Raw genomic sequence first — 57671 nt, 5'->3', positions numbered from 1 at the left:
CCATGAAAGTTGTATGTTGCCAGCTTTCTAATTTTTCCAACCTCAAATGAATGGGATTTCTTAACATAATTTCTGACTCATCAATCTTAATACTTCGCAGTTTACCTGAAAATCTGTCAATGCCACATATTTTGCTGATAATTAGCTGATTTTCTCATTCATTCGCTTAAAAAACGTTCGATTTGATGCAATTCCGTCAGCAAAACGTGTTGGTTCAGGCAACCTATAACCCTTTAGACACTGCCTAACCCACTCTAAGGAAGATGAAAAATCGACTTTATGTCCCGGAGAAACATATAATGGTTTGCAGCGTTTTTTACTCCGCAGCACCCAACCGAGTTGATTTTCACCTGCCATTAACGGCTGAACACTTTCGGGTTCTTCACTTAACTCATCTGCATCACCACATAAACGGCTTTTTGCAACACCAATTGTGGCAACATTCGCTTGTAACCCAAAATGGCAGGCAACACCAAACCGCCGTGGGTGTGCAATCCCTTGTCCATCCACAAGCACTAATTCAGGTTTGTTTTGTATTTTTCCCCACGCAGCCATTAGTCCAGGCACTTCACGAAAAGAAAGTAACCCCGGTATATAAGGTAATTGCGTCGGTATTCGAGCTATTTGATACTCAACAAGTTCTAACTGTGGCCAAGATAGTACAGCCACCACAGCTCTCGTAATCTCACCTTGCTGTTCAAAGCCCACATCAGCCCCACCAATCAGTTTGAGGGGTGGAAATTCGTCATGCAAAATGATTTTTGAGGCTTGGCTAGTTTGTTCTGTTCGTAACTGTTGGGTATCTAAAACCATCATGCGTCCATTGCTTATGATATTTAATTATTCTTAATCATAGATGATAATGGTGTACTTACAAGATCCTATAAATACACCACAAATCAAGAAGATCAATAAACGATAATTATTGATGATATTGGCGGGATAAACGGTGAACAGCATCCACAAATGCACCTGCATGCTCCGGTGGAACATCCTGATGAATACCATGACCTAAATTGAATACGTGCCCTTCACCTTGGCCGAAGCCTGATAGAATATTTTGTACTTCTTCTTCTATTCGCGCAGGAGGTGCATACAACATGGATGGATCCATATTTCCTTGCAGGGCAACTTTATCACCAACACGACGACGAGCATCGGCAATTTCAGTCGTCCAATCAAGGCCTAATGCATCACAACCCGTTGCTGCCATTTCTTCTAACCACTGACCGCCACCTTTAGTAAATAAGGTGACAGGAACACGGCGACCATCATTTTCACGAATTAAGCCATCAATAATTTTATGCATATAATTCAGTGAAAACTGTAAATAATCACGCTTAGTTAATACCCCACCCCATGTATCAAAAATCATCACAGACTGCGCACCGGCACGAATTTGAGCATTCAAGTATAAAATGACGCTATCTGCCAGTTTATCCAATAACAAATGCAATGAATTCGGGTCTTCGTACATCATCTTTTTGATTTTAGTGAAGGCTTTGCTGCTACCGCCTTCCACCATATAAGTCGCCAGTGTCCACGGGCTACCAGAGAAACCAATGAGTGGTACATTGCCTTCAAGGGCTTTACGAATGGCACGAACTGCGTCCATCACATAACCAAGTTCCATTTCAGGATCAGGAATAGGGATATTTTTTACATCTGCTGCGCTCATAATCGGTTTATGAAAACGCGGACCTTCACCTGTTTCAAAATATAGCCCAAGCCCCATTGCATCAGGGATGGTAAGAATATCAGAAAATAAAATTGCAGCGTCTAATGGAAAACGACGTAATGGCTGCAATGTCACTTCACAAGCCAATTCGGTGTTTTTGCACAGAGCAATAAAATCACCAGCTTCCGCGCGAGTTGCTTTATATTCTGGCAGGTAACGCCCTGCTTGACGCATCATCCATACAGGGGTCACATCTACAGGCTGACGTAGCAAAGCACGTAGATAGCGGTCATTTTTTAACTCAGTCATTATTTACTCCATTATTATAAGTGGCCGCCGCAAATGGCTAAGAGCGAAGTTCATTATTGTATCATGTTAATGATAACAATATCAGCGCTGTGCTATTCCCCCGTTTCATACTCACTTTGACGACACAATGCGACCGTATCTTCAATCAAACGCCTAGCTATTGTGTCTGCCGGTGGGATCAACGGTAAATCATCGTAATGATACCAATTTGCGCTCACCAGTTCCTTCGGGTCTACTTTAATATCACCACTCTCATAATCCGCGAGGAACCCCATCATTAAGGAATGAGGAAAAGGCCAAGGCTGTGAAGAAACATAGCGGATATTTTTCACTTTAATATGGCTCTCTTCCATGACTTCGCGCATGACTGCTTCTTCTAATGTTTCGCCAACCTCGACAAAACCAGCAAGTACCGTAAATAACGGATTTTGCGAATGGCGTCGGTGCTGAGCTAATAGAATATGGTCATCGCGGCGGATCCCCACGATAATGCAAGGGGCGATCTGCGGGTAATAGCGCTCATGACAATGGTCACACAAACACGCCCACTCTGTTTCACTGTGGCGCATCGCAGTACCACAATAACCACAATAACGGTGGGAACGATAGAATTCTGCTAATTGCACACCTCGCCCAGCAAGGCGAAATAAGCCTTCATCTTGCGCAGCAACAATACGGGGAGAAGCCATATCTGATGGCATTTTTTCGGCTATCAACCAGACGATTTCCCCTTGCCACTCACCAATGGGTGTTGCCGTTTTTCCTTCTAACAAATAGTCCTTTGCCATACCTCGAGGAATATCTCCATGAGGTAGCCACAAACGCCCGGAAAAACAGATAAACCACCAACCACTTTCTGTTCCTGATAATTTTAACTTATTCATTTTTCACGTCTTTTGTCAGTTTTTATTGTCGGTAAAATAAATCTATTAATGACACAATATACTTTTTTGACACAAAGTCATTCAAACGTTTGTTTCATTGTTTTTCTTTAGCAATTTTGACACTTTTTAGACGTTCCATTCCATAAAATGTCTAAAAACTGTCATAAAAGGATCAACTAACTGTCACGTCTTAAAATTAGGATGCTAAGTAACCAATACGGTTCACCGTTCTTCAAAAGTGAGAAAATAATGAAAACTATCGTTCCTGCGATTTTACTATCATTGACCGCATCCAGTGTGACATTAGCTGCTGATACTAATTTAACAGAGTTAATCAATGCAGCGAAAAAAGAAGGACAAGTTTACAGCGTTGGGATGCCTGATACTTGGGCGAACTGGAAAGGAACTTGGCAAGACTTAGCGACACAATATGGGTTGAAACATCAAGACACCGATATGAGCTCCGCCCAAGAAATTGCTAAATTTGCCGCAGAAAAAAATAATGCGACGGCAGATATTGGTGATGTCGGTGCCTCCTTTGGGCCTGTTGCCGTACAAAAAGGAGTGACGCAACCTTATAAACCAACAACTTGGTCACAAATTCCTGATTGGGCAAAAGACAAAGACGGTCATTGGGCTTTAGCCTATACGGGGTCTATCGCTTTTATGATAAATAATGATTTAGTAAAAGATGCACCGAAAAGCTGGGATGACCTACTAAAAGGGAAATATAAAGTCACCGTTGGGGATGTTGGGATCGCTGCACAAGCGAATAACGCTGTACTGGCAGCTGCATTTGCGCGTGGTGGGGATGAAAACAACCTAAAGCCTGCTATTGAATTTTTTGCTGAACTCGCCAAACAAAAACGCCTATCCGTTAATGACCCAACTGTCGCAAATATCGAAAAAGGTGAAGTCGAAGTTGGCATATTATGGGACTTTAACGCACTGAATTACCGTGATCAGATCAATCGCGATCGCTTTACGGTTGTGATCCCATCTGATGGCTCCGTGATTTCGGGTTACACCACTATTATCAACAAATTCGCCAAAAACCCTAACGCAGCGAAGTTAGCTCGTGAGTTTATTTTCAGTGATAAAGGGCAAATTAACCTTGCTGAAGGTTATGCACGACCAATTCGTGCACAATATTTAACGTTACCTGATGATATTAAAGCCAAATTATTACCAGAAGAACAATATAAAAATGTTCAACCCATTAAAAATGCAGAAGGCTGGGAAAAATCATCTCGTAATCTCCCTAAAATGTGGCAACAGCAAGTTTTGATCCACCAGCAGTAATCAATGTATTGATTTTAGGAAAAATTAATGTCTGAAAAAGTCATACTTGTTGTCCTAGACGGTTTAAGTTATTCAGTAGCCCATCATTGCATGGGCTATCTCAACGGCTTAATCAAAGCCAACAGTGCAACACTTTACCAATTAGAGTGTGAGCTTCCTTCGATGTCTCGCCCTTTATATGAATGCATACTGACGGGGGTTCCCCCAGTCAAAAGTGGTATTGTAAATAACCAAATTGTCCGCCTTTCTCACTTTGAGAGTCTCTTTTCCCTTGCTCGTCAAGCTGAGAAAACAACTGCCGCCGCCGCTTATTATTGGGTGAGCGAACTGTATAACCGGGCTCCTTTTGTTGCCTTACGAGACCGCTTCACCCACGATGACTCACTCGCTATCCAACATGGCTGCTTTTATCAAGCAGACCATTACCCTGATGACCATTTATTTGTCGATGCGGAATATTTACGGACTCAATTTAACCCTGATTTTTTATTGATCCACCCTATGAATATAGACGACACAGGGCACAAGTTCGGTTTTGATTCGCCCCAATATCGTAATGCAGCACGCCATGCAGATATTATCCTGTCGAATTATATTCCTACATGGGTTGAGCAAGGCTATCAAATCATGATCACGAGTGATCATGGTATGAATAATGATCGTAGCCATGGTGGAACACTCCCCGAAGAGTGTTTAGTACCATTGTTTGTGGTCGGTTCGCAGTTTTCTCATCAACCCTGCAATATTGAGCAGACAGCAATTTGCGGAACCATTTGTCGTTTACTCGGTGCCAACTCTCTCGATAAACCGGTTTGTGATGCGCTATTACGAGGAGATTTGTAATGGCTGATATTCCTGCCCCCTGTGAACAGACATACCAACAACAGGGAAAAATTGCCATGTTGAAAAAACGCTTTGCTCGTTTTCATTGGCGCGCTGCACTTCTACTTTTGCCATTCTTTGTGTTGTTTAGTTTATTCCAAATCGCCCCAATGATTTGGGTGCTCATTAATAGCTTTATCTACGAAGAAGCATGGTCATTAGGTAACTATCTTGAGGTATTCAATAATGATTTTTACTTGCAAGCGTTTGAAAATACCTTATGGCTTTCCATTATTTGTAGTGTGATTGGCTTATTTATTTCCAGTATCACGGCATTTTCCATTTATAAAATGCAAGGGAAAATTCGCCGAATAATGATCTCCTTCACCACCATGGCCAGTAATTTCAGCGGTGTTCCCCTTGCTTTCGCATTCATTATTATTTTGGGCTTCAATGGGGCGATTACCTTACAACTTAAATCATGGGGGATTATCGAAGATTTTAATATATACAGCGCCAGCGGCTTAATGCTGTTGTATGTGTATTTTCAGATCCCATTAGGTGTGTTGTTGCTCTACCCCGCCTTTGACGCACTAAAACCGGAGTGGGAAGACGCAGCGAAAACGATGGGTGCAAGTAAGCTGACCTATTGGTTAAAAGTCGCTATTCCAGTGCTTTCTCCTGCTTTACTTGGCACTTTTATTATCTTAATTGCTAATGCAATGGGCGCATACGCCAGTACTTATGCGTTAACGAGTGGTAATTACAACCTTGTGACTATCCGAATTGCCAGTTTAGTTTCTGGTGATTTGTTTCTCGAACCGAATATGGCTGCTGCGTTATCAATGCTACTTATCGCTATCTTAGCTTTTATCACTGCCATACATCATTGGTTAATCAAGCGGAGCTACCATGCAAAATAATAATGCGATTAGCCCAGCCATAACCAATGGCAATAAACCCTCTGGGTTATGGCTTCATAAGTTAGTACTAATCAGTGTTGCTAGCCTACTAGCGTTACCTATTATTGCCACATTTTTGTATTCCATCGCCAGTTCTTGGGGAGCCACTGTGCTACCTGACGCCTTGTCCATCAAATGGTATCTACAATTATGGCAAGACCCGCGTTTTCTCATGGCGTTTGGTCGTTCATTGATTATTTGCTTTGGTACATTACTGGTTAGCACATTAATTATTTTACCGATGACGTTTGCAGTATTTTATCGGTTCCCCAAACTCAAAGGGGTAATGGATTTACTGATTATTTTACCCTTTGCGATCCCGCCTGTGGTCTCATCGGTGGGCTTGCTGCAAATATTTGCCGATGAACCATTCATGTTAGTTGGCACACCTTGGATCCTGATTGGTACCTATTTCACCATCACGTTACCTTTTATGTATCGTGCGCTTGCGAATAGCTTCCAAGGCATTAATTTACATGACTTAATGGATGCAGCACATTTACTCGGTGCCAGTACTTTCCAAGCCTTCATGATGATTGTGTTACCCAATATTCGCAAAGGTATGTTGGTTTCATTATTAATTTCATTTTCATTTTTAATGGGTGAATTTGTGTTTGCCAATATCCTTGTGGGAACACGCTATGAAACTTTGCAAATCTATCTTTTCAATATGCGACAAACCAGCGGACACTTCACTTCTGCCCTGGTGATGTCTTATTTTCTATTTACCTTATTGCTGACGTGGTTAGCAATGCGATTAAATCGTTCAGGAGATGAATGATGAGTTATGTTATTGCGGAAAATTTAGCCAAATCTTTTGGCACTAATCAGGTATTTGCTGATATTCAATTTACTATCGAAAAAGGTGAATTTATTACCCTACTAGGGCCAAGTGGTTGCGGAAAGTCTACCTTATTACGCTGTATTGCAGGGCTTGAACAACTTAATCATGGTGAACTTTATATTAATCGCCAGAATGTAACCCACCAAGCCGCGCAACAACGCGGAGTGGGTATGGTGTTCCAAAGTTATGCGTTATTTCCCAACATGACTGTGGTTGACAATATCGCGTTTGGTTTAAAAATGCGTAAAATTGATAGCCAAGCGAGATCTAAAGCAGTCGCTGAAGTGATTGAATTAGTTGAATTGCAAGGCAAAGAACAACAATTTCCTCATCAACTGTCAGGGGGACAGCGCCAACGCGTTGCGCTAGCAAGAGCATTGGTGATGAAACCGCAAATTTTGTTACTTGATGAGCCGCTTTCCGCTCTTGATGCACGCATTCGCAAGCACTTACGCCAGCAAATTCGCCAAATTCAACGTGAGTTAGGCTTAACCACAATTTTTGTTACTCATGATCAAGATGAAGCGATGATTATGTCTGATCGTATTTTTCTTATGAATAAAGGCCAGATCGTGCAAAGCGATACGGCAGAGAATATTTATACCCAACCGGCAACAGAGTTTGTCGCTCGGTTTATGGGGCATTACAACCTTGTTGATTCAGAAAAAGCCAATACAATGTTAGGCCTTAATTTACAAGGTACACTGGCTATCCGTCCTGAGTCTATATATGTCAAAGAAGCGGGGCGCCAATATGGTAGCCATATTTCTCACCCTGTTGATGCCGTGATATTGGACCATCAATTGCTCGGCAATATTATTCGTTATAGTGTGAATACCCCTGCAGGTGATATGACGGTGGATTTACTTAACCGCTCATCTGAGCGTTTATTTGAACCAGGAACTCACCTTCAACTTATGTTTAATAAAAATGAAATTCGCACACTTAGTTAATCAGTGAATAGGAATATAATGCAAAACCAACTGGCCATTTTTGACTTAGATGATACGTTAATTCAAGGTGATAGCAGCGTATTGTGGACACAATACCTGTGGGATAAACAAATCATCAGTAATCCGCAATTTGTGGAAGCGGATAAAGCCATGATGGCGCAATATAATGCAGGTACATTAGACATGCCAACTTACTTACGTTTTAACCTGCAGACTCTCGCCAATGTAAAAGCTGAGCAAGTAGATATCTGGTTGGATGATTTTGTACAAAGTGTGATTTTACCGCGGATCTACTCTGAAGCGATTAGAACGATCGCAAATTATCGAGCCAAAGGGATCCCAATTATTGTGATCTCCGCAACTGTTTCATTTATTGTGAAAAAAATTGCGGATCAACTGGGTGCAGATATCGCAATGGGGATCGATATCAAGCAACAAGATGGCTGCTACACCACAGAAATTGACGGTATCCCAACCTTTAAAGAAGGCAAAGTCAAACGCCTATTAGATTGGATCCGCCACCAGCCGATCACTGACGCCTATGTGTATTTCTACACCGACTCCGCTAACGATCTCCCAATGTGCCAATTTGCCGATGAAGTATTTATTATCAACGGCGACGAACGCCTAACGCAAACCGCACTCAAACACAATTGGCCACAACATACTTGGGGTTTGTAAGCCCAATTTTAATTTCAAACTTGGTTTTAATTTTGGTTTTAACTAACTAATCTTTTCAAAGGTTCCTCTAAATTATTCGTGCTAGAGGAAGGAGATAAATAGAATTATCCCGATGAGCATACATAAGTATGTGATTCGGGTAAATCTATGAAATCGACGCACCTATCGCGCGAAGAATGACGAGGAAGCACTTATCGCTTGAAGAATGATAAGGAAAGCTTATACTGAAACCTCTTGTCGGAGTGCCTAGTATGCATACGCATCAGGCTGAGACCGTTAATTCGGGATCCGCGGAACCTGATCGGGTTAATACCCGCGAAGGGAACAAGAGTAATCACTCAGCGTCATTTCACCCCACTATATTTGGTGAAAAATTCAGCGCAAGCCTTTTTATTACTCCTCCGAACTCCTGACAAGCAACTTTCTTTCGATAAACCCGCTACACACTAAACTGTGATAGCCGTGACAATGTCAGGAAATTGCTATGTCCAATAATACAGAACAAAATATCATCCCTACTGCTGATTTATCGCCACAAGCAGCCCCGGCTCGCACCCGTAAAGCTCAACGTGATGCCGCTGAAACCTTTATTAATACCGTTTCTGGCGTTTCGTTTCCTAATTCACAGCGTATTTATTTACAAGGTTCTAGAGACGATATCCAAGTCCCGATGCGAGAAATCCAACTCTCTCAAACCTTGATCGGGGGCGATAAAGACAACCCACAATTTGAAGATAACGAACCCGTTCCTATCTATGATACATCTGGCCCTTACGGCGACCCAGTTTCTGAATTAAATGTCCATAAAGGCCTTAAAAAAATTCGTGCGCCATGGATAAGTGAACGTGCTGATACCGAACCTGTCGAAAATTTAAGTTCCGATTTTACCCAACAGCGTCTCGCTGATGCAGGCCTTGACCATCTGCGCTTTAACAACCGCCCCCACCCATTAAAAGCCCAAACTAACAAGTGTGTTACCCAATTACACTATGCACGAAAAGGTATCGTAACCCCTGAGATGGAGTTTATTGCAATCCGTGAAAATATGGGGCGTGAACGCATTCGTGGCGAAGTTTTATTACAACAACACCCAGGGCAAGGCTTTGGCGCAAATTTACCGGAAAATATTACCCCTGAATTTGTTCGCCAAGAAGTGGCAGCGGGTCGTGCCATCATCCCAGCCAATATCAACCATCCCGAATCGGAGCCGATGATTATTGGTCGCAATTTCTTGGTTAAAGTGAATGCCAACATTGGTAATTCATCGGTCACCTCATCCATTGAAGAGGAAGTGGAAAAACTGATTTGGTCGACGCGTTGGGGCGCAGATACGGTCATGGATTTATCCACTGGCCGTTATATTCACGAAACTCGCGAATGGATTTTACGTAATAGCCCTGTGCCGATTGGAACAGTACCTATCTACCAAGCGCTCGAGAAAGTGAACGGTGTCGCTGAAAATCTTACGTGGGAAATGTTCCGTGACACATTATTAGAGCAAGCAGAGCAAGGCGTCGACTACTTCACTATCCACGCTGGCGTATTATTACGTTATGTGCCAATGACCGCCAAACGCCTAACGGGGATCGTCTCTCGCGGTGGTTCCATCATGGCAAAATGGTGTTTATCTCATCACCAAGAAAACTTTTTATATGAAAACTTCCGTGAAATTTGTGAAATTTGTGCCGCTTACGACGTTTCCTTATCATTAGGAGATGGCCTGCGCCCAGGTTCAATCCAAGACGCCAACGACCAAGCACAATTTGCTGAGCTCCATACCCTTGGCGAGTTAACCAAAATTGCATGGGAATATGATGTCCAAGTGATGATCGAAGGCCCTGGTCACGTGCCAATGCAGATGATCCGCCGTAATATGACGGAAGAACTCGAGTACTGCCATGAAGCGCCTTTTTATACCTTAGGCCCACTCACTACCGATATTGCACCGGGTTACGACCACTTTACCTCTGGTATTGGTGCCGCCATGATCGGCTGGTTTGGTTGTGCAATGCTGTGCTACGTCACCCCGAAAGAGCATTTAGGCTTACCAAATAAAGACGATGTTAAACAAGGGCTAATCACTTATAAGATCGCAGCTCACGCCGCTGACCTTGCTAAAGGCCACCCCGGTGCGCAAATTCGTGATAATGCCATGTCCAAAGCCCGTTTTGAATTCCGTTGGGAAGACCAATTTAACTTGGCATTAGACCCTGAAACTGCTCGCAAATATCACGATGAAACCTTGCCACAAGCTTCTGGAAAAATTGCCCATTTCTGCTCAATGTGCGGACCAAAATTCTGTTCGATGAAGATTTCCCAAGAAGTCCGTGATTACGCAGCCCAAAAAGAAGCAAACGAAAAAGAAGCAGGTATGGAACAGATGTCTGAGGCCTTTCGTGCCCATGGCAGCGAGCTCTATCACGGAGCTGAAATTGTGAATGCAGAGGTGAATGAAAATGCCTAAATTGCCTAATGCTATTATAACGCCAACATCACCCTTTCCAGAGACTGAACAACACCTTGGGCTTTACCCCGTTGTGGATTCCGTTGAATGGATTGAACGTTTGCTTGATGCAGGTGTTTCCACAATCCAATTGCGTATCAAAGACAAATCTGACGCAGATGTGCGTGATGATATTCAAAAAGCCATCGCTTTGGGTAAAAAACATAATGCACGTTTATTCATTAACGATTACTGGCGCTTAGCCGTTGAGTTCGGTGCCTATGGCGTACATTTGGGCCAAGAAGATTTGGAAACGACCGACTTACTGGCAATACACCAAGCTGGGCTACGGTTAGGAATATCAACGCACGATGAGCATGAACTGGCTATCGCAAAATCCGTGCGTCCTTCTTACATTGCTATGGGGCATATCTTTCCAACACAAACGAAAGAGATGCCATCTTCGCCTCAGGGTTTAGAAACACTTAAAGCCATGGTGGAAGCAACGCCTGATTACCCAACGGTCGCCATTGGTGGGATTTCTATTGATAAAGTCCCTGCCGTGCTAGCAACTGGAGTGGGCAGCATCGCGCTGGTCAGTGCGATTACCAAAGCCGATGATTGGCGCGCTGCAACAGAAACCTTGCTGAATTTAATTGAGCGAAATACTGCCAACTAGCCAATTTTTAATCACATAACTCGCCCTGCTTTATCATCATAAAACAGGGTTAGTGATGATTTAAGGAATTCAATCATGTTAAGTGACCAAGAATTCATGCGTTACAGCCGCCAGCTACTACTCGAAGATATCAGTCCCGAGGGGCAACAAAAACTGAAAAATAGCAAAGTCCTCATTGTTGGCTTAGGGGGCTTAGGCTCTCCCGCGTCCCTTTATTTAACGGGAGCTGGTGTCGGCGAATTGTGGCTAGCCGATCACGATGATTTACATGTTTCTAACTTACAACGGCAGGTGCTTTATGATACTGATGATATCGGCCAGCCAAAAGCCCAGCTGGCCGCAGATAGACTGTATCAGCTCAATCCGTTGGTAAGAACCCATGTTGTCGCACAAAAGTTGGATGTTAAGACTTTAATTCCTTTAGCTGAGCAAGTCGATTTAGTGCTTGATTGCTGCGATAACATGGCCACTCGTCACGCAGTTAATGCCGCTTGTGTCATGACCAATACAACCTTAGTTAGCGGTAGTGCGGTTGGGTTTGGCGGCCAATTAATGGTTCTTGAACCGCCATTTAGCACCGGTTGCTATGCCTGTTTATATCCAGACCAAGATGAACCTGAGCGCAACTGCCGCACTGCTGGGGTATTAGGGCCTGTAGTTGGGATCATCGGCACGCTGCAAGCACTGGAAGCCATTAAATTACTTGTCGGCCTTCCCTCTTCACTGAGTGGTAAATTGCGTTTATTCGATGGAAAACAGCAGCAATGGAATACATTGCAATTAACGCCGTCATTGCAATGCCCAATCTGTCGGGAAGAAACATGCATATCATAATTAACGACCAACCTATGGAATTCGACGCCCCACTGACGGTTAATCAATTATTTTCCACTCTCAACCGCCCAATAGTGGGAACTGCACTTGCTATCAACCAAGTGATCATTCCTAAAAGTCAGTGGGATTCACATCTCATTAATGACCAAGACAATATCTTGTTATTTCAAGCTATCGCTGGGGGCTAATGATGTTAAAAATCGCAGATTTAACTTTTCACTCACGCCTGTTTACTGGAACAGGTAAATTTGCCAGCGCCAACCTAATGCAAGACGCCATTGCGGCCTCAGGCAGTCAATTGGTGACAATGGCAATGAAGCGTATTGACTTACGTGGGCAAGATGATGGCATTCTACAACCGCTGCAAGAACTGGGTGTGAAACTATTACCGAATACCTCCGGTGCGAAAAATGCCCAAGAGGCGGTGTTTGCCGCGCGCCTAGCTCGAGAAGCCCTCGGTACCAATTGGGTCAAACTCGAAATTCATCCAGATATGCGTTATTTGCTACCCGATCCTATCGAGACATTGCTTGCCGCGGAGCAGCTCGTTAAAGAGGGATTCGTTGTATTGCCTTACTGCAGCGCAGACCCAGTGTTATGCCGTCGTTTAGAAGAAGTTGGCTGTGCCGCTGTGATGCCATTAGGCGCACCGATAGGCACAAACAAAGGCTTAGCAACCAAAGAAATGCTTCGTATCATTATTGAACAAGCCTCTGTCCCTGTCGTCGTAGATGCAGGAATTGGTGCACCAAGCCATGCGGCAGAAGCGATCGAAATGGGTGCTGATGCCGTTTTAGTCAATACCGCAATCGCGGTAGCTAAGCAACCGGTACTTATGGCAAAAGCGTTTAAACTGGCTGTCGAAGCCGCTGAATTGGCCTATCAAAGTGGGTTAGCTGCACCGAAGCAACAGGCGCAAGCATCAAGCCCGTTGACCAGTTTCTTAGGGGCCTTATCATGACCCCAAGTTTCCAAGAACGCTTACAAGCGCTGGATTGGGACGATACGACACTGCGGATAAACAGTAAAACCGCTGTCGATGTGGAACACGCTTTAGCGGCAGACATACTCACACTCGATGATTTTATGGCTCTGCTTTCCCCTGCTGCCCGTCCCTATATTGAACTAATGGCACAAAAGGCTCAGAAACTCACCCGCCAGCGCTTTGGCCATGCAGTTGGGTTTTACGTGCCACTTTATTTATCGAACCTATGCGCAAACGATTGTACTTATTGCGGTTTTTCGATGAGTAATAAAATTAAACGTAAAACCCTAAGTGACGATGAAATCATTAATGAGTGTGAAACCATTCGCAAAATTGGTTTTGATAGCTTATTGCTGGTCACTGGGGAACACCAAAGTAAAGTGGGTATGGACTATTTCCGTCACACACTCCCCATCATTCGCCCTTATTTCAGTTCCTTAATGATGGAAGTGCAGCCATTAAGTACAGAGGAATATAAGGAGTTGAAAACGTTGGGGTTAGATGGTGTGATGGTCTATCAAGAAACCTACCATGAGCCCACGTATCAGCTACATCATCTCAAAGGCAAAAAGCAGGATTTTCACTGGCGCCTAGCCACTCCAGAGCGTTTAGGGGAAGCAGGTATAGATAAAATCGGCCTTGGCGCGTTAATTGGTTTATCAAACAGTTGGCGTACCGATTGCTATATGGTTGCAGAACATTTGTTGTACTTACAGCAATACTATTGGCAAAGTCGTTATTCTATCTCTTTTCCTCGCTTACGCCCTTGTGCGGGTGGCGTTGAACCGGCATCACTGATGAGTGAGGCAGAATTAGTGCAATTAATTTGTGCTTTTCGCTTACTCGCACCGAATGTTGAGCTTTCCCTCTCAACCCGTGAATCGCCTTATTTCCGTGATCACGTCGTGCCATTGGCAATTAATAACGTCAGTGCGGGTTCGAAAACCCAGCCGGGTGGATATGCAGATACCAAAGAAGAGCTAGAACAGTTTTCCCCAAATGATAACCGCAGTGCCACACAAGTCGCACATGCCCTTGTGCAAGCCGGTTTACAGCCCGTTTGGAAAGATTGGGATAGCTATTTAGGCCGTTAAATTTTGCGGGCTAACGCGATGTTAGCCCGCAAGTAACGATCAGTAAATGAATTCATATATAGTTTAATATCATTCATACTGTGCTACTAATCATAAAATATGAGCAATACTCATTGCCATCACTAGGAAAAAATCAATCATATTTTTAACTTTTTGTATTAATTACGTATTATATTCTTATTACTTAATATTATAAATATAAACACTTAATAGAACATTACTTTATTGTTCTATTAAGTTATAACACCATAATAAAAGATATTTCAAAACCCATTACCTTTACACCATTATTCCACATAGAAAAAATTTACTATAGGAATATTTAATATGGGACACCCAAGTATTTATCCTTCAGGAACTACTATTTTCAATAAAGAAAAAACATTTAGTGGTTATACCCTTTTTAACGCACCTGGAAAAGGTGCGCTATTAATTGATATGAATGGCCGAGAAGTGCATTTATGGCAAGGAGTTGATGGTTTTCCTAATAAAATTTTACCTGGTGGATATTTATTTGGTAGTCATGGTTTGCGATCACCTAAATATGGTGTTCAAGATCAAGTTGATTTAGTTCAATTTGATTGGGATGGTAACATTATATGGTCATTCAATAAATTAGAAAAAATACAAGATCCCAATCAAGAAATAATATGGATGGCAAGACAACATCATGATTTTCAACGTGATGGAAACCCTGTTGGTTATTATTCTCCTACATTAACATCACAAACCCATAGCGGAAATACTCTAATACTATGCCATAAGAATATTTACAAACCTGAAATATCAGATAAATGGCTACTTGATGATATTTTTATCGAAGTAGATTGGCAAGGTAATATTATCTGGCAATGGGCATTTAGCGATCACTTTTCAGAATTAAATTTCAGCGAAGAAGCTAGAAATGTTTTATATCGTGACCCAAATATGCGTAGTACCGGTGGAGGTATGGGAGATTATCTACATATTAATACCATGTCTCGTATAGGACCAAATCTACATTATGATAATGGAGACGAACGTTTTCATCCTGATAATATTATTTGGGATTCTAGAGAAGCAAATATAATCGGAATAACGAGCCGGAAAACTGGAAAAATAGTTTGGCAATTAGGGCCCGATTATAACAACAAACAAGTTCATCATCTTGGTTGGATTATCGGACCTCATCATGCTCATATTATACCTCATGGCCTTCCAGGCGCAGGAAATCTGTTAATTTTTGATAATGGCGGCTGGGCAGGTTATGGAGCACCAAACCCTTCATCTGTATATGGCTTAAAAAATGCATGGCGAGATAGTTCTCAAGTATTAGAAATAAACCCAGTTACTCTCGAAATTATTTGGCAACATGATGCAGAAAAACTAGGCTTTGCCGCTCCCATGGATTCAAGTCGATTCTATAGCCCATATGTAAGTAGCGCTCAGCGTCTACCAAATGGTAATACTTTAATTACCGAAGGCTCAAATGGGCGATTGATTGAAATAACAGCTGAACATGAGATTGTGTGGGAATATGTCTCGCCTTACTGGCGAGAAGGAAAAAAACGCAATAATATGATCTATCGTGCTTATAGAATCCCTTATGATTGGATCCCTCAATTAGATATACCTGAAGAAAATAGCATAGCACCTATGGATGTCTCTCAATTCCGATTACCAAATGCAGCTCCTAAAGATACAATTACAGGAGTGTATATCGAAGGAATAATAAAACATAAAATTTCAGATGATGATATCTTATGTATTGCTCGAACTAGAGATAATCATCCCTCTAAGAAATCTGATACCTTTTTCTTTTCCGATAACATATATGAAATAGATAGTGAAACATTCGACTCAATTATTAATGAAAATAAAAATAATTTGATATTCTTCGGTGCTAGTTGGTGCAATAAATGTAAAGTATTGAGTGAGTTATTGCCTTCATTAGTAAAACGTTACTCAATAAATAAAATCAATTATCTCTCTGTAGATAATTCTGTTGAAATCCTTCAAAAGTATTCACTTAGAAGCATACCTATTATTGCAGTTTCAAATAATGGGAAATTAGTGGATAAACTCGTTGGATTACAGGATACAACAACATATGTGAGTTTCCTCAATCAATATTTCGACAAAATAAATTGAGGCTTATATATCATGTTGAAAAACAGTTTTTTCTTGCTTCTACTTCCAGTTATTATTTTTACAACTTGGTATATTACAACAACAATTGGAGGTGTTTCCCCTGTTATTTTTCCATCTATTCCACAAGCATGGCATTCTTTGAATTTCCAGCTATATTCTGGGCAATTATGGCAAGATTTATCAATTAGTTTATCCCGAGTATTAATAGCCTTTGTTATCGCTGCTATTTTTGCTTTTTTTCTTGGTATTATCATGGCATTGTCGCTACGAACAAACCAAATTTTCAACCTAACATTAAATGCTATACGTCAAATTCCTCCGCTAGCATGGATACCATTATTAATTTTATGGTTTGGAATTGGTGAAGTAACTAAAATTATTCTTATTATAAAAAGTGCCTTTTTCCCTATCTTACTAAGTACTATCAATGGAATACAAACGACACCTATGACTTATATTGAATTAGGTAATCTTTATCAATTCAATATTTGGCAAAAATTACGAAAAATTTATATTCCATCACTACTTCCCAACCTATTTACAGGTTTAAGGCTTGCAATGGGGTTATCTTGGGCAACAGTTGTTGCAGCAGAAATGATCGCAGCTAACTCGGGTATTGGCTATCGCATCAATGATGCCCGGATTATGCTAGATTCCCCAGTCGTTATAGTGGGTATTCTTGTTATCGGTATAGTCGGTTTATTATTAGATAAGATTTTATTAATTATATCTTATTACCTGCTGCCATGGTTAAGAACAGAAAGGAGATAGATATGCTATCAATCAAAAATGGATTTAAAAACTTTACTATCAATAATAAGTTACTTCCTGTTTTAGAAGATATTAACCTTCAAGTTCAAAAAGGTGAATTTGTTGCTATCGTTGGCCATAGTGGTTGTGGGAAAAGTACTTTACTACGCATAATTGCAGGCTTAAACCAATTCAATAGTGGAAGTGTACTATTTAAAAATAAAGAGATAACCAAACCAAATATAGAAAGAGGAATGATTTTTCAAGAAAATAGGCTTCTACCTTGGTTAACAATTGCCGATAATATCGCTTTCGGATTAGACCATATAGATAAAAAAACGAAGAAAATTCTAGTTGAAAATTATTTAAAACTCGTAAACTTGACTGAGTTTGCTAATGCTTATCCCAAACAACTCTCAGGTGGAATGGCACAACGTGCAGCAATTGCCCGTACCATAATCACCCAACCTGAACTATTGTTATTGGATGAACCGCTTGGCGCACTTGATGCTTTAACCAAAATTGAGATGCAACGAGAGATTTTATCTATCAAACAAGAAAAGCAACTGACGATGATTTTAGTTACTCATGATATTGAAGAGGCAATATATTTGGGAAATCGAGTAATTATAATGTCATCCCGTCCTGGAAACATAAAAAAAATAATTGATATTAATCTTCCTTATCCACGAAATCGAGGCAGTTCTGATTTTGCATATTATAAAAGAATTATTCTTCAAGAATTTTTCGATAATTCTGCAGAACTTTTTGCAAGTGAATATGAAATCTAGAAGGAACATATCATGGTATTATTAAATTATATCAAATTTCCTATTATAGTATTAATTTCGTTCATTCTAGTTGGTTGTGGGGATGAAAGGCTACCTGACAGTAAAAATAATGAAAAAATTGTTCGTATTGGCACAGCAGATAATAATGGTCGTTTAAGTGGTTTGCTCGGTTTAGCAAAACAGCTAGGATATCTTGAAGAAGAGCTACAAAAAGTTGATTACCAATATTCCATTTCTGGTTTTGCAGGAGCAGGGCCTGCCGTCAATGAAGGCCTAGCGACAAATGCCATTGATATTGCTGTTTATGCTGATTTTCCAGGAATTATAGCCACATCGAGAGGTGTACCCTTAAAATTAATCATGTCAGAGGATTCTTCCATCAATGCCAATATCGCAGTAAGAAAAGATAGCAATATTCACTCATTAGCTGACCTTAAAGGCAAGAAAGTTGCATTACCACGAGGAACGTATATGCAACGGTATTTCACGCTATTTATTGAACAACAAGGGTATAAATTATCTGACTTCAATATTATTCAAATGACAAATGATGCTGAATCCGCATTATTAAACGGAGCAATTGATGCGATGGTATGGACTGAGCAAAGTACCGCCCGTTTAGAAAATAAATCCCCAACTATTACAACACTTTATTCAACCCGTACTGAACCTGAACTCTCAGGTATTTCTGTTATCGTAGGGCGAGAAGCATTCATAAATCAAAATGAGAATGTGATTAAAGCAATGAATATTGCTTTATTAAAAGCAAGTAAATATGCGCAAAATAATCCCGATCAGGCAGAAATTTTACTTGCTAAAGAAAGCGATACTAATGTTGAAATCATTAAAAAAATACATGATTTTCATAGTATAGATAGTTTTTCTAAACGCTATTCCGTTAATATTACTGATAATGACATCCGTAAGTTAAAGCAAACTCAACAATTTTTGATTGATAACAAAATTATCACTAAGCCTATTGATATAAAAAATTGGGTTTATACTAAAAAATAAACGCCTAAATGAAACCATATCCCTTTTTATTTCTTTTCTAGCAAAGATTTTTCTTCATCTTTGCTTTTTTTATCAAAATATTAAGCAATGTTATCCCACTTGATCGTATTTTCTAAAATAAGTGCCAAGATAATGCCCATTAGCAGCCCATTACCCAGTAAAGAACTAAACATTGTTGGCAAAGAACTTAATACCGCAGCAGGTGCTGACATCAAGAAGATACCAATAAAAATAGGTAGAGCAAGGCAATAAATATTACGTGCATTTAGCTTCATATCTGCCAGAAACGAAAATGAAGAAAATAACAGAGGCAGATAAGTCGCCAACATGACCGCGCTGCCAATGGCTAACGGTAAAGAGCGAAAAAATTGGGTCAATACTGCAACGCCCCACACATAAGAAAATAAGGCTGCCAATACTAAAAGAGGTACGTGAACTATCTTTTGTTTGGGTAATTAAACCAATGGATGAAACAAACGGTGAAAAAGGCACGACCCCTATTGGCGCGGCTAATATCGTGACGAACCCTGACATCATAAAACTACGTCGATATAGGGACTTCGTCGGCAATGAATCGGGGTAAAACACATCAGTTCCTCGCATCGCTCCAAATGTATTTGATGTATTTAATATCCCAGCCAAAATAGCCGTCAATACAATACTCATATTGACTTCATCGGAGCGACCTAATGGAAATAGCATCCATTCCCCTGATGAAACAGGGGATATTGCGCTGCCAAATAGCCCACTATAAGCAACCCACCCGATAATTGTCCCAATTAATAACGCATATTTACTGATGCTCATGGGTAAATAAATAATCATTCCGATGACAAATATCAGTACTGCGAGCGCTAAAAAGAAGACAGGGTAATTGACCGTGATATTTTCGCCTCCGACACCAAATGGTAGTCCTAGCATTCCTTTTAAGAAAATAGTTACTAACTGGGCGCCAAGCAAAAACATAAATACGACTAAAACACCCGGTTTAAACAAACTCGCCAACCAACCGCCCAATCCACTCAAACCAATAAGAATAGTCACGACCCCAGACAAGAAAATACCAATAGCTAAACTCCAGCCGATAGTGCCAAGGGGAGTTCCTTGCATCGATTCTGATAATGTGACAGTTAAAATTGTTGCCCACCACAACCCTGTCGGTCCTTCCATTACTGAGCGCTTGTGCCCTAAGAATGCTTGCAATAAACAAGCTAGAGCTGTTAATAAGAAAGCATATTGGGTAATAACAAATGTGGTTTGTGGTGATAAATGAAAAGCGGACTGTAACGTCGGAGGAATAACAACCGTATTACAAAAGATAAAAAAGAACCATTGGAAACCAGAAATAATATTATTTTTTGTAATAGCAATATTCCGCATATTCATTCCTTACCGGCGATTATGTACCTGACCAGCTTAATGTTTATAACGGAAAATTTCTAATTTAAATCCAGCTGTTATGAGATTGATAAATTACAATTAATTCTTATCATGATGAGAACTAGCTTCATACACTATTAACTCTGATTTTTGATCATTATTCTGCTATCTAATATTAATAAAGCGGGAAAAAATATTATTCCCGCTTTATTTTTATCGGTGATCAAGATAAAAAACGCTTAGTCAGCAATAAACGTTATAGATAAGGAAGTGGCCAATGTTTAAAATAAATATGCTTAGCTTGCCAATCCACTTTATCAATATTGTCAGCCAGTAAATATTTTGCGACGGTAAATGCAAACTCAAAACTCACACCGAGCCCTTTTGCACTGATAAATTTCCCGTCAACAACAACATCTTGGTCAACATAAATACCATCATCAAACTTCTCAGCGAGTTTGTCCCCGGTACTATAATGCCGCCTTTCCAGTAAGCCATGGGCGGCTAGCACCTTCGCACCAGAAGAACATAGCGCACAAATATATTTATCCTCATGTATATGCCGGCGAAGAAAATCAACCACCTTTTCATTCGCATATAAACGGTCAGTTCCTTTTGGCCCACCTGGCATCATCACTGCATCATAAGTATGAGATAATTTATCGACTAAAAGATAATCTGCACTAATTTTAGTGCCAAAATACGTATTTAAAACAAGCGTATCCATGCAAGACAGCACATCAACATGAATATCTAGCCGACGCATGATATCAATGAAAACGACAGCTTCCCCTTCCTCAAAACCATCCGCGAGCAAAACAGCAACTTGTTTCATGACATTCCTTTTATTTTTCAAAAAGAGTTATTGCAGGGCATCCGCAATAAATTTTGGTTATATATCAAGCAAATCCAGATAGTTTTGCTTATTAAAGTGTTCCATCACTTTTGCAAACACGAATTTTATCCATCACCACCGCTTTCATCGCTGCCTTTCCTGGAACCAGATAATGGCGAGGGTCAGTGGCTTCTGGGTTTTCAATGAAATACTGCTTAATTGCATCAGAGAACGCGATTTTGAGCTCTGTCGCGACATTGACTTTACAAATTCCAAGCTCAATACAATGCCTAACATCCGCATCAGGGATCCCCGAAGCACCATGAAGCACTAACGGTAAATCCGTTTTCTTACGGATAGCGTCTAGTCTAGCGAAATCTAGGTGTGGCTCATTTTTGTACATGCCGTGAGCGGTTCCAATGGCAACAGCCAAGGAATCAATACCGGTTCTTTGAATAAAAGTTACGGCAGCATCAGGGTCAGTGAAAAGCGCATCCGCTGCATCGACAACTAAGTCATCTTCTTGCCCCCCTAAACGCCCTAGTTCAGCCTCAACCGTGCAGTCCCACTGATGGCAAAAATCAACAACCCGCTTAACGATTTGAATATTTTCTTCAAACGGAAAATGAGAAGCATCAATCATTGCAGAACGTACACCTGCGGAGACTTTTTGGAAAATATCTGGGATATCTTCATGATGGTCGAGATGCAAAGCCACGGGAACTTTATAACGCTCAGCCGCTTGCTGGCAGATTGCAATCAAGTAGTCACTTCCTGCATAAGAAAATGTACTTGGTGTGCCTGCTAAAATAACGGGGGATGCCATTTCTGCGGCCGTTTCCATGACAACTTGAATGGTTTCTAAATTATGAATATTAAATGCGGGAACCGCATAGCCACCCAGTTGGGCTTTGTTCAACATATTACGGGTAGATACCAAGTACATAATCGCCTCTTAACTTTCGATTGATTTCGAATAATATTAAACGAAAGAATCAGAAAGGTAAAAGATCTAAATCACATTTCCATTCCTTTCGCACTGAAAGCAAATGAAAGAGAGGCTAGAAGTAGTGAGTCATTTTAGAGCTATAACTGGTCACCCCCTTACGTAACAGATTGTTTTTAGGGCGTCTTGACTGGCCTAGTAGCGTTTCAATCACTTTCTGAGAGCATAATTGTTTCTCTAAGCGACGCGTCAACGGGGATTGCTGTTTGAGGTAATCTTCACGAAATATCACGGTAACCTCTTGTGTTTCTTTCACACCAATAACCGTTGCCGAAATTGACGGTATTTCGAAATGAAAGTCTGAACACTCAATTGGCAATGGAGTGCGAGGGCTATCCCAAAGTTGAATTCGCTTGCCGCAATATAGAGCAATGACTACCGCACGTAATGACCAAAAACTACTCGCAGGGCCACTATAGTTATCAACTAAGCGTGCATCATAGCCAAATAAACCTTGAGTTGGCGCTCCTGCTTTTAAGGCACCATGACCAATAAAATAACGCAAAGTGCTTTCTAGTGCGTTTTTAGCTTCCCCCACACCCACGGCGTTCCCACCCAAATCAACGCCTGCCAATAAAGGCGCGGATACTGCGAGGCGATAACATGCACTGCGACCAAAAAAAGGGATGCCTTGAGGTGTCATAAAATATCGGTAATGATGGTTAAACTGATTTAATGAACTACGAATGAATTCTTCATCAAAATCAGGGCATATCTGGTTAAGCCAATATAATGAGTAGTAAAACCCCCATGCATTGTAGTAGTCAAAGTTACCTTTCGCGCCATCCCGAAACCAACCATCACCCACGTAAAATTGTTTCACTCTTTCATAGCGCCACGTTGCAATAGTATCTCGACCAGTGAGTGCTCGGATCACAAATTGCACAGTAAGCGGGAACAGGTGCCAGTTGTTGTCTACGATATCGCAGTGATTAACTTGTTCGAACCATGCAATGATCCTCTGTTGTGCGGACTTATCCAATTTTTCCCATACCCACTCACGACTTAACCAGAGAGTCAGCGCTAAATCTGCAGACTCACAAATTTTTTGGTCATAATTTTCAAGCCTTCCCCAATAGCCTTTATGAGTGGGATCTGTGCCATGTAAAAATGCATTCTTGATAATGTCAGAAAGGTCAATTGATGCTAAATTTATTCCATTCAATATTGCTTTTTGGCTGTGAACTAGCCATGAAGCAAGCAAAGGCAGTACCCTACTAACCCCTTCTAGAGCATCTGTCCGTACCGTTTGCTGGCCTGGGCTACCGGGGTAATATGCGTGAGAGTAGCCCCATGTTTGATAATGAACAAAAGCTTCCGTGGTATAGCGAACTAATAATTCGCAAAGAACTGAAAGTGATTGATTTTCATCTTGAAAGGCTTTGGTGATGTGGTTATCGTTACATTGATAGGCTGACTTTCTAATTAATCTTCGAATGATATTTTCTTTGAATAGCTTCTGGTAAATTTTTATATTTGGGTGTTCATAAGGCAGCTTTGGACGTTCAGTAGGTGTTGTCATACGTATTTCTCTATGATGCAAACAGGCGCATCCTTGCGCGCAGGCTAAAACAAAATTTTGTATTTATTTTGCTGATTCAATCAGGACTTGGTAACGATCTTGTCCCCATACAACGGGTTTTGGCTTATCTTTAACCCATTGATAATAAACCGATTTCAACTCTTTCACTTTTTCTGGATATTGAGCTGCTAAGTTATTCGATTCGGCCGGGTTTTGTTTATCATTGAATAATTGGAGCTGGTTAGAGCCATCATCATAAAAATAAAGAGCCCACTCTCCATCACGGATAGCCCATGAACCTTTCGATAGTTTTTCTAAATTAGGGTTGTTTGGAATTTCTTTGCGTTGATAAGTGATCCATTCATGGTAGCCATGCCAAAAATCTTGGTTTTCTTCGCTGTAATGTTTCGTCCCTGGACCTGTCCAATACAGATAATTATGTGGCGACTTTTCTGCTTTCCCCGTTAAGAGTGGCATAATGTTTTTGCCTTCAACCTTCATACTATCGGGAATGGTGATCCCTGCGCTTTGTAATGCGGTTGGTAAGATATCAATCGCTGAAACCATCGCATCACTGTGTTTACCCGCAGGAATATGCCCCGGCCAATAAGCGACAAATGGAACACGTACACCACCATTAAACATTTGCCCTTTAAAGCCTTTATCCATTGCATTCATTGGCATTGGCGACTCATGCACCGCGCCATTGTCAGAAATAAAGAAGATTAACGTATTATCTAATTCACCATTTTCCTTTAGTGTATTGATAATTTTACCAATTCCCTCATCTGCGGCATTGAGCGCAGCAAAATATTTGTCGGCTTCAACATTACCCGTATTGAATTTATCCATGTATTTCGCAGGGGAAGCTTCTTCTAACGGAATGTGCGGCACACTATATGAAAGGTTGATAAAAAAAGGTTTGTCCTTGTGCCCATCAATGAATTTAATGGTTTCATCCGTTAGCAAATGTGTGGTATAGCCGGGAGCTGGCACATTTTCACCATTTCGCCACATTGCGGGGGAGTTCCAAAGTGCCGCTCCTGATGCATAGAAACTATATGCATAATCGAAACCTCTTTCATGAGGTGCGAAACCTGGTTCCGGTGTTGAAATCATATTATCGTGATAATCACGAGTTTGCTTTTCTGCTGCAATTTTAGGTTTTTTCAATACCTTCGCATTATGCCACTTTCCAATACTGGCGGTGGCATAGCCATTTTCTTGGAATAATGCAGGTAATAGTTTGATATCTTGTGGAATACCTAACATCGCATCATCGTTACTGTAAGTACCAAAACTTGCAGGAGAGCGGCCAGTAAAAATACCGGCTCGTGATGGGCCACAGACAGGATGAGCCACAAATGCATTGGTCATCTTAATTCCGCCAGCCGCCATGTCAGCGACATTTGGCATCGCTATTTTTGCCGCTTCCACCATCTTATTAATATCGCCCTGATAACGTTGTGGTGACGGGCGCTTCGCAAGTTCGTTAACATCAATGCTATCAAGTACAAAATCGAGCTGTCCTGTTCCTAAGTCATCCATAACAATCAGTAAAACATTCGGCTTCTCCGGTGTACCACCGGCATTCGCTGCAATTGGAGGCACTAAACTACTGGTTGCAATCAGCCCTGCTAACAGGCTTTTCTTCATAGAAGGTAATCTCACAAAAATATCTCCAGATAATATTGTTATTGCTTATAAGCGTGCTGTATTTCGCCAAGTGCATCACTGGCTAATGCGCCACGTGATATCGCTTGGCGCATTAACTGCATGCCTAAAGCGGTATGATGGAAAATCTTTTTATATGAACGACATAAATAGTTATGGCGATATTTTTCACCTTCTATCGCCGTGATCCGGTGCTTAGGACAGCCGCCATAACAAAGGCTTTGAACCTCACAGCGCTGGCAAAGACTCGTTAGCTTGTCATATTTATTTTGCCCAAAACGGATTTGCTGCTTAGAGGAAACAAGACGAGAAAGGGAATGTTGTTGTACGTTACCCACCCGATTTGCTGGGTACACATAGTGGTCACAGGAATAGACATCTCCATTCGACTCAATAATCAGCGCTTGTCCACACGTTTTAGATTGCACACAGGTTGATGCCGGATAGCCCATCCAAGTGCCTAATAAGCTATCAAATAGACGAATATAAATTTTGCCAATGTCTCCTTGGTGGACCCATTCATCAAAAACATCAGCCATAAACTGCCCATACCCCTCAGCGGGTACTGAAAAAGGAGCCATCACTGCATTTGGCCCAGGGGCATAATGGCCACCTTGGGTATGAGGAAAGTGCCTATCTACCTCAACAATGGGGATAAACTGAAAGAAAGTGGAACCCAATGCTTTCAAAGCTCGATACGTTTCTTTTCCTTTTCGCCAATTTTGGTCATTAACAACGGTTAAGGTATTAAATTCAACACCATATTCAATCAGGAGCTGAATCGCTTTCTTTACACGTTCAAAAGTTGGATTACCATTAACGGAAATCCGGTATTTATCATGAACAGCTTCTAAGCCATCAATAGATACACCGATTAAAAAACCGTGATCTGCAAAAAACTGTGCCCATTGCCGGTTTATCGCAATAGCGTTAGTTTGCACACTATTCGTGATGATTTTTCCTTGGGCATATTGCTTTTGGTACTTAACAACCCGCTCAAAAAATTCGAGCCCTGCGAGGGTTGGCTCCCCACCTTGCCACGAGAAATCCACCTGTTCACCTGCATGAGACTGGATATAGTCTTTGATATAACGACGCAGCACGTTATCAGGCATAACGTCATGTTGGTCTTCCACTGATTGTTCGTGAAATACATTTTCTTTTTCAAGATAAAAACAGTATTCGCATTTAATATTGCAGCGATAGCTGGTGGGTTTCGCCATCATATGAAAGTAAGTAGGTTGGTTTGCAGGCATTTAAATTCATCCGAAACAGTCAGGTTATTTTTATAGCATTACGCAAAACACGAAAAATCAAAAGAGATTGAAATCACAAAATTAAAAAATGAAAGAGTTTGAAAGGTTATAATTTGAGTTAGAAGCATTGAAGAGAGCACAAATAGCACGCATTAAGCCACTAATTTTTGTTTTTGATTTAAAGAAATTTTTATTTCTTTCGAATTTCTAATATCGCCATCGCACTTTATGCCAATTCTTGAGCTTATATTTAGCGATTTTTTTGCAAATATTGCTAATATGCATGCAAAACACAGGGGTTGCTTAGTAAAAGTACAATTATTGCTACTTTATTGATTGGATACTTTCCTATTCGAAGATATGATATTTAAAATTTGAAAATATCCGTAAGCAAACAACACACAAATCGAAACTTTGTGAAAGAGATCAAAAGTTTTGTTTTTTTTCGTTGTCGGTATTTTTTAGCGTAGTAAACTTAATTCGAAATCAAATGAAAGAAAAGTCATTTGGTTTCGTAAGGAGATGAAAGTGAAAGCGGCTGTTGAACGGCGCATGGAAATCCTCGACATGATTAACCAACAAGGTAAAGCACGGGTCGAAGATTTAGCCGAAATATTTAAAGTTTCAAGTGTCACCATCCGTAGCGATTTAAGCTTTCTTGAAAAAAATGGTTATGTCGTCCGCTCCCATGGGGCAGCAATCCCAAATACTGGGTTTATTGCTGAACTTAGCATCCACGAAAAACGTGGGCAGAATGCGGGCACAAAAACATTAATAGGAAAAGCGGCCGCCGCGCTCATTAATGATGGCGACACAATAATTTTAGACTCGGGGACAACGACACGAGAAATTGCGACCCACTTAAAGTCGCGAGATAGCGTTGTTGTCATGACTAACGGTTTAGATGTCGCAATGGAGTTAGCTACAGCTGCAGGCATTGATGTACTAATGACTGGCGGCGCATTGCGCAAGAATGCTTTATCGTTTTCTGGCTCACAAGCAGAAAACAGCCTCAGAAATTATCGTTTTGACAAGGTTTTTCTTGGGGTTGATGGGTTCGATTTACGCGTTGGTATCACGACACACAATGAACAGGAAGCTAGCCTTAACCGGTTAATGTGTGAAATCTCGGAAACAGTTATTGCGGTTGCTGATTCTACGAAATTCGGTAAGCGCAGTTGTCATATGATCCGTGAATTCGCTGGTATTGATGTTTTGGTGACAGACTCTGGGATCCCTGATGAATATATCCAAGAGTTAAAAAACCATAAAATTGAAGTAATCATCGTCGATAAAGAGCAATAATTCGCTAACTCCATTAACAATACAACCGTGTTGATTGTGGAGTTAGTATTAATGCATCCTTTAGAAAAGATTGTTCAGCAAAATAAACTTGGTAAACAGAATGGCATTTATTCTGTTTGCTCAGCCCACCCATTTGTTATTGAAGCTTCACTGCACCAAGCGCTGGATAATGATTCCTTTCTTTTAATTGAAGCCACATCTAACCAAGTTGACCAATTTGGTGGTTATACGGGTATGACTCCGGCTGACTTCTTCAACTACGTTATTGAAAAAGCAGAAAAAATCAATTTCCCTCTAAATAAATTAATTCTTGGTGGAGACCATTTAGGCCCAAATCGCTGGCAGGGGCTTAATGCCGCTGATGCCATGGATAATGCAGATGTCCTGATTGAGCACTATGTTGCTGCAGGGTTTAAAAAAATACACCTTGATTGCAGTATGTCCTGTGCAGATGACCCAGTTCCACTCACTGATGAAATTGTTGCACAGCGGGCCGCCCGACTTGCTGTTATTGCAGAAAAAACTGCCAAAGAAAAATTCGGTTATAGCGATATCGTCTATGTTATTGGTACTGAAGTTCCTGTTCCTGGTGGAGCAACAGAAGCCCTTGAAGGTGTTGAGGTCACAGACCCACAAGCTGCGAGAAAAACCTTAGACTGCCATGCGAAAGCATTCGAAAAAGCAGGCATCGGTGACTGCTGGACACGTGTTATTGGCCTCGTCGTGCAACCTGGTGTGGAATTCGACCATACCGGTGTTATTGACTATCAACCTGAAAAAGCACAATCATTAAGTCAAGTGGTTGATGACTACCCTCATCTCGTTTTCGAAGCACATTCAACCGATTACCAAACACCGGATGCTTACAAGCAACTAGTGCAAGACCATTTTGCCATTTTAAAAGTTGGCCCTGCTTTAACATTTGCTATGCGGGAAGCCCTCTATTCTCTGTGTGAAATTGAGAATGAAATGTTCCCAACAGAACAGTGCTCTCACTTAAAAGAGAAAATGGAACAGTTGATGTGCCGTGAGCCTGAATTTTGGCAAAAATACTACCATGGTGATGCTCAACAGCAAGCTTTTGCTCGCGTTTATAGCTTTAGTGACCGTATTCGTTATTACTGGCCTGATAAAGAAATTAACCAAGCCATAGACACCCTGATGGCGAACTTATCTTCAAAATCGATTCCGTTACCACTTCTAAGCCAATACATGCCACATCAATTTCAACAATTGAGAGAAGGCATGATCGACGGCTCAGCGAAATCCTTTATTTTTGCAAAAATTCGCGACGTACTTTCGGTATATGCCGATGCATGTAAATTTAGTCACTGAGGTTTGACATGGAATATTTAAGCTATCAAACACCTGAACTCGAAAAGCTAAACGCATTCTGGACAGCAAAAGAGATTGAGCAACAGCCTGAATGCTGGGAAAAAACAAACCAGCTAATACAAGAACAACGTGCTGAAATTGATACATTTTTAGCTAAAGTACTTCAGGCATCGGACGCACGTATTATCATGACGGGAGCAGGAACATCAGCTTTTGCAGGCCGCGCCCTTGCCCCCGTTCTGACTGGTCATTTAAAACGCCGAGTTGATGCTATCGCCACCACGGATTTAGTGGCCGACCCTAAAGAATATTTAGCAGAAGACGTACCAACGCTACTAATTTCTTTTGCTCGCTCTGGTAATAGCCCTGAAAGTGTTGCCGCCCTTGATGTAGCAGAAAAGTGCCTAACACAATGTTACCACTTAGTTTTAACCTGTAACGAGCAAGGACAGCTATATCGTTATTGCCAAAATAATACCAATGCATTAGCTATTTTAATGCCAGAAGAGTCAAATGATCGTTCATTAGCAATGACATCAAGCTTTTCATCTATGATGATGGCTGCGCTGTGTATTTTCTTAAAAGAATCGTTTTATTTGAACGAAATTCAACCTTATTTCCAAGATTATCACGACAGTTATACCCGATTTAACCTCCGTATCCGAGAAGATTATGCAGGTAAGTTTAAACGAGTCATTTATCTAGGTAGTGGGGGCCTACAAGGCCTTGCACAAGAAGCCGCCCTAAAAATGCTGGAATTAACCGCTGGTAAGGTCGTTGCTAACTTTGACACGCCTTTAGGGTTTCGCCATGGACCGAAATCTATCGTCAATAAAGAAACGTTAGTTGTGCTGTTTCTATCAAACGATAAGTACACCAGACAGTATGAGACTGACTTATTAAGAGAGGTAATTCACGATAATGCTTCAGCGAAAGTGATCGCGATCACCTCCTCTTCTGATGACACACAAATAGAAGAAAGTTTTGTTTATATTAAAAAAATGGAGAAATGCTCAGACTCAGCACTATTTTTCCCTTATTTAATGTTAGCGCAAGCCTTTGCATTCCATAGTTCCATTGCACTGGGGAATACACCGGATAACCCGTCTCCAACTGGAGAAATTAATCGAGTTGTTCAAGGTGTCACTATTTACCCGTTCTCATATCAAGAAGATGGCACCATGCCTTCTTAATGATAAATATAGCTAATAATAAGAGAGCAATTATATGCACGCACCAAATATTGTCTGGACCCGAATCGATGAGCGTTTATTACATGGGCAAATTCGAATCACTTGGGGTAAACACACTGAAGCAAATTTAATTCTTGTCGCTAATGATGATGCTGCGGACGGCCCTAACTCCGCGTTTATGCAAGCAGGAATGAAAGCTTCTGCCGGTGGAGAATATGCCGTCCGATTTTTCTCTATCGAAAAAACTATCGATGTCATTCACAAGGCATCTCCTCGTCAAAAAATCTTTATTCTTTGCAATAACCCAACAGATGTTGCTCGTCTTGTCGAAGGCGGCGTTCCTATCACTCACTGCAACGTCGGTAATATGCACTTCCATGAAGGAAAACGCCAAATTGCCAAAACAGTGTCTGTGGATGAACGCGACTTAGAGGCATTCCGTCGGCTTGTCGACAAAGGGGTAGCTTGCACAATTCAAAATACTCCAGACCAAACCCCCGTTAATGTTCTTACTCTCGCAACAGCATAAGCAGATTGAGATAACAACTTAACATTAAGGCGTTTAAGGAAAACTATTATGATTTATGAAGCTTCTCTCGTGGCTTTATGGGCCTTCTTTTGCGGTATAGATAAGTATGACGTTGCACTCAATATCCACCGCCCACTGATCACAGGGCCTGTTGTCGGCCTGATTATGGGTGATATGCAAGTCGGTTTAATTGCGGGTGCAACATTAGAATTAGCTTGGCTTGGTCTTGTTCCAAATGCAGGGGCTCAGCCGCCTGATGTTACCTTAGGTACTATCGCTGCTGTTGCATTTGCCATTATGACCAATCAATCACCAGCAGTAGCGATGGGAATCGGCATGCCAATTGCCGTTCTCATGCAAATGATCATTATCGGCTTTTTTGCTATTACCGCATTCACCATGGGGAAAGCTGACCGCTACGCTGAAAAAGCAGATGCGGCGGGGATCTCCCGGTTATTAGTCGCCACCATTACCGTTCGTTCTTTGCTCTACGCTATCGTCGCTTTTGTAACCGTTTACTTCGGTGAACACGCAGCACAATGGATTGATGAAAACACACCAAAAGTACTCCTCGAAGGCTTAGGTATTGGCGCGAAAATGGTTCCAGCAATTGGCTTCGCGATGCTGTTAAAAATCATGTGGTCAAAAGAAGTGGCTGGTGTGTTCTTTGTTGGTTTCGTCATGACTACTTATCTCAAGCTGCCAATTATGGCAGTGGCAATACTCGGCGCATCTGCGGCAGCACTGTATTACTTCTTCAGCGGTAACAACAATAAAAATAACTCACAACAAAATGAGGATTTTGAAGATGGTATCTGATAACAAAACAGCAGTAGAAACCAAAAACTTACCAGTGGGATCCTACGTTGATGGCATTGATGAGTACCAAGATACCACTGTCCGCAAAGTCATCACGAAAGGCGATCTATGGCGTTGTGCTTTTCGTGGGCTCTTTATGGAAGGTAACTTTAACTTTGAACGTATGCAGGGGGGAGGCTTTGCCTTCTCCATCATCCCAGCCCTACGCAAAATTCATGGTAATAACAAACGCGATTATGCAACTGCACTGAAAAATCACTTACAGTTTTTCAATGCGAGTCCAAAATTATTTACTTTCTTACTTGGTACAGCTGTGGCCATGGAAGAAAACAAAGAGAAGCCGTCAACTGTCAACGTTATGAAAGTGGCAGGTATGGGGCCAACAGGTGGCATTGGCGATGCTATCGACCATATGACATTGATGCCACTGACTTTAGCATTAGGTGCATCTATCGCAATGGAAGGTTCAATTGCCGGCCCATTTGTTTTCTTCTTTTTGTACCAAATTGTTCACTTTTTTGTCTATTTCGGCTTGATGTTCATGGGGTATCGCGCGGGTACCGCAGCAATGGTTAATATGAGCGATGCAACAGAAAAGCTCGCTAAAGCCGCCAACATCATGGGGATTTTTGTGATTGGGGCACTTTCCGCCACCTTCATAAAAGTACAAACCACCGCTGCTGTTGAGGTAGGCGGCAAGGTGGTTGAACTACAAACCGCCTTGTTCGACAAAATCATGCCTAACTTACTCCCGCTTTGCCTCGTCTTTTTGATGTTCAAAATGGTGAAAGGGACTGGTTTCTGGGCCAAACCGCCCGTTCTTATCTTCTCTGTCTTAGCCTTCGGCGTTATTGGCCACGTACTCGGTGTGATGTAACAGGATCGTATTAAATTGTTTTTAGGTGGGTAGCTAAGTTACCCACCAGCAAGGAGTTATCAATGATTGGTTTGATTGTTTCTGGGCACATTAATTTTGCGAGCGGCATGGCCTCTGCGGTCAAGGCTATCGCAGGTGAACAGGAAAATATGGTGTTTATTGATTTTGTTGAAACCCTTTCTCCCGATGAATTAGAACAACAAATGCGAGCCGCAATGGACGCTATGAATTGTGAACAAGTGCTCTTTCTCACCGACCTTCCTGGTGGAACCCCTTGTAACCGCGCCATGGCAATTATGATGGAAAATCAATTCGTTGAAGTTGTAGCTGGCGTTAGCCTGCCGATGATCGTTAATGCGGCATTCGAGCGTGAAGGGGTTGATGCAAAAGAACTCCTTTCTATCTTACACGATATAGGGACTCGCAGTATTCAAGACCTACGTCAGCAACTGGCTATGACGTCAGAAACTGAATTTGAAGAAGATGGCCTATGAAACAACAATATGCCCTTTTAGCGGATCGTACTTTTACTCCTGAGGGAATTCGCTATCAGCAGTATGTTCGTGTGTGCAACGGTGTTATACAAGAAATTACGGATACCGCTCCCGAACATTGCCCTGTCATCCGCCTGGAAGGCCGCTCCTTACTACCGGGGTTTGTTGATATCCATATTCATGGGCGTGCTGGCGCAGACGTCATGGATGCAAGCCAACAAGGGTTGCAAACCATAGCCGATGCATTAGCCAAAACCGGTGTTGTTGCTTGGGTGGGAACCACCGTCACCGCACCAATGGGTGATATCAAACGTGCACTCACCCAAGTCTGTGAGTTTATCGCCAAATCGCAAACATCAGGAGCCCAGTTAGTCGGCAGTTTTTTAGAAGGCCCTTACTTCACTGAACGTCATCGAGGCTCACATCCTGTTAAGTACTTAAAAGCACCGACCATTCATGAGCTGGAAGACCTTGTGCAATGTGCTAATCACACACTTTTACGGGTTGCAGTGGCCCCCGAAGCAGAAGGTGCCATTGAGGCTATTGATTGGTTAGTACAACACGGTATTAAGACCAGTGTTGCACATACTGCCGCTGATTTCATACAAACCAGTCTCGCATTTTCACATGGTGCAGATTGTGGCGTACATCTTTATAACGGCATGACGGGTTTACATCATAGAGAGCCCGGTTGCTGTGGCGCAGTGTTGTACCACGATGTCCTTGCGGAACTGATTGCCGATGGCGTTCATGTTCACCCCGTCATGATGCAGCTAGCTTATCGAATGAAAGGTTATCAGCAGCTCGCTTTAATTACAGATTGTATGCGAGCTGGAGGGTTACCGGATGGCGATTATCTCCTTGGTGCGCAAACAGTAAAAGTCACTCAAGGACAAGCCCGCACGACTGATGGCTCTCTTGCAGGTAGTACATGTAGCCTTGATAGCGCATTGCGCAACATGGTGCAACTCGCGCATGTTCCTGAGTGGGAAGCAGTACAAATGGCCACTTCGGTTCCCGCCCAATACCTTGGGATCGATGACCAATTTGGCTACATCCGAGTTGGAGCACACGCTAATTTCGCTGTTGTTGATAACAATTTTTATCTAACAGACACATTCATCAGAGGTGAACACGTTCACTCTGTATTCGGGAATACCGACCATTAAGGCCGGTTACCTATCAGTAAATTATGAGGTATTTATAATGGAAATTCGTCAACCAATTCACAGTGAGCATGCAAAAACACTTGATACTGAAGGCTTACGCAAACAGTTCCTGATCGAGAATTTGTTCCGTGAAGGGGAAATGAATCTCACTTATAGCCATATCGACCGCATTATTGTGGGTGGTATTGTTCCAACACAAAAACCACTCGCGCTAATGGCAGGAAAAGCATTAGGCGTTGATTTTTTTCTTGAGCGTCGTGAGCTGGGTGCAATTAATATTGGGGGCGCGGGCCAAGTTATCGTTGATGGCGAAGCCTATGACATCGCACCAAAAGAAGCTATTTATATCGGTATGGGCGCTAAATCTGTCGAATTTATTAGTGCCGATGCCAATACTCCTGCACGCTTCTACATGAACTGCGCACCTGCACACCATACTTACCCAACACGCAAAATTACTATCGAACAAGCTTCGCCAGAAAAATTAGGTAATGTTGAGAACTGTAACGTTCGTACCATCTATAAGTTCTTACACCCATCGATTTTACCAACCTGCCAATTATCAATGGGTATGACAGTACTCGAGCCTGGCAGCTTATGGAATACCATGCCATGCCATACCCATGAGCGCCGTATGGAAGTCTATTTATATTTCAATATGAAAGAAGACAACGTTGTTTTCCATTATATGGGTGAGCCTTCGGAGACCCGCCATATTGTTGTTCGTAATGAACAAGCCGTTATTAGCCCGAGCTGGTCGATTCACTCAGGCGTAGGAACCGCTGCTTATACATTTATATGGGGAATGGTTGGAGAGAATCAGGTGTTCCACGACATGGACCATGTTGCCATGAAAGATCTGAAATAATCCCTTTATCTTTTTGAACAAAATAAAAAACGATGTGGCTGTACCGTCACATCGTAAGTGAGGCACATATGAACTTATTTGATTTAACTGGAAAAGTCGCGATTGTCACTGGATGTAATACTGGTTTAGGTCAAGGAATGGCAATTGGTTTGGCACAAGCAGGCGCAGATATTGTCGGAGTTGGAGTCCAAGATGCCCCTGAAACACGTGCTCAGGTCGAAGCTTTAGGCCGCAAGTTTCACTATATTATTATGAATTTAATGGAACAAGATGGGCTGCAAACTTTAGTTGATGATGCCGTATCTGCCATGGGCCATGTTGATATCCTTATTAATAATGCGGGTATTATTCGTCGCGAAGACTTACTCGAATTTAGTGAAAAAGATTGGGACGATGTGATTAATATTAATCAAAAAACCCTATTCTTTTTATCTCAACGTGTTGCACGACAATTCGTGAAGCAAGGAAATGGCGGTAAAATTATTAATATTGCTTCAATGCTCTCGTTCCAAGGTGGTATTCGAGTTCCATCTTACACGGCAAGTAAGTCCGCTGTCATGGGGCTCACTCGTGCTCTCGCTACTGAGCTTTCCCAATACAACATTAATGTGAATGCAATCGCCCCAGGTTACATGGCAACAGACAACACAGCAGCACTACGCGCTGATGCAGACCGCAATGCGGCTATCTTAGAGCGTATTCCAGCAGGCCGTTGGGGAACACCAGAGGATTTGGCAGGCCCAGCTGTCTTTTTAGCCTCCAAAGCAAGCGACTATATTAATGGTTATACCATTGCGGTTGATGGTGGCTGGTTAGCTCGCTAACCTATCTGGAGAAAATAATGGAACAATCATCATTACCAAAACCATTACAGCGCGATACGGTTTTAGACGACATGAAACGGGTTTACCGTTTTCAATCAAAAAACCAAGTACGCAGTGTACTTCGTCGTAGTGGTAAAACCCGTTTTATTAAAGATACGGATTGGGAACGTGGTGTTCTGTGGTCTTGTGTTGCCGCTGCTTGGCAAGCAACACAGGATAACGAATATCTGACTGGTGTATTGGATTACACATTACATACTGGATTTCGTACAGGACCTAACCCGCGTTTTGCCGATGACCATGTCTGTACTCAAGCTTATTTAGCTGTAAGTTCACAATTTGATCATCCAGAAGTCCTTGAACCCACTATTAACGCATTCAACCTTATGTTAGCTGAGCCAAAACCAGGTCGAGAAGACTGGTGGTGGTGTGATGCACTTTTCATGGCTCCCCCAGCTTTTGCCGCCTTATCAGCTCAAACAAATGACAGTCGCTACTTAGACTACATGCATACCGCTTATTGGGATGCGGTAGACCATTTGCGTGATCCTGAAACTGGCTTAATTTATCGTGATTATCGCTATATTCCAGATGGCAAAGGCGGTGAATTGCGTGAAAAAAATGGTGAGAAAGTATTTTGGAGTCGAGGTATTGGTTGGGTTATTGCATCTATCCCACGTATCTTACAATCTTTACCTGATGGTTTCCCTGCCCGCCAGCAGTATGTGAATTTATTTGTTGAACTAATGGAAGCTGTCATTCAATACCAACAAGATGATGGTTTCTGGCGTACCAGTTTACTTGACCCACAAAGCTTCCCTGCCCCTGAAAGTAGTGCGACTGCGTTATTTAGCTATGGCTTAGCATGGGGCTTAAATCAAGGTTTACTGGAAGAGACACGTTATCTGCCTTTACTCGAAAAATCATGGTGTGCACTACAAAGCTGTATTCACCCCAATGGAATGCTAGGTTGGGTACAGCTTCCAGCGTTCAACCCACGAGATGTCCAGTATGACCATAATATGGATTATGGGGCAGGAGCCTATTTATTAGCCGCAAGTGAAGTTATTCAACTCAAGATTTAATCCATTACGACCCGATTTACCATTGCTCAAGTTGTCATTTCATTACTTTCTTTTGGCCAATTTATTGGCCATTTTTCTTGCCTTTATTTTTTCTCTCTTCTTTACAAGCCGGCAATAAAAAACCCACGATCACTCGTGGGCAAATGTATATTTAATAAAAAGTGATATTACCAAGTATATTGAATACCCACACGGAAGCGTGTTTGGCGGTCACTTGAAAATCTATTTTCTTTCACATTACCCACTTCAACAAATGGGCGCCATAAAGCACCATCATCCGCTTTAATATCATAACGAAGGCGAACGTTGTGCTGATAATCGAATTTCTTATCATTATAAAGAGGTTGAGCGTTGTCGGCCATTTCCCACATTAAATCTAACTGATACTGTAAGTCTAAGTTACCCCATTTATAACCTATCCAGCTATCAAACTCTTGGATTTTAGAGTGGTAATTACTGCCATTTTCCCCTGCTTGACCATAATCCCATACTTTCCATTTATAACGGCCTTGTAAACGAATACCGTTATCAAATGTATAGTTTAAACGGACATAAGGAACATAAACCAAACCTAATTTATCAAAATCAAGAGAAGCACCAACAAGCCCCACTAAATTTGGGTTTAATTTCGTATAATAAAAAGCTGAAAATTCAGAACCATCAATTTTCATTGCGTCATAGGCACCATCTTTATTTCCATAACGCGCATCAAGTTCAAATCCAATATTCTTTCCTGTATCCAAGAAAGCTTTAATTCTGTCCCCACTTTTTCCTGACGCATCTAAATATTGATGACGATATTCAATTGTTGTTTTATAGTTATTTGCGAGAGCATATTGTGATGAAATTGAAAATAACACTGCACTAGCAATAATTAATTTTTTCATTATCTTTATTCCAAAGCTGTGTACTATTTAAGCACGAGGATAGTGATTCCCTGTTTTATTAGAGAATAATATTTTCATTATTTTTAGTTAATGCCACCTAATTTATTAGGCGGCAATTAAGAAATAATTTATTTAACTTCGCAAGCTGAAGCTTTTTTATTTAATTTATTTGTTGTAGCTGTAATAAATTCTGTTGGTCTCCAAGAATCACCGGTTTTCTCTAACCACGGTATGAGCTCATCTTTAATTAATTTATCAATAATTGGCGCATTTTCGTCTGCGACATTTTTCATTTGATAAGGGTCATTCACATTATCATAAAGAGTATATTTCAGCGGTTGTCCATCTTGGCGGTCAATAACCAATGTATGTGTTTTCGTTCTCACGCCACGTTTACCAAACGAAGGTTCACCATACGGTATAAATAAATAAAGTTGAGAATTGGCGACATCCCCCTCACCAGTGACTACGCGCTCAGCTAAGTTACTTCCTTCAACTGAGCCAGGGATCCATTGCTCTAACCCTAATAAACCTAAGATCGTTGGGTAGATATCAGGTGCTGACATTAATGCATCATCTTGCCCCGGTTTAATTTTACCCGGTAACCGAAACATCATCGGAACACGCATCGATTCATCATATGGGTTATTCTTTGTCGGCTGGCCATTTGCACCAAGACAACTGCCATGATCAGAGAAGAAAACAACCAATGTATTATCCGCCAGCCCTTGTTTTTCAAGCTCATCAACAATACGACCAAATTGTTCATCAACACCGTTTACCATCGCCAGATATTCTTTAAAATATTGAGGACCATAACCTTCTTGGTATTCCACATCCCATTTAACATTTGGTCGAGTATTTAGCTCTTGCGAGGTTTTTCCTTTATAGGCATCGAGATACTTTTGTGGAACTTGGTCATACGGTGAATGCGGAGGGTTCATTGAAACAACCAGCGCAAATGGCTTGGTATTATCACGATACTGCCCATTTTTATTCTGTAAGAATTTTATGGCCATATCCGCTTCGTGCTCTGGTCCCCATTGGTCTACATAAATAGGTTTTTCACGAGGCGTATCATTGGCCCAATACATTGGTTTCATATGCAGGTCATATGTGCCATAGGAGTACCAAAAATCAAAGCCATGGCGGCGGTTTGGAGCAGCCCATTCATTCCAATAACGCCCTTCCATCGGGTTGTTATAGCTTTCAATAAAAGGGGCATATGGTGCATCTAAATGCCATTTACCAATATACCCCGTGCTGTAATCCAATGATTTTAAAACATCAGACCAACAATTGGCATAAGGTGATAAATCAATCCCTACCTTACCGCCATAATCATGAGCGTTGCCTGTGATACCATTACGAACAGGATATTGCCCTGTCATAAACATGCCTCGGAATGGAGAACATAATGGGTAATTAGATGCCATTTGCGTCATCACTTTCGCTTGTTTCGCAAACTTATTTAAATTGGGCGTAATTGACGGGTCTTCTCCCATAAATTGTAAGGCATGGGCACGCATCTCATCGGGGAATACTATCAATAAGTTAGGGGCGTCATCGGGCCGATAAGGCTTAATATTTGAAGGTTTTCCATCACTGGCTAAAATGGGACTAGAAACCGACATTGCTGCACCGCTGGCTGCTAATCCTTTTATAAAGGTTCTGCGCGAAACAGTCATTGCTTCATCCTCTTTTTGTTTACGTTTTCTTTCGCTTCTGGTTAATATATATTATTTATACTTTTACATAAGATCAAAAAGTAAGTGATCGAAAATATCAAAATTCAAGTAGAGATCACAAAAAATGAGCAATACACCAAGAAAAAGCCAACTAACGCACAATAAAAAGATGGTGCCAACTTATTAAAAATAAACACAATAAATTGTTTTATAAAAGAAATAAATAATTCAGAGATAATGAGCACAAAAGCTAAATTCTGTTTGTAAATTGTATGAAAATGATGCTTTCACCTCATTTAGCGAATTTTCATTTACTTTCAATAATGTAAAAAACAGGTAATCCGAAACAATACAAAAAGATAAATTTTTATCACTACCCTATATTCTGTAAAAATTAATCAATATAAGGATAATTATAAAAATTATTCAATTATCTAAAATTAAGAAAAAAAATAAAATGCCAAAATATGACTTTAATCATTCATTCCATCTAGTTTTCTATTATTTTTTCAATAAAAATATTTTTTATTTTTAGAGTGAATTATATTTTAATTATCTAACAAAGATATATATTAATTAAATTTAAGATAGGTCAATTTTAAAACGAAGTGTTAAATAAAATATACATCGTGAAAGAAGATTATCACGCTTTAATATCAATAATTTAACAAAGTTATTTAATAAGAAGAATAAGGCAGGAGTAAAGTCGCCCATTCTAATTCATTATTCAAATAATGCCACTATTAATTATCAATTTTATATTCTCACTAGCATTTCTTAGAAAAATTCAACAGGTCTGATATTCAGAATATCTTTAGTTGTGATAAAAGAATAATACTGTGAAATGAAATTACAGCCACAGATATAACTAATGTAAAACGCATTCTATAAGATGCTGGGGAATAAAAGAATGAATATTGTTGAGCGGTTTATTTCTTACACCAAAATTAACACCACCACTGATAGGGAAAAAGGCGCGGCAGGAATTATGCCTTCCTCAGAAGGACAACGCGTCCTTGCAAAACAGCTGGTTCAAGAGCTAGAAGCTCTCGGCGTTGAAGATATTAAGCTGCGTGACACAGCCATTGTCACCGCAACGTTGCCATCTAACCTTGATTATGATGTGCCGACGGTTGCTTTCTTTGGCCACTTAGACACCAGTGCAGAACAAACCAATGACACTAAAGCACAAATCTTGCCATATACCGGTGAAGATTTGTGTATGAATAAAGAGCTTAATATTTATCTACGTAAGAGTGAGTTCCCTGAACTGGTGAATTATATCGGTGATGACATCATTGTCACTGATGGAACTAGCTTATTAGGCGCTGACGATAAAGCCGCCATTGCCTCTATCATGGATATGCTGCAATACTTTAAGCAAAACCCGGAGATTAAACACGGCACAATTAAAATTGGTTTTGTGCCGGATGAAGAGCAAGGGCTACGTGGCGCTAAAGTTTTCGATGTTAAAGAATTCGGTGCTGATTTTGCCTATACCCTCGACTGCTGCGGTATTGGCGAATTAGTTTATGAAAACTGGAACGCAGGTGATGCCGAAATCATCTTTACAGGTAAATCAGCACACCCAATGTCCGCAAAAGGCAAACTGGTTAACTCATTATTAATGGCGCAAAAATTTATTGCCATGTTACCAGGTGGTGAAGCCCCTGAGTATACAGATGGACGCGAAGGCTATTACTGGGTAAAACAAATGTCAGGTAACAGCGCTCGCACTGTTTTAAAAATGGATGTGCGTGATTTTACCGAAGACGGCTATCGCAAACGTATGGCTTTCTTAAAACAATTAGCAGAGAGCTGCGAAAGCCTTTGGGGCAACGAAAGTGTTGTTTGTAAGCTATCAGACCGCTACTCTAACGTTTACAATAGCCTACAAGGTGACAACCGTTATCCAATCGATATCGCTGTTGATGCCTATCAAGCTTGTGGCATTACGCCAAAAGTGATCCCAATGCGTGGTGGCTATGACGGAGCCGCTTTATCGCAAAATGGATTGCCTTGCCCTAATATCTTCACAGGCGCACATAACTTCCATTCAATCTATGAATACCTGCCAGTGAAATCCCTTTACGCCGCCAGCGATGTACTAAAACAAGTGGTACAAATCACCGCAGAACGCTTCAAACCAGGAGCTAAAGCATGATCCCAATTCTAACGGTTCTGATTATCGTTGTTTTGGTTGCGCGGTTTATTTTGAAGGGATACAAAGCTGAGCCAGTACTGTTAATCGCTGGCTTAGTATTGATGATATTCACCCTAGCCCTTGGCTGGGGGCCTATCCTCCCTAAAAATGTCGCCACCACCGGTATCACTTGGCTCGACCCATTTGAAGTCATGCGAGATTTATTCAGCAGCCGTGCAGCGGATCTCGGTTTAATGATCATGGCATTGATGGGCTTTGCGCACTATATGGACCATATCGGTGCCAATGAAGCGGTAGTTCGTGTTGCAACTAAGCCACTGAAAAATATGCGTTCACCTTACGTATTGCTATTTTTCTCTTTCTTGCTGGCGAGTATCTTGCAATTAGCTATTCCATCAGCGACAGGCTTAGCCGTACTGTTAATGGGTACCATGTTCCCAATTATGATAGGTTTAGGTCTATCACCTGCTTCTGCAGCTGGGGTCATCGCAACGTCTCTTGGGGTAGCCTACACACCAACCGCAATTGATGCTATTCGTGGTGCGAAAGCGGTCGACATGTCTGTCGTTGAGTATGTGCTTTACTATCAGGGCCCTGCAGCGTTAGCTACGGTATTAGTAGTCGGTATTACCCATATTTTCTGGCAACGTCACTGTGACCGTAAGCAAGGCTTTGTTCCCGAGATCGGTAAAGCCATTCAGTCTCATGAAAAAGAGAAAGTGACCAAGTCAGTTCCTGGGTATTATGCACTTCTCCCTATGTTACCCATTATTATGGCGGTAGGAACATCCAATTTGTTCTTTTCCGGTATTCACTTAGATGTCGTGACTATCGTACTGATTGCAATGGCAATCTGTATGGTGATTGAAACTCTTCGTGTACGTAACTTCAAACTGGTTTGTAATGGGTTCCAAACCTTCTTAAACGGAATGGGACACGCATTTAGTAATGTGGTGGGCTTACTGGTTGCAGCTGGGGTATTTGCTCATGGTATCAAAGTCAGTGGTGCTATTGACCAACTGATATTAGGTGCTGAATCTGTCGGTTTACCACCGTTTGCCATGGCGATTGTATTCGCTTTAGTGACCTTAGCAGCCGCAATTATTATGGGCTCTGGTAATGCGCCATTCTTAGCATTCGTTGAACTCATTCCACAAATTGCTCACAGTATGGGCGTTAACCCGATTGCGATGATTTTACCTATGCAACAAGCCTCACACATGGGTCGAGGTATGTCGCCTGTTGCGGGGGTTATTATTGCGGTATCGAGTGGCGCAAAATTGCAGCCGTTTGATGTCGTGAAACGAACCGCGGTACCACTCATGGTTGGTTTTGTAGCTCACTGTGCAATTATTGGTATTTTTTACTAATTACTATATTTACCATTCAATAATTAAAGCGGGAAATATTCCCGCTTTTTACTTTTTCTAGCTAACCAATCCTAATGTTTACACTGGCAGTCTGAGGGGTCATCATGTTTGGGATCAGGGCAGCAAGAATCTATTGTCTTTTTTATAATATCAGACAATGTATTCACGGTATTTATAATGAGTGGCAAGTTTTCACAAACAGAATCGCATTCTGAAAGCCTTCTATCCGGTTTTACTGGTGGCGTTAAGCTATCACACAATATTTCCTGTAAAACCAACGAGAAATTTGCGATCCCAGTGGTATAAATGTATGAGCGTCCGTCGGTTTCTTTGGCTAGTCGTTCATACTCTCGCGTCACGTTATCTCTATCCACCAAGGTCGGAAAGCGATCTAAATTGGTTGGGTTATCATCCGGTGTGCCTTGGTAGGTATACACCTTAATTCCTCTTTCTTGAGCGACGGATATGGCTTCGTTATTTTTTGCGATAGCAGCACGCGTGAGAATTCCACCGCCCCCCTCCATTCCTTCATCACCCAACACAAAAATAGCTCTACGCGCATCATCTCGCCAGTCAAAATGTTTACTTATATCAATAACCGCCCGACATAAATCCTCTTTATTTCCAGCATGATCTCGCCCATCGGATTCTTTAAACGGCAATCTAGCCTGTAGGTCCCTTTCGTTCGCGCCTGTTTTGATTAAATATTCACTGGCAGATTGGTCGAACTTTGTATTTGCCCAAGTCCCTTCGATACCTAAAAATGTCGCCCGAAGGTGGGATGGACACTTTGCTGATGCAGCCTCAATCGTCGCATCAATCTGTTTGCTTAAATCCCCAGCTTCATCAGACATTGAACCACTCGTATCAATAACAACAACTAAGTCTAATGCAATTTGCCCGTTTCCCGTCACGATCTGAGATGTATTCATTACTCCTAATGAATTTGATAGTAATCCATAATAATCCGAAAGGTTGGTTTGATTTGCATCAGTCTGTTCATTTGTCTTTTCTTTATCCATCGCATATTCCTTTTATTTATTTCTATTAAATATTTTTAAAATAATTTTTTATTATTGTTTTTATTACCATTTCTTTTTAATCAAGCAATTTATTATTACTTCTTTTTAGTGCTCGATATATTTCAAAAATAGAAATACGTGTTCAAATAAACTAACACCATAAAAAGACTTTATTGGTGGGGCTGATTGATTTTAATTAGGAAAAATTAATTGATAAAATTATTAGATATAAAAAAAGCCAGTACCTTTCGGCACTGGCTTCAATCAGGAATTTTACAGTAAAATCAGAAATTAGTTCTGATTGTCACTGCTGAAACCTGCATTTAACAGCTCAGCTAAGTTCGCTGTTGCTTCATCTGCACTCACTTGTGGTGCTTCCACAACATCGTTCAGATGACGGCGACGGATACGGTCTTGGTGATACGCAAAACCAGTACCTGCTGGGATCAGACGTCCAACAATAACGTTTTCTTTCAGACCACGTAATTCATCACGTTTACCAGCAACCGCAGCTTCAGTCAGTACGCGCGTCGTTTCTTGGAACGATGCTGCTGAGATAAAGGATTCTGTTGCCAGAGATGCCTTAGTAATACCCAACAGGTCACGAGCAAAGTTAGCTGGAATTTTACCTTCAGTTTCCAGTTTACGATTCGAAACTTTAACACGTGAGTACTCGACTTGTTCACCTTCGAGGAATTCAGAGCTTCCTGCATCCGCGATAGTGACTTTACGCAGCATCTGACGAACGATAACTTCAATGTGTTTATCGTTAATCTTAACGCCTTGTAAGCGGTAAACTTCCTGAACCTCGTTCGTGATATAACGCGTAACAGCATGGACACCACGCAGACGCAGAATATCGTGTGGAGATTCTGGACCATCCGAAACTACGTCACCGCGTTCAACGATCTCACCTTCGAACACGTTGAGCTGACGCCATTTAGGGATCATCTCTTCGTACGGATCGCTACCATCTAATGGTGTGATAACCAGACGACGTTTCCCTTTGGTTTCTTTACCAAACGAGATAATACCGCTGATTTCAGCCAAGATTGCAGGCTCTTTCGGACGACGTGCTTCGAACAAGTCAGCTACGCGTGGCAGACCACCCGTGATATCTTTAGTACCCACAGATTCTTGTGGAATACGCGCTAAGGTATCACCCGCATTGATAGCAACGCCATCGTCTAACTGAACAATTGCTTTACCCGGTAAGAAGTACTGAGTTGGCATGTCTGTGTTAGGGATAAGAACATCGTTACCTTTTGCGTCAATTACACGCAATGCAGGACGTAGGTCTTTACCACCACTAGTACGTTCCGCAGTATCCAGAACAACGATTGAAGACAGACCGGTTAATTCATCAGTCTGACGTGTCATTGTTTGACCATCAAGCATGTCAGAGAAGCTGATGAAACCAGACACTTCACTGACGACTGGCATGGTATGTGGATCCCAGTTCGCAACAGTTTCACCGCCCGTTACTGCATCGCCATCGCCTTTCGTCAAGTGCGCACCGTAAGGGACTTTATAGCTTTCTTTCGTACGGCCAAATTCATCAACCAGACGCAATTCAGTATTACGTGAAGTAATAACCAGTTTGCCTTCTGTGTTAGTAACGAATTTCGCGTTAACCAGTTTCAGAGTACCTGTGTTACGGACTTGAATGCTAGATTCTGCCGCTGCACGAGATGCCGCACCCCCGATGTGGAACGTACGCATCGTTAACTGTGTACCCGGCTCACCGATTGACTGTGCCGCGATAACCCCGATAGCTTCACCTTTGTTGATGATATGACCACGAGCAAGGTCACGACCATAACAGTGAGCACACACACCGAAGTCAGTTTCACAACTTACAACTGAACGAACTTTAACGCTGTCGACGGAGTTAGCTTCTAACAGGTCACACAGTTTTTCGTGCAGTAATGTATTACGTGGAACCAGAATGTCTGCCGTTCCTGGGATCAGGATATCTTCTGCAGTCACACGACCCAATACACGCTCACGCAGTGGTTCTTTAACGTCGCCACCCTCGATAACCGGAGTCATCAGGATACCTTCATGAGTTCCACAGTCGTCTTCAGTCACAACCAAGTCCTGTGCAACGTCAACTAAACGACGAGTCAGATAACCGGAGTTCGCTGTTTTCAATGCGGTATCGGCAAGACCTTTACGCGCACCGTGCGTAGAGATAAAGTACTGAAGAACGTTCAGACCTTCACGGAAGTTTGCCGTGATAGGTGTTTCGATGATGGAGCCATCTGGCTTAGCCATCAGACCACGCATACCTGCTAGCTGACGAATCTGAGCTGCAGAACCACGAGCACCGGAGTCGGCCATCATAAAGATACTGTTGAAAGAAACTTGTTGTTCTTCGACGCCATCACGGTTAATAACCGCTTCAGTCGACAAGTTTTCCATCATCGCTTTAGCAACACGTTCGTTTGCTGCTGCCCAGATATCGATAACTTTGTTGTAACGTTCGCCTGCTGTTACCAGACCAGACTGGAACTGTTCCTGAATTTCTGCAACTTCAGCTTCTGCTTCGGCGATGATCCCAGCTTTTTTCTCTGGAATAACCATATCGTCGATACCAACTGATGCACCAGAACGTGCCGCATAGGCAAAACCGGTATACATGATTTGGTCAGCAAAAATAACCGTAGGCTTCAGGCCCAGAACACGGTAACAGGTGTTCAGCATTTTGGAGATAGCTTTCTTACCTAACGCTTGGTTTACCAGAGCATAAGGCAGACCTTTCGGTACGATCATCCATAAAATTGCACGACCAACAGTGGTGTCAACTAAACCAGTGTTGATTGTGATGTTACCTTCCGAATCTTTTACTTCTTCAGTGATACGGACTTTAACGCGGGCATGCAGTGACGCATGACCTGAACGGTAAACACGCTCAGCTTCTTTAGGACCGGCTAATACCATGCCCTCGCCTTTCGCGTTTACGCAGTCACGTGTCATGTAGTAAAGACCCAATACAACGTCCTGTGAAGGAACGATGATAGGCTCACCACTTGCAGGTGACAGGATGTTGTTGGTTGACATCATCAACGCACGTGCTTCTAACTGAGCTTCCAAAGTCAGAGGAACGTGTACCGCCATTTGGTCACCATCGAAGTCGGCGTTATATGCCGCACAAACGAGTGGGTGCAATTGGATAGCTTTACCTTCGATAAGAATAGGTTCGAAAGCTTGGATACCCAGACGGTGAAGTGTTGGTGCACGGTTCAGCATGACTGGGTGTTCACGGATAACTTCATCCAAGATATCCCAAACAACCGCTTCTTCGCGCTCAACCATTTTCTTCGCAGCTTTAATGGTTGTTGCCAGACCACGTAATTCTAATTTGCCGTAGATGAATGGTTTGAATAACTCAAGAGCCATTTTCTTCGGCAGACCGCACTGATGCAGACGCAGGTATGGACCTACGGTGATAACAGAACGACCTGAGTAGTCAACACGCTTACCAAGTAAGTTCTGACGGAAACGACCTTGTTTACCTTTGATCATATCTGCCAAAGATTTCAGAGGACGTTTGTTAGAACCTGTGATTGCGCGACCACGACGACCGTTATCTAACAGGGCGTCAACGGCTTCTTGCAACATACGTTTTTCGTTACGTACGATGATATCTGGCGCAGCCAGATCCAGAAGACGTTTCAGACGGTTATTACGGTTGATTACGCGACGATACAGATCGTTCAGATCTGATGTTGCGAAACGACCACCATCGAGTGGAACTAATGGACGCAGATCCGGTGGTAATACTGGCAGCACGTTTAAGATCATCCACTCTGGTTTGTTACCAGATTGGATAAATGCTTCCAGCAGTTTGATACGTTTGGTCAGCTTCTTACGCTTAGTTTCAGAGTTAGTTTCGTTTAACTCTTCGCGCAGGGTTTCACACTCGTTCTCAAGATCGAGGTTTTTCAGCAGACCTTGGATTGCTTCCGCACCCATTTTCGCATCAAATTCGTCACCGAACTCTTCCAACGCATCTAAATATTGCTCTTCTGTCAGAATCTGTGCACGCTCAAGGCTAGTCATACCGCCTTCAACAACAACATATGATTCAAAGTACAGAACGCGTTCGATATCACGCAGTGGCATATCGAGCAGTAAACCGATACGGGATGGCAGTGATTTTAAGAACCAAATATGTGCAGTCGGAGAAGCAAGTTCAATGTGCCCCATGCGCTCACGACGGACTTTGGTCTGTGTAACTTCAACGCCACACTTCTCACAAATCACACCACGGTGTTTTAAACGTTTGTACTTACCGCACAGACATTCGTAGTCTTTTACTGGCCCGAAAATACGCGCACAGAAAAGACCGTCACGCTCAGGCTTGAACGTACGGTAGTTAATGGTTTCTGGCTTTTTAACTTCACCGAATGACCATGAACGGATCATATCAGGTGATGCCAGAGCAATCTTGATAGCATCAAACTCTTCGGTCTTGGTTTGCGCTTTCAGAAACTTTATTAAGTCTTTCACAAAATGCTCCTGTCGGAGTTAGACCTGTCAGGTGAGTGTTCAAAGACACTCTCCCCAAATCCCAGTGCTTACATGTGCCGAAAGGCGAACCTTTCGGCATAAAACGAATTACTCGTCTTCCAGCTCGATGTTGATACCCAGAGAACGGATTTCTTTCAGCAATACGTTGAAAGATTCCGGCATACCAGGTTCCATCTGATGGCTGCCATCGACGATGTTTTTATACATCTTCGTACGGCCGTTAACGTCATCCGATTTAACTGTAAGCATTTCTTGAAGAGTATAGGCTGCACCGTATGCTTCCAGTGCCCACACTTCCATCTCCCCGAAACGCTGACCACCGAACTGCGCTTTACCACCCAGCGGTTGCTGAGTAACCAAGCTATAAGAACCAGTTGAACGGGCGTGCATCTTATCGTCAACCAAGTGGTTCAGTTTCAGCATATACATATAACCAACGGTAACTTGACGCTCAAATTTCTCGCCAGTACGACCATCGAATAATGTAATCTGACCTGAAGTTGGCAGACCACCCAATTTCAGCAGTTCTTTGATTTCTTTCTCTTTCGCACCATCAAATACTGGTGTCGCAATTGGCATACCTTTTTTCAGGTTCTCAGCCAAACGCATAACTTCTTCGTCAGAGAAAGTATTCAAGTCAACTTTCTGGCGTGGATCATCACCTAAATCGTACGCTTTTTGGATAAACTCACGCAGTTTGGCAACTTCTTCTTGCTGTTTAAGCATAGCATTGATTTTTTCACCAATACCTTTCGCAGCCATCCCTAAGTGGGTTTCCAAAATCTGACCGATGTTCATACGTGATGGTACGCCCAGCGGGTTCAGAACGATGTCAACTGGGTTACCGTTTTCATCATAAGGCATGTCTTCAACTGGGTTGATTTTTGAGATAACACCTTTGTTACCATGGCGACCCGCCATTTTATCACCCGGTTGAATTTGACGTTTAACCGCCAGATAAACCTTAACAATTTTCAGTACACCAGGTGCTAAGTCATCACCTTGAGTAATTTTACGACGTTTTGCATCGAGTTTTTTCTCAAACTCAGATTTCAGTTCGTCATACTGTTCAGCTAATTGCTCTAACTGGTTTTGCTTCTCTTCGTCTGCTAAAGATAACTCTAACCAACGATCGCGAGGCAGTTTGTCCAGTTTTTCAGCTTCAATTCCGCCGTTAACCAGTACAGAACGGATACGAGCAAACAGGCCAGCTTCGAAAATACGCAGCTCTTCTGTTAAGTCTTTCTTCGCATCACGTAACTGAGTTTCTTCGATCTCTAATGCACGTTTGTCTTTCTCTACACCGTCACGGGTAAATACTTGTACGTCAATAACCGTACCAGAAACACCGTTAGGAACACGTAAAGAAGAGTCTTTAACGTCTGATGCTTTTTCACCGAAGATAGCACGTAACAGTTTCTCTTCTGGCGTCAGCTGAGTTTCACCTTTAGGTGTGACTTTACCAACCAGAATGTCGCCGCCTTTCACTTCCGCACCGATATACACGATACCGGATTCGTCAAGTTTAGACAGAGCAGCTTCACCGACGTTTGGAATATCTGCAGTGATTTCTTCAGGCCCTAATTTAGTGTCACGAGACACACAAGAGAGTTCCTGAATATGAATAGTAGTGAAACGGTCTTCTTGAACAACACGCTCAGAAACTAAGATGGAGTCTTCGAAGTTATAACCATTCCATGGCATGAATGCCACGCGCATGTTTTGACCAAGTGCTAATTCGCCGAGGTCTGTTGAAGGACCATCTGCTAACACGTCACCACGTTCAACTGGCTCACCTAAAGATACGCAAGGCATCTGGCTAATACAGGTGTTCTGGTTAGAACGAGTATATTTAGTCAGGTTATAAATATCGATTCCAGCTTCGCCCGGATACATCTCATCTTCGTTAACTTTGATAACGATACGAGACGCATCAACGTACTGAACTGAACCACCACGTCTTGCAACAGCGGTAACACCTGAGTCAACCGCTACTGCACGTTCCATACCCGTACCAACTAATGGTTTGTCAGCACGCAGAGTAGGAACCGCTTGACGTTGCATGTTCGCACCCATCAATGCACGGTTGGCGTCATCGTGTTCAAGGAATGGGATCAGTGACGCACCAACAGAAACAACCTGTTGAGTCGAAACGTCCATATACTCAACCTGTTCACGGCTGAATAAACTTGATTCACCTTTGTTACGGCAAGTAATCAGTTCTTCAACGAAGCTACCATCATCACCTAAAACGGTGTTTGCCTGAGCAATGATGAAATTACCTTCTTCAATTGCAGACAGATAATGGATTTCGTCTGTAACTAGACCATCACGCACTAAACGGTATGGGGTTTCTAAGAAACCATACTCATTGGTCTGTGCATAAACAGATAATGAGTTGATCAGACCGATGTTCGGACCTTCAGGCGTTTCGATAGGACAGACACGACCGTAGTGAGTTGGGTGAACGTCACGTACTTCGAAGCCCGCACGCTCACGAGTCAGACCACCTGGGCCTAACGCAGAGATACGACGTTTGTGCGTAATTTCAGACAGTGGGTTGTTCTGGTCCATAAATTGGGACAGCTGGCTAGAACCAAAGAACTCTTTCACTGCGGCTGAAATTGGTTTCGCGTTGATCATATCTTGTGGCATTAATGCATCGAGGTCGCCCAGAGAAAGACGCTCTTTCACTGCACGCTCAACACGAACCAGACCTACACGGAATTGGTTCTCAGCCATTTCGCCAACGGAACGAATACGACGGTTACCTAAGTGGTCGATATCATCCACTTCGCCTTTACCGTTACGGATATCGATGAGTTTACGCATAACATCAATGATGTCTTCTTCACTCAGGATACCTGAACCTTCAATTTCTTCACGGTTCAGTGAACGGTTGAACTTCATACGACCTACCGCAGACAAGTCGTAACGGTCTTCAGAGAAGAACAGGTTCTCGAACAGGTTTTCTGCAGCTTCGCGGGTTGGTGGCTCACCAGGACGCATCATGCGGTAGATTTCTACCAATGCACTCAGACGGTCGTTAGTTGGGTCGACACGAACGGTTTCAGAAATGTAAGCACCGTGGTCTAAGTCATTGGTAAACAATGTTTCGATTGTTTTATGACCAGACTGGCTCAGACGTGCCAACATGTCTAAAGAAAGTTCCATGTTCGCTGCACAAATCAGCTCACCGGTGCTTTCATCAATGTAGTCTCTAGCAACAACTTTACCTGCGATATATTCAACAGGTACTTCGATGCTATTGATTTCTTCTTTTTCTAACTGACGAATATGACGTGCAGTGATACGGCGGCCTTTTTCTACATAGACTTTACCGTTCGCTTCGATATCAAAAGAAGCAGTTTCACCACGCAGACGCTCAGGAACCAGCGTCATCATCAGTTTATTATCACGGATTTGGAATACAGTTTTGTCGAAGAACAGATTTAAGATTTCTTCGGTGTTGTAATCCATTGCACGCAGAATAATGGTCGCAGGTAATTTACGGCGACGGTCAATACGTACAAACAGGTTATCTTTCGGGTCAAATTCGAAATCAAGCCATGAACCACGGTAAGGGATAATACGTGCGTTATAAAGCACTTTACCTGAAGAGTGTGTTTTACCTTTATCGCTGTCAAAGAATACACCCGGACTACGGTGTAACTGAGAAACGATAACACGCTCAGTACCGTTGATAACGAAAGTTCCGTTTTCAGTCATGAGTGGAATTTCACCCATGTAGACTTCTTGTTCTTTGATGTCTTTAACAGTTCCTTCCGGTGCTTCACGCTCATAAACGATGAGACGCAATTTCACACGCAAAGGCGCAGAGTAAGTTACACCGCGAATTTGACATTCTTTAACATCAAAAACAGGCTCGCCTAAACGATAGCTGACATATTGTAATTCAGCATTACCGCTGTAGCTCTGAATTGGAAACACAGAACGGAAAGCTGCTTCCAGCCCATTCTGGCCATCAGGATCTTGCTCGATAAACTTCTGGAACGAGTCAAGTTGGATAGAAAGGAGATAAGGTATGTCCAAAACTTGTGGACGTTTACCAAAATCCTTACGAATACGTTTTTTCTCGGTATAGGAGTAAACCATAGGTTTCCTCAGCTCGTTGATCAGTGACCCAAGTGGTTAGCTCTTAATGTAAGAGACTGAACCGCAACGCGTTTTTTATAAGAAACGGAAAATGAATACTTTCCTTAATACTCATTGCTATTACTCTTAAATCATTTCATTGCGTCACTTTTGCTACCGAGCTACCCGAGCGGGTCGTAGCGAAGAACACAGTATATTAAGTCGTCAATAGAAAGAAGTATTGGAGGGTTGTTGTTAACATTAAAACTGCGTGAAAAGCTGTTAACACCCATCACGCTTTACAGCGCAAAAAGGCTGGTGATTAAAAAATCACCAGCCATCAGCCTAATTAGACTAGGCTGCGTTCTTGAAGTTGAACTTATTTAAGTTCAACAGAAGCGCCTGCTTCTTCAAGAGCTTTCTTCAGAGTTTCAGCTTCATCTTTGCTTGCAGCTTCTTTGATAGTAGCTGGAGCAGATTCTACCATGTCTTTAGCTTCTTTTAAGCCAAGACCGGTTGCGCCACGTACTGCTTTGATAACTGCAACTTTGTTACCGCCGATAGCAGACAGAACAACGTCGAATTCAGTTTTTTCTTCAGCAGCTTCAGCTGGGCCCGCAGCAACAGCAACAGCTGCAGCAGCAGAAACGCCGAATTTTTCTTCCATCATAGTAATCAGTTCAACAACGTCCATTACAGACATTTCTGCAACTGCATCAAGGATTTGGTCTTTAGTGATAGACATAACAAGTGTTCCTAAAATTCAGAAATAGTTTATACGTTAAAAAGCAACGAAGGAAAGGGCTTATGCAGCTTCTTTCTGATCGCGCAGAGCAGCCAGAGTACGAACCAATTTGCCGGCAGCGGCTTCTTTCATGGTTGCCATCAGGCGTGCGATTGCTTCATCGTAAGTTGGGAGAGTTGCCAGACGATCGATATCTTTCGCTTGGATTAACTCACCTTCAAAGGCCGCAGCTTTAATCTCAAATGCTGGATTCGCTTTCGCGAACTCTTTGAACAGACGAGCGCCAGCGCCCGGGTGTTCGTTAGAGAAAGCAATTAAGGTTGGACCGACAAACACGTCTTTCAGTACATCATAAGAAGTACCTTCAACAGCACGGCGGATCAGTGTATTACGAACAACACGGATATAAACGCCAGCTTCGCGACCTGCTTTACGCAGTTCAGTCATTTTTGCTACAGTTACGCCGCGTGAATCGGCAACAACTGCAGAAAGCGCGCCTTTGGCTACTTCGCTGACTTCAGCAACAATCGCTTGTTTGTCTTGAAGATTTAGTGCCATTAGCTTCTTGCTCCTGGATTAACCGGGAAACCCCGGGACTCACATCACTCAGATACAACATGTACTTGAGCGCTAAAACACGGTGAGCAGAATAGAATCCAGAATAAAATTCTAGGCATCTCTGTCACCGTCTACGCAGGTAAATTAAGTAGCTAATAATAACCACACCTGCGGTCTTGGACGGGGTCTGGAAAGGCCAGACTCCATACCGAAATTTGTGGTTTGTTGAGTATATCGCTATACCCAACAAACTCAAGGCGTCAAATTTTATACAAAATTGACGCAAAGGTAAAGCCTAATTACTGATTAGCCGAAGCTATAGCAATTAAACTGTCGCTGACAGACCAGCTTGGTCAACAGCAACACCTGCACCCATAGTGGTAGACAGGCTAACTTTCTTGATGAAAACACCTTTAGCTGAAGCTGGTTTTGCTTTTTTCAGTGCAATCAGCAGAGCTTCTAAGTTTTCTTTCAGTTTGTCAGCGTCGAAATCAACTTTACCGATAGTGGTATGGATGATTCCGTTTTTGTCGTTACGGTAACGAACCTGACCTGCTTTAGCATTGTTAACTGCTTCAGCAACGTTAGGAGTTACAGTACCAACTTTCGGGTTTGGCATCAGACCACGTGGGCCCAGAACTTGACCTAATTGGCCAACAACGCGCATTGCATCTGGAGAAGCAATAACAACGTCAAAGTCCATTTCACCAGCTTTGATTTTATCAGCCAGATCTTCCATACCTACCAGTTCAGCGCCTGCAGCTTTAGCAGCTTCAGCGTTTGCGCCTTGTGCGAACACAGCAACGCGAACTGAACGGCCAGTACCGTGTGGCAGTACAGTTGCACCGCGAACGTTTTGGTCAGATTTACGAGCATCGATGCCCAGGTTGATAGCTACGTCAACGCTTTCTACGAATTTAGCAGTTGCTAATTCTTTCAGCAGTGCAACGGCTTCATTGATGTCATACTGTTTAGTTACATCAACTTTTTCACGGATATTGCGCATGCGCTTAGTCAGTTTAGCCATTGTCTTAGTCCTCCACTACCAGGCCCATGGAACGAGCAGTACCTTCAATTGAACGCATCATTGCGTCAACATCAGCACCAGTCATGTCCGCAGCTTTAGTTTCAGCGATTTCGCGAATCTGAGCAGAGGTCACTTTACCAACTTTATCTTTGTTAGGCTTGCCTGAACCAGACTTAACGCCAGCTGCTTTTTTCAGCAGAACTGCTGCAGGTGGAGTTTTGGTAACGAAAGTGAAAGAACGGTCTGCGTAAACAGTAATAACAACAGGAATTGGTAAACCTTTTTCCAGGCTGTCTGTTTTTGCGTTGAACGCTTTACAGAATTCCATGATGTTAACACCTTGTTGACCCAGTGCTGGACCAACCGGTGGACTTGGGTTCGCCATACCAGCTGCAACTTGCAGCTTAACGTAGGCTTGAACTTTCTTAGCCATGATATTTCCTCTAGATGGGTGATAGCGCCTTACGGTTTGCAAGGCTCCCCGTTACATTAAACATGCCCCGCACATTAATTTGCGCCGAACATAAAAACAAAAGGCGCGAAATTGTAGTCAAATTTCACGCCTTTTGCAAGTCAGTTTTGTCGTTTAGATTAGGCTTTCTCTACCTGACCAAAATCCAATTCGACTGGAGTTGCACGACCAAAGATAGAAACAGAGACTTTCAAGCGGCTCTTTTCATAATCAATTTCTTCAACAACACCGTTAAAGTCAGCAAATGGGCCTTCGCTAACACGAACCATTTCACCTGGTTCAAACAGTGTTTTCGGACGTGGCTTATCACCAACTTGTTGTAAGCGGTTCATAATAGCATCAACTTCTTTATCGCTAATTGGCGCTGGACGATCTGACGTTCCGCCAATGAACCCCATTACACGCGGTACACTACGTACTAAGTGCCAAGAGTCATCATTCATGACCATTTGGACTAAGACATAGCCTGGGAAGAATTTGCGTTCACTCTTACGGCGCTGACCGCTACGGATTTCAACAACTTCTTCTGTTGGAACCATAACTTCGCCAAAAGAATCTTCCATAGCATGTAATTTGATATGTTCACGTAAAGACTGTGCTACGCGACCTTCAAAACCAGAGAATGCCTGAATGACATACCAGCGCTTTTTAGGTGAATCGGACATTTAGAATAACCTCAGGCTTGTAATAAATGAAACTAAACGCACCAGGATACCATCGAGTCCCCACAGTATTAATGACATTACAGCCGTTACTGCAGCAACAATTAAAGTAGTTTGTAATGTTTCCTGGCGAGTAGGCCAAATGACTTTTCTCATCTCGACGCGAGCTTCGCGTGCAAACGCCAGTGTAGCTTTACCTTTTGTGGTCCATAAAGCGACAGCACCTGCAATAGCGACAACAGCCACAACTGCAAAAGCACGCAGCGCGAGATTATATTGACGGAAGTAATAATTACCAACAATAGCAATTATTAATAAGGCACAGACAATGACCCACTTGAAGATGTCTGCACTGCGTCCACTTCCTTGAGCTTCGCTATTCGCACTCATAATTCAACCTGTTACCATGAAGTATGTACAAAGCCTGCTTGTTTACAAAGGTAAAACAACCAAGCCAAACCAATAGAATATGCCAACATATCCCTCAATTACTACAAACTAAGCCTGCAAAATTTGATAGGGATATCAATAGCATCACCTGCGATCTAAAAGTAATTAGCCTTGTTAATGGAGGTAATTAGCGTTATTCGTTCTGCAAATACAACAAGTTGCAGTAACATTTTATTTCGCAAGTACTACTTGTATGTCAGTACTATCACTTTACAAGTGTTACCCATTTCACAAGTGCTATTCCATTTTGCAGGAATTTCAGCATGCTCAGCAAATTTTTAACTGCACCAAGTAAGAAAATAACTTTCTTTTTGTGGCAGCGGTAAAATATACCATATCTTCCGAGCAAAACCTTAATAAATCTCATATAACTGCGTAAAGGAACCTGTGCAGTTATCAATTCGTTATTTCAGAGCCTATCTCACCAATAATTATACAAATGATTGATGAGATAGGTTCTTCATTTTGCAACGTCTGAATTTTGCAATGCCTAAATTTTGTAACGTATAAAAAGGACGTCTATTAGACGCCCTTTTTTACTAAGTAGTTCTTTCTTATTCAGAAAGAGCGGTATTATGCAATAATTTTTGCAACAACACCCGCACCTACAGTACGGCCACCTTCACGGATTGCGAAACGTAAACCGTCGTCCATCGCGATTGGGTGGAT

At 42.1% G+C, this 57671-nt stretch carries 49 protein-coding genes, 2 pseudogenes and 1 riboswitch (1 of these 52 running past the window's edge); of the genes and pseudogenes, 29 read left to right on the top strand and 22 right to left on the bottom strand.

Going from position 1 to position 57671, the window contains the following annotated elements; all coding sequences use genetic code 11:
* The 4 genes from G6Q48_RS19415 to nudC all read right to left on the bottom strand — a co-directional run.
* Positions 1-67, bottom strand: the 5' end (the start) of a protein-coding gene (locus G6Q48_RS19415) for a YjaG family protein (RefSeq protein WP_102140164.1). The gene continues 521 nt to the left of window position 1, outside the view; 67 of the gene's 588 nt are visible here — the first part of the coding sequence; its start codon is at positions 65-67; the stop codon falls past the left edge of the window.
* A gap of 74 nt (positions 68-141) precedes the next feature.
* Positions 142-813: a deoxyribonuclease V gene (gene nfi / locus G6Q48_RS19410; RefSeq protein WP_166268091.1), complete on the bottom strand. Its 672-nt coding sequence runs from the start codon at positions 811-813 to the stop codon at positions 142-144.
* Positions 814-922: 109 nt separating this feature from the next.
* Complete coding sequence (gene hemE, locus G6Q48_RS19405) at positions 923-1987, bottom strand: uroporphyrinogen decarboxylase (protein WP_102140166.1); 1065 nt, start codon at positions 1985-1987, stop codon at positions 923-925.
* 92 nt (positions 1988-2079) lie between these two features.
* Entirely contained in the window at positions 2080-2871 is a 792-nt protein-coding gene (gene nudC / locus G6Q48_RS19400) for an NAD(+) diphosphatase (protein WP_102140167.1), read from the bottom strand.
* A 249-nt stretch (positions 2872-3120) separates the two neighbouring features.
* Here nudC and G6Q48_RS19395 point away from each other — a divergent pair, with 249 nt between their 5' ends.
* The 16 genes from G6Q48_RS19395 (at position 3121) to G6Q48_RS19320 (ending at position 19155) form a co-directional block, all read left to right on the top strand.
* Complete coding sequence (locus tag G6Q48_RS19395; RefSeq protein ID WP_102140168.1) at positions 3121-4173, top strand: ABC transporter substrate-binding protein; 1053 nt, start codon at positions 3121-3123, stop codon at positions 4171-4173.
* A gap of 27 nt (positions 4174-4200) precedes the next feature.
* Positions 4201-5016 carry an alkaline phosphatase family protein gene (locus G6Q48_RS19390; protein WP_166268087.1) on the top strand — a complete coding sequence of 272 codons (816 nt, stop codon included), beginning with the start codon at positions 4201-4203 and terminating at the stop codon, positions 5014-5016.
* Positions 5016-5918: an ABC transporter permease gene (locus tag G6Q48_RS19385; RefSeq protein WP_166268085.1), complete on the top strand. Its 903-nt coding sequence runs from the start codon at positions 5016-5018 to the stop codon at positions 5916-5918. Before G6Q48_RS19390 ends, G6Q48_RS19385 begins: the two co-directional genes overlap by 1 nt.
* Positions 5908-6738, top strand: coding sequence for an ABC transporter permease (locus G6Q48_RS19380; protein ID WP_102140171.1), 831 nt, complete (start codon positions 5908-5910; stop codon positions 6736-6738). Before G6Q48_RS19385 ends, G6Q48_RS19380 begins: the two co-directional genes overlap by 11 nt.
* Positions 6738-7754, top strand: a complete 1017-nt coding sequence (locus tag G6Q48_RS19375) for an ABC transporter ATP-binding protein (protein ID WP_166268089.1) — start codon at positions 6738-6740, stop codon at positions 7752-7754. The genes G6Q48_RS19380 and G6Q48_RS19375 overlap by 1 nt, the downstream gene beginning before the upstream one ends.
* Positions 7755-7772: 18 nt before the next feature.
* Positions 7773-8435: an HAD family hydrolase gene (locus tag G6Q48_RS19370; protein ID WP_166268083.1), complete on the top strand. Its 663-nt coding sequence runs from the start codon at positions 7773-7775 to the stop codon at positions 8433-8435.
* 228 nt (positions 8436-8663) lie between these two features.
* Positions 8664-8776: riboswitch (TPP riboswitch) on the top strand.
* A gap of 143 nt (positions 8777-8919) precedes the next feature.
* Positions 8920-10899 (top strand): phosphomethylpyrimidine synthase ThiC, encoded by a 1980-nt coding sequence (gene thiC, locus G6Q48_RS19365; protein WP_166268081.1) that lies wholly within the window; start codon positions 8920-8922, stop codon positions 10897-10899.
* Complete coding sequence (gene thiE, locus G6Q48_RS19360; RefSeq protein ID WP_166268080.1) at positions 10892-11557, top strand: thiamine phosphate synthase; 666 nt, start codon at positions 10892-10894, stop codon at positions 11555-11557. Before thiC ends, thiE begins: the two co-directional genes overlap by 8 nt.
* Positions 11558-11632: 75 nt before the next feature.
* Entirely contained in the window at positions 11633-12391 is a 759-nt protein-coding gene (locus G6Q48_RS19355; protein WP_102140175.1) for a HesA/MoeB/ThiF family protein, read from the top strand.
* Positions 12379-12579 carry a sulfur carrier protein ThiS gene (thiS, locus tag G6Q48_RS19350; protein WP_004264499.1) on the top strand — a complete coding sequence of 67 codons (201 nt, stop codon included), beginning with the start codon at positions 12379-12381 and terminating at the stop codon, positions 12577-12579. The genes G6Q48_RS19355 and thiS overlap by 13 nt, the downstream gene beginning before the upstream one ends.
* A gap of 2 nt (positions 12580-12581) precedes the next feature.
* On the top strand, positions 12582-13352 hold the full coding sequence (locus G6Q48_RS19345) for a thiazole synthase (RefSeq protein WP_102140176.1): 771 nt from the start codon (positions 12582-12584) through the stop codon (positions 13350-13352).
* Complete coding sequence (gene thiH, locus G6Q48_RS19340; protein ID WP_166268079.1) at positions 13349-14470, top strand: 2-iminoacetate synthase ThiH; 1122 nt, start codon at positions 13349-13351, stop codon at positions 14468-14470. Before G6Q48_RS19345 ends, thiH begins: the two co-directional genes overlap by 4 nt.
* A 327-nt stretch (positions 14471-14797) precedes the next feature.
* The gene (locus tag G6Q48_RS19335; RefSeq protein ID WP_166268078.1) at positions 14798-16600 is read left to right on the top strand and encodes an arylsulfotransferase family protein; all 1803 of its coding nucleotides are present in this window, start codon (positions 14798-14800) and stop codon (positions 16598-16600) included.
* Positions 16601-16612: 12 nt separating this feature from the next.
* Positions 16613-17371 (top strand): ABC transporter permease, encoded by a 759-nt coding sequence (locus tag G6Q48_RS19330; protein ID WP_102140179.1) that lies wholly within the window; start codon positions 16613-16615, stop codon positions 17369-17371.
* Positions 17372-17373: 2 nt separating this feature from the next.
* A complete protein-coding gene (locus G6Q48_RS19325) occupies positions 17374-18141 on the top strand; it encodes an ABC transporter ATP-binding protein (protein ID WP_229597510.1) in 768 nt (255 codons plus the stop codon).
* A 12-nt stretch (positions 18142-18153) separates the two neighbouring features.
* Positions 18154-19155 carry an ABC transporter substrate-binding protein gene (locus tag G6Q48_RS19320; RefSeq protein ID WP_102140181.1) on the top strand — a complete coding sequence of 334 codons (1002 nt, stop codon included), beginning with the start codon at positions 18154-18156 and terminating at the stop codon, positions 19153-19155.
* A gap of 80 nt (positions 19156-19235) precedes the next feature.
* On the opposite strand, the pseudogene G6Q48_RS19315 reads toward G6Q48_RS19320, so the two are convergent.
* From G6Q48_RS19315 to G6Q48_RS19290, 6 genes and pseudogenes are all read right to left on the bottom strand, one after another.
* Positions 19236-20535 (bottom strand): annotated as a pseudogene (locus tag G6Q48_RS19315) (uracil/xanthine transporter).
* A 256-nt stretch (positions 20536-20791) separates the two neighbouring features.
* A complete protein-coding gene (locus tag G6Q48_RS19310) occupies positions 20792-21370 on the bottom strand; it encodes a DJ-1/PfpI family protein (protein ID WP_166268077.1) in 579 nt (192 codons plus the stop codon).
* Positions 21371-21461: 91 nt separating this feature from the next.
* Positions 21462-22316 carry a tagatose bisphosphate family class II aldolase gene (locus G6Q48_RS19305; RefSeq protein WP_102140184.1) on the bottom strand — a complete coding sequence of 285 codons (855 nt, stop codon included), beginning with the start codon at positions 22314-22316 and terminating at the stop codon, positions 21462-21464.
* 115 nt (positions 22317-22431) lie between these two features.
* Entirely contained in the window at positions 22432-23898 is a 1467-nt protein-coding gene (locus G6Q48_RS19300) for a DUF2264 domain-containing protein (protein WP_166268076.1), read from the bottom strand.
* 63 nt (positions 23899-23961) lie between these two features.
* Positions 23962-25569, bottom strand: a complete 1608-nt coding sequence (locus G6Q48_RS19295) for a sulfatase family protein (RefSeq protein ID WP_166268075.1) — start codon at positions 25567-25569, stop codon at positions 23962-23964.
* Between the two features lie 23 nt (positions 25570-25592).
* Positions 25593-26828: an anaerobic sulfatase maturase gene (locus tag G6Q48_RS19290; RefSeq protein WP_166268074.1), complete on the bottom strand. Its 1236-nt coding sequence runs from the start codon at positions 26826-26828 to the stop codon at positions 25593-25595.
* A 528-nt stretch (positions 26829-27356) separates the two neighbouring features.
* Here G6Q48_RS19290 and agaR point away from each other — a divergent pair.
* The 11 genes from agaR (at position 27357) to G6Q48_RS19235 (ending at position 37326) form a co-directional block, all read left to right on the top strand.
* Entirely contained in the window at positions 27357-28133 is a 777-nt protein-coding gene (gene agaR, locus G6Q48_RS19285; RefSeq protein WP_102140188.1) for a transcriptional repressor AgaR, read from the top strand.
* 51 nt (positions 28134-28184) lie between these two features.
* Positions 28185-29468, top strand: coding sequence for a tagatose-bisphosphate aldolase subunit KbaZ (kbaZ, locus tag G6Q48_RS19280; RefSeq protein WP_166268073.1), 1284 nt, complete (start codon positions 28185-28187; stop codon positions 29466-29468).
* 8 nt (positions 29469-29476) lie between these two features.
* Positions 29477-30661: an SIS domain-containing protein gene (locus tag G6Q48_RS19275; protein WP_166268072.1), complete on the top strand. Its 1185-nt coding sequence runs from the start codon at positions 29477-29479 to the stop codon at positions 30659-30661.
* A gap of 34 nt (positions 30662-30695) precedes the next feature.
* On the top strand, positions 30696-31190 hold the full coding sequence (agaV, locus tag G6Q48_RS19270) for a PTS N-acetylgalactosamine transporter subunit IIB (protein WP_094962832.1): 495 nt from the start codon (positions 30696-30698) through the stop codon (positions 31188-31190).
* A 48-nt stretch (positions 31191-31238) separates the two neighbouring features.
* Positions 31239-32009: a PTS N-acetylgalactosamine transporter subunit IIC gene (gene agaW / locus G6Q48_RS19265; protein WP_004264436.1), complete on the top strand. Its 771-nt coding sequence runs from the start codon at positions 31239-31241 to the stop codon at positions 32007-32009.
* Positions 31999-32886: a PTS system mannose/fructose/sorbose family transporter subunit IID gene (locus G6Q48_RS19260; RefSeq protein ID WP_102140191.1), complete on the top strand. Its 888-nt coding sequence runs from the start codon at positions 31999-32001 to the stop codon at positions 32884-32886. Before agaW ends, G6Q48_RS19260 begins: the two co-directional genes overlap by 11 nt.
* A 62-nt stretch (positions 32887-32948) precedes the next feature.
* A complete protein-coding gene (agaF, locus tag G6Q48_RS19255) occupies positions 32949-33380 on the top strand; it encodes a PTS galactosamine/N-acetylgalactosamine transporter subunit IIA (RefSeq protein ID WP_102140192.1) in 432 nt (143 codons plus the stop codon).
* On the top strand, positions 33377-34549 hold the full coding sequence (gene nagA, locus G6Q48_RS19250; protein WP_166268071.1) for an N-acetylglucosamine-6-phosphate deacetylase: 1173 nt from the start codon (positions 33377-33379) through the stop codon (positions 34547-34549). Before agaF ends, nagA begins: the two co-directional genes overlap by 4 nt.
* 37 nt (positions 34550-34586) lie before the next feature.
* A complete protein-coding gene (kduI, locus tag G6Q48_RS19245) occupies positions 34587-35417 on the top strand; it encodes a 5-dehydro-4-deoxy-D-glucuronate isomerase (RefSeq protein ID WP_166268070.1) in 831 nt (276 codons plus the stop codon).
* A gap of 68 nt (positions 35418-35485) precedes the next feature.
* A complete protein-coding gene (gene kduD, locus G6Q48_RS19240; RefSeq protein WP_102140195.1) occupies positions 35486-36241 on the top strand; it encodes a 2-dehydro-3-deoxy-D-gluconate 5-dehydrogenase KduD in 756 nt (251 codons plus the stop codon).
* A 17-nt stretch (positions 36242-36258) separates the two neighbouring features.
* Entirely contained in the window at positions 36259-37326 is a 1068-nt protein-coding gene (locus G6Q48_RS19235) for a glycoside hydrolase family 88/105 protein (protein WP_166268069.1), read from the top strand.
* 167 nt (positions 37327-37493) lie between these two features.
* Here the strand turns inward: G6Q48_RS19235 and G6Q48_RS19230 are convergent, their stop codons facing one another.
* Positions 37494-38213, bottom strand: a complete 720-nt coding sequence (locus G6Q48_RS19230; RefSeq protein ID WP_102140197.1) for an oligogalacturonate-specific porin KdgM family protein — start codon at positions 38211-38213, stop codon at positions 37494-37496.
* A gap of 128 nt (positions 38214-38341) precedes the next feature.
* Entirely contained in the window at positions 38342-39901 is a 1560-nt protein-coding gene (locus G6Q48_RS19225) for a sulfatase-like hydrolase/transferase (protein ID WP_102140198.1), read from the bottom strand.
* A gap of 910 nt (positions 39902-40811) precedes the next feature.
* On the opposite strand from G6Q48_RS19225, the gene pepT reads away from it, so the two are divergent.
* Both pepT and dcuC read left to right on the top strand, forming a co-directional pair.
* A complete protein-coding gene (gene pepT / locus G6Q48_RS19220) occupies positions 40812-42065 on the top strand; it encodes a peptidase T (RefSeq protein ID WP_102140199.1) in 1254 nt (417 codons plus the stop codon).
* Complete coding sequence (dcuC, locus tag G6Q48_RS19215) at positions 42062-43435, top strand: C4-dicarboxylate transporter DcuC (protein ID WP_102140200.1); 1374 nt, start codon at positions 42062-42064, stop codon at positions 43433-43435. Before pepT ends, dcuC begins: the two co-directional genes overlap by 4 nt.
* Before the next feature lie 71 nt (positions 43436-43506).
* On the opposite strand, the gene G6Q48_RS19210 is transcribed toward dcuC, so the two are convergent.
* The 10 genes and pseudogenes from G6Q48_RS19210 to G6Q48_RS19165 all read right to left on the bottom strand — a co-directional run.
* Positions 43507-44367, bottom strand: coding sequence for a VWA domain-containing protein (locus G6Q48_RS19210; RefSeq protein ID WP_232368221.1), 861 nt, complete (start codon positions 44365-44367; stop codon positions 43507-43509).
* 381 nt (positions 44368-44748) lie between these two features.
* Positions 44749-48972 carry a DNA-directed RNA polymerase subunit beta' gene (rpoC, locus tag G6Q48_RS19205; RefSeq protein WP_102140202.1) on the bottom strand — a complete coding sequence of 1408 codons (4224 nt, stop codon included), beginning with the start codon at positions 48970-48972 and terminating at the stop codon, positions 44749-44751.
* A 108-nt stretch (positions 48973-49080) separates the two neighbouring features.
* The gene (rpoB, locus tag G6Q48_RS19200) at positions 49081-53109 is read right to left on the bottom strand and encodes a DNA-directed RNA polymerase subunit beta (protein WP_102140203.1); all 4029 of its coding nucleotides are present in this window, start codon (positions 53107-53109) and stop codon (positions 49081-49083) included.
* A 358-nt stretch (positions 53110-53467) separates the two neighbouring features.
* Positions 53468-53833 carry a 50S ribosomal protein L7/L12 gene (rplL, locus tag G6Q48_RS19195; protein ID WP_102140204.1) on the bottom strand — a complete coding sequence of 122 codons (366 nt, stop codon included), beginning with the start codon at positions 53831-53833 and terminating at the stop codon, positions 53468-53470.
* A gap of 60 nt (positions 53834-53893) precedes the next feature.
* Complete coding sequence (rplJ, locus tag G6Q48_RS19190) at positions 53894-54391, bottom strand: 50S ribosomal protein L10 (protein WP_102140205.1); 498 nt, start codon at positions 54389-54391, stop codon at positions 53894-53896.
* 325 nt (positions 54392-54716) lie between these two features.
* A complete protein-coding gene (rplA, locus tag G6Q48_RS19185) occupies positions 54717-55418 on the bottom strand; it encodes a 50S ribosomal protein L1 (RefSeq protein WP_102140206.1) in 702 nt (233 codons plus the stop codon).
* A gap of 4 nt (positions 55419-55422) precedes the next feature.
* On the bottom strand, positions 55423-55851 hold the full coding sequence (gene rplK, locus G6Q48_RS19180; RefSeq protein ID WP_004264379.1) for a 50S ribosomal protein L11: 429 nt from the start codon (positions 55849-55851) through the stop codon (positions 55423-55425).
* A gap of 158 nt (positions 55852-56009) precedes the next feature.
* Entirely contained in the window at positions 56010-56555 is a 546-nt protein-coding gene (gene nusG / locus G6Q48_RS19175; RefSeq protein WP_004264378.1) for a transcription termination/antitermination protein NusG, read from the bottom strand.
* Positions 56556-56942 (bottom strand): preprotein translocase subunit SecE, encoded by a 387-nt coding sequence (gene secE / locus G6Q48_RS19170; RefSeq protein ID WP_004265885.1) that lies wholly within the window; start codon positions 56940-56942, stop codon positions 56556-56558. It abuts the gene before it with no gap.
* A gap of 633 nt (positions 56943-57575) precedes the next feature.
* A pseudogene (locus tag G6Q48_RS19165) lies at positions 57576-57671 on the bottom strand (EF-Tu/IF-2/RF-3 family GTPase); the annotation flags it as partial.

The organism is Providencia sp. M-27, from assembly GCF_011077905.1.
GTDB classification, from domain to species: Bacteria; Pseudomonadota; Gammaproteobacteria; order Enterobacterales; family Enterobacteriaceae; genus Providencia; species Providencia huaxiensis.
Note: the sequence above shows the minus strand (reverse complement) of the source record. Positions and strands in the feature narration are given on the sequence as shown.

What these genes read in the sequence shown, in the direction of transcription:
- nfi (WP_166268091.1), bottom strand. Translation starts at nt 813, where the DNA reads ATGGTTTTAGATACCCAACAGTTACGAACAGAACAAACTAGCCAAGCC.
- hemE (WP_102140166.1), bottom strand. Translation starts at nt 1,987, where the DNA reads ATGACTGAGTTAAAAAATGACCGCTATCTACGTGCTTTGCTACGTCAG.
- nudC (WP_102140167.1), bottom strand. Translation starts at nt 2,871, where the DNA reads ATGAATAAGTTAAAATTATCAGGAACAGAAAGTGGTTGGTGGTTTATC.
- G6Q48_RS19395 (WP_102140168.1), top strand. Translation starts at nt 3,121, where the DNA reads ATGAAAACTATCGTTCCTGCGATTTTACTATCATTGACCGCATCCAGT.
- G6Q48_RS19390 (WP_166268087.1), top strand. Translation starts at nt 4,201, where the DNA reads ATGTCTGAAAAAGTCATACTTGTTGTCCTAGACGGTTTAAGTTATTCA.
- G6Q48_RS19385 (WP_166268085.1), top strand. Translation starts at nt 5,016, where the DNA reads ATGGCTGATATTCCTGCCCCCTGTGAACAGACATACCAACAACAGGGA.
- G6Q48_RS19380 (WP_102140171.1), top strand. Translation starts at nt 5,908, where the DNA reads ATGCAAAATAATAATGCGATTAGCCCAGCCATAACCAATGGCAATAAA.
- G6Q48_RS19375 (WP_166268089.1), top strand. Translation starts at nt 6,738, where the DNA reads ATGAGTTATGTTATTGCGGAAAATTTAGCCAAATCTTTTGGCACTAAT.
- G6Q48_RS19370 (WP_166268083.1), top strand. Translation starts at nt 7,773, where the DNA reads ATGCAAAACCAACTGGCCATTTTTGACTTAGATGATACGTTAATTCAA.
- thiC (WP_166268081.1), top strand. Translation starts at nt 8,920, where the DNA reads ATGTCCAATAATACAGAACAAAATATCATCCCTACTGCTGATTTATCG.
- thiE (WP_166268080.1), top strand. Translation starts at nt 10,892, where the DNA reads ATGCCTAAATTGCCTAATGCTATTATAACGCCAACATCACCCTTTCCA.
- G6Q48_RS19355 (WP_102140175.1), top strand. Translation starts at nt 11,633, where the DNA reads ATGTTAAGTGACCAAGAATTCATGCGTTACAGCCGCCAGCTACTACTC.
- thiS (WP_004264499.1), top strand. Translation starts at nt 12,379, where the DNA reads ATGCATATCATAATTAACGACCAACCTATGGAATTCGACGCCCCACTG.
- G6Q48_RS19345 (WP_102140176.1), top strand. Translation starts at nt 12,582, where the DNA reads ATGTTAAAAATCGCAGATTTAACTTTTCACTCACGCCTGTTTACTGGA.
- thiH (WP_166268079.1), top strand. Translation starts at nt 13,349, where the DNA reads ATGACCCCAAGTTTCCAAGAACGCTTACAAGCGCTGGATTGGGACGAT.
- G6Q48_RS19335 (WP_166268078.1), top strand. Translation starts at nt 14,798, where the DNA reads ATGGGACACCCAAGTATTTATCCTTCAGGAACTACTATTTTCAATAAA.
- G6Q48_RS19330 (WP_102140179.1), top strand. Translation starts at nt 16,613, where the DNA reads ATGTTGAAAAACAGTTTTTTCTTGCTTCTACTTCCAGTTATTATTTTT.
- G6Q48_RS19325 (WP_229597510.1), top strand. Translation starts at nt 17,374, where the DNA reads ATGCTATCAATCAAAAATGGATTTAAAAACTTTACTATCAATAATAAG.
- G6Q48_RS19320 (WP_102140181.1), top strand. Translation starts at nt 18,154, where the DNA reads ATGGTATTATTAAATTATATCAAATTTCCTATTATAGTATTAATTTCG.
- G6Q48_RS19310 (WP_166268077.1), bottom strand. Translation starts at nt 21,370, where the DNA reads ATGAAACAAGTTGCTGTTTTGCTCGCGGATGGTTTTGAGGAAGGGGAA.
- G6Q48_RS19305 (WP_102140184.1), bottom strand. Translation starts at nt 22,316, where the DNA reads ATGTACTTGGTATCTACCCGTAATATGTTGAACAAAGCCCAACTGGGT.
- G6Q48_RS19300 (WP_166268076.1), bottom strand. Translation starts at nt 23,898, where the DNA reads ATGACAACACCTACTGAACGTCCAAAGCTGCCTTATGAACACCCAAAT.
- G6Q48_RS19290 (WP_166268074.1), bottom strand. Translation starts at nt 26,828, where the DNA reads ATGCCTGCAAACCAACCTACTTACTTTCATATGATGGCGAAACCCACC.
- kbaZ (WP_166268073.1), top strand. Translation starts at nt 28,185, where the DNA reads ATGCATCCTTTAGAAAAGATTGTTCAGCAAAATAAACTTGGTAAACAG.
- G6Q48_RS19275 (WP_166268072.1), top strand. Translation starts at nt 29,477, where the DNA reads ATGGAATATTTAAGCTATCAAACACCTGAACTCGAAAAGCTAAACGCA.
- agaV (WP_094962832.1), top strand. Translation starts at nt 30,696, where the DNA reads ATGCACGCACCAAATATTGTCTGGACCCGAATCGATGAGCGTTTATTA.
- agaW (WP_004264436.1), top strand. Translation starts at nt 31,239, where the DNA reads ATGATTTATGAAGCTTCTCTCGTGGCTTTATGGGCCTTCTTTTGCGGT.
- G6Q48_RS19260 (WP_102140191.1), top strand. Translation starts at nt 31,999, where the DNA reads ATGGTATCTGATAACAAAACAGCAGTAGAAACCAAAAACTTACCAGTG.
- agaF (WP_102140192.1), top strand. Translation starts at nt 32,949, where the DNA reads ATGATTGGTTTGATTGTTTCTGGGCACATTAATTTTGCGAGCGGCATG.
- nagA (WP_166268071.1), top strand. Translation starts at nt 33,377, where the DNA reads ATGAAACAACAATATGCCCTTTTAGCGGATCGTACTTTTACTCCTGAG.
- kduI (WP_166268070.1), top strand. Translation starts at nt 34,587, where the DNA reads ATGGAAATTCGTCAACCAATTCACAGTGAGCATGCAAAAACACTTGAT.
- kduD (WP_102140195.1), top strand. Translation starts at nt 35,486, where the DNA reads ATGAACTTATTTGATTTAACTGGAAAAGTCGCGATTGTCACTGGATGT.
- G6Q48_RS19235 (WP_166268069.1), top strand. Translation starts at nt 36,259, where the DNA reads ATGGAACAATCATCATTACCAAAACCATTACAGCGCGATACGGTTTTA.
- G6Q48_RS19230 (WP_102140197.1), bottom strand. Translation starts at nt 38,213, where the DNA reads ATGAAAAAATTAATTATTGCTAGTGCAGTGTTATTTTCAATTTCATCA.
- G6Q48_RS19225 (WP_102140198.1), bottom strand. Translation starts at nt 39,901, where the DNA reads ATGACTGTTTCGCGCAGAACCTTTATAAAAGGATTAGCAGCCAGCGGT.
- pepT (WP_102140199.1), top strand. Translation starts at nt 40,812, where the DNA reads ATGAATATTGTTGAGCGGTTTATTTCTTACACCAAAATTAACACCACC.
- dcuC (WP_102140200.1), top strand. Translation starts at nt 42,062, where the DNA reads ATGATCCCAATTCTAACGGTTCTGATTATCGTTGTTTTGGTTGCGCGG.
- G6Q48_RS19210 (WP_232368221.1), bottom strand. Translation starts at nt 44,367, where the DNA reads ATGAATACATCTCAGATCGTGACGGGAAACGGGCAAATTGCATTAGAC.
- rpoB (WP_102140203.1), bottom strand. Translation starts at nt 53,109, where the DNA reads ATGGTTTACTCCTATACCGAGAAAAAACGTATTCGTAAGGATTTTGGT.
- rplL (WP_102140204.1), bottom strand. Translation starts at nt 53,833, where the DNA reads ATGTCTATCACTAAAGACCAAATCCTTGATGCAGTTGCAGAAATGTCT.
- rplJ (WP_102140205.1), bottom strand. Translation starts at nt 54,391, where the DNA reads ATGGCACTAAATCTTCAAGACAAACAAGCGATTGTTGCTGAAGTCAGC.
- rplA (WP_102140206.1), bottom strand. Translation starts at nt 55,418, where the DNA reads ATGGCTAAACTGACTAAGCGCATGCGCAATATCCGTGAAAAAGTTGAT.
- rplK (WP_004264379.1), bottom strand. Translation starts at nt 55,851, where the DNA reads ATGGCTAAGAAAGTTCAAGCCTACGTTAAGCTGCAAGTTGCAGCTGGT.
- nusG (WP_004264378.1), bottom strand. Translation starts at nt 56,555, where the DNA reads ATGTCCGATTCACCTAAAAAGCGCTGGTATGTCATTCAGGCATTCTCT.
- secE (WP_004265885.1), bottom strand. Translation starts at nt 56,942, where the DNA reads ATGAGTGCGAATAGCGAAGCTCAAGGAAGTGGACGCAGTGCAGACATC.